Here is a 55,850-nt window from a genome sequence, read left to right on the forward strand (position 1 = left end):
CCACCACTGCCACCGTTTTACCCGCCGGAATAGTAAAACTCACCTTATTCAGAATAGGTCGGCGTGGGTCATAACCGAAACTCACAGAGTCGAAGCGCACTTCTCCTCTTGTCAGCTGCAAAGTTGGCGCATTAGGACGATCTGTAATTTCTTTTTTTACCATCAATAAATCGAGCATATTCTCCATATCAATCAGCGCCTGTCTGATCTCGGAGTAAATAAACCCAAAGAAGTTGAGTGGCTGATACAACTGAAGAAGATAAGCATTGACCAACACAAAGTCACCGATGGTCATACGACCTTGCGTAATACCTTGCGCCGCCATAGACATCATCACAACCAGCCCTACCGATATAATGGCTGTTTGCCCCAGACTTAATGCAGTAAAACTAAATTGATTTTTTATCGCTGCATATTCATACAGCTGTCTGGAGTGATTAAAACGTTCGGCCTCAAACTGTTCATTACCAAAATATTTTACAGTTTCATAATTTATCAGGCTGTCGATAGACTTGGTGTTGGCATCGGCATTAGCTTGATTCAGCTCGCGCCGAAAGCGAGTTCGCCAACTGACAGCCATCACGGTAAATAGGATGTAACAGGCAACGGTCGCCAAAATGGCGACAGCAAACCAGCCATCGAGCAGATGCCACATAATAAGAGAGACTAATGTTATCTCAAATAAAATGGGGAATATGGAGAACAAGATGCGCGAAAGTACCGTCGCAACCGCTTGTGTACCGCGCTCAATAGATAAAGATAACCCACCCGTTTGCCTGTCCAGATGAAAACGTAAGCTGAGATCATGTAATTGCTTAAATACCCGTAAACCAAGTAACCGCGTCGCATTCTGACTGACATGCACAAACATGACGTTACGCAACTCTTCAAATAGAGAAGCACTGATTCTCGCGACCCCATAAGCAATTATCAAGGTGATGGGAATAGCCATCATCTTGGCATTTTCACTGCTCAATGTGTCGATCATCGCCCTATATGCAAGAGGGACCAGAGTGGTGCTGACCTTCGAAACCACCATAAATATGACGGCAGCAATTAGGTAGTAACGCAGTTTAGGATTATTTTTAGGCCACAGGTAAGGCAGCAGGAATTTCAGTATACGGGAGCGATCCATATTTATTTATTTGTCATCTCAAGTGGGTAAGCAGTCATTATTTTTTATATTCTGCCACGTATCAGAGTCATGACCTAACAAACAAGTCAATATCAACAATCATTGAGCTAGCTCAGTTTGAGCCGCCATATACCGATGGATGCGATATGTTCGTTAATTAAATTGTGTTGCACAGTTAGTTTTCTTTCATTTTTTTTGACCAACATGAACAATTCTCTTCGATATCCAAATTATGTGATCGGAGTAACATTACTTCTATCGAAAGCAACCGGCTTTCACATCAATAAACACAAGAGAATTTATTATGAAAATGACTATCGCAGCTCTGACCTTAATTGCAGCAATTCTGGCTCCAACTGTTTCAATGGCAAATATTGGTGACCATGACAGCTATCAAGGCACCTACTCCATCAGCCAGGGCCAAAGCACTAATAACGCGGGCCAAACAGCGAAAAACTAAAAAACCAACAGCCCCACTTAATATTGAGTGGGGCTTTTAATTATCATCAATACTATTCATTATCACCAAAATCAGATACCCAATTCTTAAGTACTCGCTGTTTTATCTCCTCGGGATAGGCATAATCGAATGAGCTGATAGAACCGTGATTTTCAGGTAACAACGCATCAATCACTACGCGTTTTCCTTTACGGCTGTGGCGCTCGGCCTGCGAATAACAACTTAATAGTGGCAAAATTGCACTTTCATAGAAATAACGCCTTTTCTCAGGATGTACACGAGTCGATAATGCCCAAAGTAGCGAATGGGTATCTGTTGGATCTATATCGTCATCCAGCACCACGATTTTGGGTAATTTAATACTATTACGCGTCTGATGAATAATATCCCCAATTTTTTTAGTCAATTGTTCACTACTCAAGTCTGGATGGAGTTGGCGCCAATTGTGCTTAATAGATACGATCATTAAATGACAGGCAGAATATAGCGGCCCCCAAACAAAGGACACCGGCATATTCGCTTCCAACAACACATTCTGAATAGCTGCTGCATCGCCTATCCCCGAACATGTGTGATATTCATCAACCGGCTTACCCTCAGCAACCACAGGCCAAATGGGGTTGTCTTGCCAACTAATTGCTTCAATTGACAAGATCGGTTGTAGTGAGTTTTCATTTGGTGTGTATCCAGCAAATTCACCAAATGGCCCTTCTACACCTTCGCGAGTAATAGCAAAATAGCCTTCAATAACGACTTCGGAACTGGCTGGTACCCTCAAATGATGCGTCTCACATTTAACAACCTCGATTCCCTTACCATATAGCGCACCAATATAGTCGGCTTCGTTAACATCTCGGTCAAGCAGAGGCAACCCGGCAACATAGGGGACGATGGGTTCACATCCCTGAACCAACGCATAAGGCATCGGCTTACCTATTTTGACCCACTCCTCCCATATATCAGCAATATGCTGGCTAGGGAAAACCAATGCAATCATCTGTCGGTCATTATGATATTGCACACGTTGTATTGACCAGTTACACCATTTGCCGTCAGGTGATTCAACAATAAACACGCCCCAGGTATTAACATAACGGTTGCCGTCATATTGATGTACCTGCGGTATAGGAAAGCGAGCCAATGTTGCTTTCTCCCCATGAAGAATATTTTGCTTGCAGGCTGCTGAATTACGGTCTATTTCTTTCGGTAAATAAGGCTTTTTTTTCAAGCCATCGACCAGATACTGAACAATATCCTGCGCCGTTGCTGTTAAGGGTAATCCTAAAGACATCGCTACCCGGGAAAGTGGGTATTCAGCATTGGATGATAAGGCAGCCAGTCCGCCGACAATTGAACAACCAGGATAATCTTTTATATTGGTCATCAAAGGCACTGGGGCTTCAATTTCCGCACAGCGGCGAATAATTGCCGCAGCTTCTAAATAACTATCGACGGGACGGTTAATTACCCTCAAATCGCCCTGTTCTTGCAGCAAGCTTATTTGTTCGCGTACACTTTTTAAAAACATGATTGACTCCCACGTCAGAGATGAAGGTATTAATCCAAAATAATGTCCGGTAGTGGTAGTTCATTAGTGATAATTGCTTGTGACAGGCGAGCAATATCTTCATCTAAAGGGCGATCTTTATCGAGGAAGGGAGAGAACCGACGGACGGCGTGATAAAACGCCGCTACTTCAGGTGCAATAATCTGTAAATTATCTCTAAGCGCCAGCGCTTGAGCTGCGGTAATCAATGTCATTGAGACGACATCGCGTAGCTTTATTTCCATTTCAGCAACATCTTGTGCCGCATGCGTTCCCAAGCTAACAATATCTTGATTGTATTGCTCAGTTGGCATTGTATGTATTCCGGAAGGGGAACATTCTCGGCGGATAGCGGCAACCAAAGCAGTTTGTGAGAGCTGTATTCCTTTCATTCCCTGATATATCCCCGGTACCGGGCTAAGCGAATTAGCCAATCCATGGGAAAAACGCTCATCCATCATTAGGGCAACTATCGAATGCAGATGATTTGCGAGCAAGGCGATATCAAGCTTTAATGCATCCATTGTCCTTGCAATATAGTGGCCCATAAAATTACCACCATTTAAGACGTCACCTGTATTGGGATCGATTAAAGGATTATCATTGGCAGAATAAGCCTCACGTTCAATAATCGTTTTGGTGTAAGCCAATGACTCAGGAATAATTCCTAATATTTGTGGCACACAACGTATAGAATAAACTTCCTGAACCGTCGAATCTAATCTTGTTGCAGTGCCCTTATTAGAACAAAGATTAGGTTGTTGCTTTAATTTATGCAGCAGACTTTCCTGGCGAGTTCCTTTCAACAGTTTACGCAATGTCGCTGCAATGGCTTTTTGCCCAGGATGATTTTTTATTTCTTGAATACGGGGATCAAAATGTTCATCTGAGGCCTGTAAGGCTTCAATTGCCATAGTTATTCCAGCAATCCCAGCTTTAAGTGTTTGCTCCAACCTAACAACTGCAATAGCACTAATCCCGGTCATAATTCGAGTGCCATTGATTAATGCCAGCCCCTCTTTTGCTTGAAGGCTAATGGGATGTAATCCAGCTTTTTCGATAGCTTCTGCGGCTGTTAGTTCGCTATTGTCATACCAAACTCTTCCTTTTCCACACAGTGCCTTAGCAATATAGGTTAAAGGAATGAGATCACCACTCGCCCCGACCGAACCATAGCGGGGAACCAAAGGAATTATCCCTTTGTTAAGATGCTCTGCCAGCATTTCTACTGTTGCTGGACAAATTGAAGACCAACCACGGCATACCGCGATTAATACCAGAAATTGCGCCGCTCTTACCTGTTCAGGTGGAAGAGACGGGCCAGTGCCAGCAGAGAGGAATCGCAACAAGTTATTTTGATGTTCTGCAATGGTCTCCGCTGGGACAACCATATTCGCATTACCACCAAAACCGGTGTTTACCCCATAAATAATTTCATTTTTATCTAGTTTTTTTTCTAATAAACTGCGCCCATATTGAAGCCACTTTAATAGTTCTTTATCCAGAACAACCTCTTTTTTATTTACAGCAACATCATATATTTCATTGATAGAGACCGGCTTATCTTTTTTTATCCACACAACACTGACATCATTTAAAAATGACATATCATCCTCTGCTGATTTATAGAAATCACTTTTAATATAGATAAGGAGTAATAGATGTCAATAATTGCAATATTATTTATATTTAATTAAAACAAATATCCATTGGTTATTATTTAATAATAAATAGATTTCAATGGTTAGTTTATAATAAAAAACACATAGTAAAATGTAAGAAAAAAGGAATATTTACCAAGCATCTCCATGATATATCTATATTATTAATAACTTGAATATATATATCTTTTGTTTTTTATTTGTAAAATCATTATCCGATAAAAAGTCACCTGTAATATTTTATTGACAGCTGTACATTTCAGAACAACATGAAGCTGTAAAAAACAATATAAAACATAGTGTTGGATAATTATCATCCCATTTATGTGAATATTTAATACCTAACAGCGGCTTTCGAGCTGCATCATCTATATAAATTCAAAAGCCGCTGTTAACTGCATAATTACTCGTCGAAGTACCAATAACCCTGATTAATCAAATCCGTTAATTCAGCAACAAACGCTGGATTATGTAATGCCTCGCCCAGCTCCTTTTTACCAATCATCGTGTAACGGCACAGTGCGTCAGCGGCTTTAGGATCCACCGTTTCCAGTCGTTCACTGTTGATAAAGAAGCTGTTTCCGACTTGTAAAACCCGTAGCCCACTCAGGCGTGCCAAGACTTCACCATCCATCAGAGCATCGACAATCTCAGCTGGCTCGTAAGGTGGCTCCGCTGGAGCAATATCCAGTTCATGACGCGGTGTCGTGGCGAAGCGTCCAAACCATTGTTTAAAATCTTCCGGTTGATTAATCATATCGATCATCATCCCGCGCAAGCGGTCGAGTTCATAATCTTCAACCCGGCCCGGATGTTCCCGACAGGTTAAATCAGGATCACTGTAGTGCTCAGCGCCAAGATCATTTTCTAGCGCATAATCAGCAAAACTACTGATTAAATCCCTGCCATTTGGCCCGCGAAAGCCTACTGAGTAGTTGAATGCAGTTTCATGAGTAAACCCATCATGTGGGAAGCCAGGTGGGATATATAAAATATCGCCTGGAGCTAAATCTTCATCAATAATCGGTGTGAATGGCTCAACATGCAGCAGGGCTGGATGTGGGCAAAACTGTTTCAGTGGCAGTTTATCGCCCACGCGCCAACGGCGGCTACCCATACCCTGGATAATAAAGACATCGTACTGATCAATATGCGGGCCAACCCCACCGCCAGGAACAGAAAAAGAGATCATTAGATCGTCTAAGCGCCAGTCCGGTAATACGCGAAATGGACGAACTAACTCAGCAGATGGAGCATGCCAATGGTTAACCGCTTGGGCCAGTAGTGACCAGTTGGTTTCACCCAGATTATCAAAATGCTCAAATGGCCCGTTACTTGCCTGCCATTGGCCATTAACATGACTAACTAAACGGCTATCTACCTCAGCTTCCATTGCCAACCCAGCTAACTCATCTGGCGTAATAGGATCGACAAAGTTCGGGAAGGCATTTTTTAATACCACAGGTTGTTTTTGCCAATATTTTTCTAAGAATTCGGGCCAATTAAGATTGAGTTGATAAGTCATGCTTTCACACCAGTAAGAAGACAAACGGCGGTGATTATAATGTGGCTAACACCTGTCCTGCCTTGTCATTAGTCAATGACCTAGCTAGGTTAGGTAAAAAAATAGCGGGCAGAATAATTAATCAAAACACGGGGTTCATACCATAAATTTAATACTATTAAAAAATGCGACTGAACGTTATAAGGGAAGTTAAAGGTAATTTACTGATATGATTTTAAATATTATGAATAGTTCTCTCGGCATTGTTCGGAGGTATTTGTAGTTATATCGAAAATAGCTCACCGCCGCGACCCACTCAGATACAGGGATGATTTAAGGGTGATTGATGCTGGCGATGTACGATAAAAAAGGCCACCCTAAAGGTAGCCTTAGACGTGATGACTGAATTATTTAGCGAATTTCTCAGCTTCTTTTTGAGTCGTGATGAAGCTTTCGCCAAGGCCAATCGCAACCAAAATGCCTACGATATAACCTGCTAACTTACTGTTTAATATCTTCTTTAGCATGAAACCTCCAATTCAGAGGACTAATCATTCTATGCCCTTTGCATCACAACCAGAAGATCTAAGCAGTTATAACAACAAATTAATATTCAGGTTTGAAAGGAATACCCAGCGCCCAGCGTGAATTCCAGTGAGCTACATACTGTTGAACAACTTTGGGCATCCCGCGTATTACAATAACGTTTTCTGAATTCTCAGTTTCGGCCGAAGGTGCAAAGTTAAATGACCCCGTTTCCACCGTCTGCTTATCAACAATAATCGTTTTATCGTGCTGTATATGATAATGGCCATCAATACGTAGCTTTACACCATTATTAGCCACATACAACATAGCAGCTTTACTCGCTGTCACCTGGTTACGCCTCTTATCCACAACAACACGGACATCAACTCCCCGTTTGCAGGCAGAAACTAATGCTTTGGCAATATCAGGTGCCTGGAACGAATAGCCGATCATTTGGATAGATTTATGCGCGCTTCCAATAACTTTCAGAACTAATGCTCGAGCTGATCCTTCCGGTGAAAATCCAACTTGCACATCAGGTGCCGCAAATGAAAAAGCCGGTAGGCTAATAGTGACTACAAACATGATGTATTTGATGCAATTCATAATAGCAAATTGCCTATTTAAGTGGTTCGAATGGTTCTCGCTACAGTATTCTTGGAATCAATGTGTGTCCAGCATAGTGAAAGATGAGACTCAAGTTAAAACGTGAGTATTTATTTCACTCGCTTACCGGCGTTATTCACCACCTTCTCACTATCTTTCTTATTCAATTCAAAGTTTTTTAATTTCAGTAATATAAGTTACTGCAACTGCATCGGTAAAATGAGGCACATCTACAAACGCGTCTTTACCTATCCATGAATTTGCTGATGGTGATGCGGTACTGGCCGCCACGCTGGCGGGGTGTGGTCTATCTCAGTTACCGTTCTGGCTCGTCGGTAAAGACTTGCAAAGTGGGAGAGTTAAAGGAAGTTCTTGCCGGACATTCCGGTGGTGAAATGCCCATCAGTGCGTTATGACTGAAAAATCGTCAGTTACTGCCCAACATCCGTTATGTGGTGGATGAACTGGTCAGAGCGGCTGAAACGGGATTACTGGACTGATTTTATTGACTATCTATTTGTACTAAATGGTTCGGATAGTCTGTATAGCCATCGTAGAACGTAGCCATTTCAGACACCGTGAGTTGGGATGGCCCTTTTGTTACAGTGGCCAGCACGGTGATGGAGCTGACCACAAGAGCAACAAAAACGGGCGGTTAGATATTTTTATCAAAGAAATTATCTATCTTGCTCATTGCCTGATCGACATAACGAGGTACCCAGTAGGTTTCGATATGCGTCGCACCATCAATCAGGAACAACTCTTTATTCTGCGTACCTGTTGCTTTTTTGAACGCACTTTCGGTCATATAGCGCGAATCTGCTTTCGTACCCGCTATCATTAATAGCGGTTGATTGATGAGGTCCATGTTGCTTTGCGCATCAAAGCTCATCAAATCAAGCAAACTACTCAGGGTATAGCGGAAGGTTGAATTTGGGTGCGCGTGGGTTTTGCCGTAATACTCAAAGCCCTGGCGATAGAGATCAAATGGTAGTTTGGCAATTTGCTCATCGGTTAATTGAGCATCGCCGGTATAGGTAATTTCACCGGTGGCGACCTCTTTTGCACGCGCATCCGAGGCTTGCTTCAAGCGCTCCTGAATAGTGGAAAGTTGAGAATCCTGATACCCGTTGCGACGTACTAGTCCGGAGTCAAACATACTCAGTGTCGCCAGTGCTTTAAACCGTTTGTCGGTCTGGGCGGCTTTCAGTGAATACCCACCGCCGCCACAGATACCCAGTAGGCCAATGCGGGTGGTATCAACGCCTGGGTACTGGCTAATGTAGTCAGCCATGCCGTGAATATCTTCAATGCGATTAGCTGGTTTATCTACATTGCGCGGCATACCGCCACTGGCTCCCTGATAGGCAGCATCGGCGGTGATAGTGATGTACCCGTGTTCAGCCAAACGCTGAGCATACAATCCGGCAACCTGCTCTTTAACACCACCATTAGGATGGGCAACTACCACCGCAGGATATTTTTTTGCCGGATCATAGTTAGCGGGCGTGTAGACATTCGCAGCAATTTGAATGCCATGAAGATCATATTTCACCGGGTGAATATTAACCTTGCCCTTAACATTCTCGGTAATGGCACCGTCGTACACCAAAGTAAACGGATTCTGTTTGTAATCAGCGGCATGAACTGAAGTAATACCTGCCATTGCCGTAAGCAGCATTGCATTTAACAAGTTGAGTTTCATGGTCATCTCCCGAAATAAGTTATGGCCCAACGCATAGGGCACGTATCGTGGGTATTGCAGGTTTAGCTTAAAGAGACGGGACTGACAACATCATGACTGGCGAATGACAATTTTGTCAGTTAACCAGATGCGCGAAACTGACAGAAATGACAGGAAGTTGTCAGCAAGATGTTGGCATTAGTGGGTTAACATCAGCGTGGCCGCGTATAGCAGACAAGCAACAGAGGAGACGGTGGATGCGACTGTTATTAGTGGAAGATGAAGAAAAAACCTCGTCCTATTTAAGTCGAGCGTTAGGGGAATCGGGCTTTAGCGTGGATATATCTGCTGATGGCGCAGAGGGGCTGCATTATGCGCTGGAATATGATTACGATGCCATAATCCTTGATGTCATGTTACCCGGCATGGATGGCTATCGGGTGCTGGAGGGTATTCGCGCCAGTAAACAAACGCCGGTGTTGATGCTTTCAGCTCGAGGCTCGGTGGATGAGCGCGTCAAAGGGTTGCGTCTTGGTGCCGATGATTATCTGCCTAAACCTTTCTCACTCATTGAGTTAGTAGCCCGGATTCAAGCGCTAGTGCGTCGCCGGTCAACAGATGGCGCAGATATCACGCAAATACAGATTCATGACCTACATCTGGATCTGCTGGCTCGCCGTGTGTTTCGAGCTGGAACCCGCCAGGAACTGACCGCGAAAGAGTTTTCCTTGCTCAGTCTGTTGGCGCGTCATCAAGGGGAAATCCTGTCAAAAATGATGATCGCCGAGCAAGTCTGGGATATGAATTTCGACAGCGACGCCAACGTGGTTGAGGTTGCGATTAAACGTCTGCGCGCCAAGATTGATGCGCCATTTGAGGTCAAGTTACTGCATACCGTGCGCGGTATGGGCTATGTTCTTGAAGTCAGACCCGACACACTAAATTAAGTGAGGGAGAAACATATGTTCAGGCGTTCCATCTCCGTGCATATGGCGTTGATGTTTGCTTTATCCGCCTTACTGATTGTCTCGGCTATCGGTATTTTGCTGCGAAGTTCGCTACACGACTCATTGCAAAAGCAGATGCATAACGAGCTGCTTTTTCGCGAATCATTGATGAGCCCGTGGATCATTGCGCGTACCTCGGCGGAGGGCTGGTCAACACTGGCGAACAAATTCACCGTTTTGGCCAGTTCAGAGGGGGAACGGGTGCGCTATTGGATTGTCAGTGACAATCCCCGTTTTATCGTGGGAGGCCCGCCACCAGCTGGCGTTGACTGGTCATCGCTGCAAGAGGGATTTAACAAGATACCCGGCACGTCCGAGGGAGTTTGTTCGTTGTTTCTGCTGGTAAAAACCATTCCAGCCAATGGAGAAAGGCCGGCACTGCGCTATGTCGTGGCTATCGATTCCACACCTTACATGGGCACGCTCGATGCATTCACACGCACATTACTGATCATTACCGCGTTGGGTGTACTTATTGTTGCACTGCTAGGCTATGCCGTTTCCCGAATCGGTCTGCGCCCGGTAGGCGCACTTAGCCAGCAGGCACAACATCTGGCACCGGGAGATCACGGCCAACGACTGGATGCCAGCACATTACCACAAGAGCTTCAGCAGTTGGCGACATCATTTAATGGTGTGCTTGAGCGGCAGGAAATCGCCTGGCGGCAGCTTGAGAGCTTTAATGCCGATGTGGCCCATGAATTACGCACCCCCCTCACCAATCTGATAGGTCAAACACAACTGGGATTGTCACGTCGGCGTTCGCCGGAGGAACTTGAGGAGCTACTGGGTTCAAATCTGGAAGAACTGGAGCGGATGACGTCCATCGTTAACGATATGCTGTTCTTGTCACACGCTCACGCAGGTGATCATGCAGCCCAGTTAACACGCGTCTCACTGCGCGAAGAAACGCTTAAAACAGCGGAATATGTTGAACCCTCCTTCGCTGAGAAACAGCTTTCCCTGAAAGTCGAAGGTGACGTGATTGCCCACATTGACCGGCGTTTGTTTCACCGTTCGCTTGCCAACCTGCTGGAAAACAGCGCAAGGCATTCATCACCTGAAAGTACCATTACTGTGCAGTTAAGCAAAAATGGCAATCAGGCCAGTGTTGCAGTATCAAACCCAGGTGACCCTATTGCAGCGACACATTTACATCGCCTGTTCGAGCGATTTTATCGGGTAGATTCTTCACGAACCAAAAGTGACACTCACCACGGCCTGGGGTTGTCGATTGTACGCGCAGTCGCGATTATGCATCGCGGTGATGTGTTTGCCCGTAGCGAGAACGGTATCAATACTTTTGGGCTGACATTTGCACTATCTGCTGACGACGAACTATCTACCGACGGTGAGTCTTGCGCGGAACAAAGCCAGCTCTCGGCAAAAGAACCTGAAAATACATTTTCGGCGTCAACTGACAACAATGTCAGGCAACCGTCAGCCTGACGACATTTGACTCTGGTTAGAATCAAACCGACAAAGCATGAGCTTTTTTAACTAAAAGGACGCATTGCATGATCGGAAAAATCGGCTATCTCGGGCTATTAGTCCCGCTTATCACCTTCTCAACTATCACGTCGGCCCAAAGCAGCTCAGCACATATTGCTCCCGCCGGAAGCCAGAAAGCCATTTTTGGCGCAGAGGAAAACTTTACCGGCCGTGTACGTGTCGACCCCCTTTTTACTGCGGATAAAGACATGGCCATTTCCGCAGCTTACGTCACATTCGAACCAGGCGCCCGCTCTGCCTGGCACACCCACCCCGCCGGACAGCGGCTTATCGTCACTTCCGGCGTTGGCTTGACTCAGGCGGAAGGTCAGCCAGTGCAGATAATCCGACCAGGAGATGTGGTGTCGTGCCCCGCAGGGGTTAAACACTGGCATGGCGCAGCACCTGACAGCGCGATGACACATCTGGCAGTGACCGGGATCGTTGATGGAAAGAGTGTTAATTGGATGGAGAAAGTGACAGATGAACAATACCACGCAGATTAAAGTTCTCACCGCCGCGGCTTTACTGATTTTCAGCGTGAGTCTGACAGCACATGCCGTATCCGTAACAACAGGAGCATCAGAAATGAATCAGCAACAAACCATTTCCGACACGCTATCCGCGCGCCAGCAAGCTATACCTTTGATTGCGTCTTATATGGCCAGCAGCCAGATGGGAAAACTCAATGCGGCACTTAATCAGGGGCTGGATGCCGGGCTGACGGTGAATGAAGCCAAAGAGATCCTTGTTCAGCTTTATGCTTATACCGGTTTTCCTCGCAGCCTTAATGCATTGAATGAATTAATGAAGGTTGTTAATGAACGCAAGCAACGCGGCATTAACGATGCTCAAGGCAAAGAACCGGTTAGCCCGATTCCGGTCGGTGATGAACTCCGTCGTGTGGGGACGGCAAATCAGACCAAAATATCGGGCGCGCCGGTACAAGGCCCAGTTTTTGAATTTGCTCCAGTGATTAATCAATTCCTGCAAACACATTTATTTGGCGACATTTTTGCCCGTGACAATCTGGACTGGCAAAGCCGCGAGCTGGCGACGGTCGGGGCACTAGCCGCCACTCCGGGTGTGGAAGCACAATTGTTGTCACATACGCGAGCCAGTCTGCGTGTCGGGCTAACGGCAGAACAACTGCGCCAGCTTGCACAGATATTGCGTGAACAGGGTGAAGGCGATGCCGCAACCCGGGTTGAAAAGGCACTGCAACAAGCGTTGGCTACTGCAAAGTAAGCAATGACTTAATTGATGTGAGGCTGCTCGCGGCTAACTCATCAAGCTGAACAACTCAGATCATATTGAATCAAAACCGACATAGAGGAAGTCACCTTGAAGATGCTGTTAAAAACACTGGTGTTCTGCATGATGGCTGGAGGGCTGACAGCGCAATCTGTTGATGCAGAGCCTTTGGTTATTCAGGCACAAGGAAGCTTTTCTGCTGGCGGAGCAATAGCGACAGCTCCCGGAACATTTGATGCAAAAAAACCGTTGGATCCTGCTGGCCAAACTTATCACGGCGATCACGCTGCTGTTTTTTATCAAATCCCAGAGAACCCACATAAATATCCTTTAATCATGCTGCATGGCGCTGGGCAGTCTTCCCGCACCTGGGAAAGCACTCCAGATGGCCGCGAAGGGTTCCAGAATATATTCCTGCGTCGGGGGTTTTCGACCTATCTGGTTGATCAACCGCGTCGGGGTAATGCAGGACGCACGATGGTTGAAGGAACGGTCACGCCAAAACCGGATGAACAGATGTGGTTCAATCAGTTCCGTGTCGGTATTTGGCCGGACTATTTTAACGGCGTTCAGTTCTCTCACGATAAGCAGGCGCTGAATCAGTATTTCCGTCAGATGACGCCCAACACCGGGCCTTTTGATATCAACGTTATTGCCGATGCCATGTCAGCGGTGGTGGATAAAACCGGCCCGGCTATTTTATTCACCCATTCTCAAGGTGGTGGGCCGGGCTGGTACACCGCGATGAAAAACAACAAGGTGAAAGCCATCGTTGCCTTTGAACCGGGCAGTAGTTTTGTCTTCCCGGAGAATGAATTGCCAGCACCGATGCCAAGCGCGTTCGATACCCTGAAAGGCGAGCCGGTACCATTAGATCAATTTATGGCGCTCACCAAAATTCCTATTGTGATTTTTTATGGCGATAACATTCCAGATAAACCAACCGCTATGCCCGCACAGGACAGCTGGCGAGTACGTCTGGCAATGGCACGCGAATGGCGTGACGTGGTGAATAAACACGGTGGCGATGTCACGGTCATCCATTTGCCAGAGGTGGGTATTAAGGGCAACACCCACTTTCCTTTTTCTGATCTGAATAATGTCGAAATTGCCGATCAGGTCAGTCAGTTTCTGAAAGAAAAAGATTTACAGTAACGTCCAACAAAGCAGGATACATTGGCTAATTAATGAATCCTGCTCATTAAGCCTATCGAATGACGGCCTATAATCAGATGAAAAACTCTGCGGTATGCTTATCTCAAGCACAATACTCAAGGATAACGTCATGCAAACAGTAAAACTGAATAATGGGATTGATATGCCCCTGTTGGGCTTTGGGGTCTTCCAGATGACGGACGCAACAGAATGCGAGCGCGCCGTGGTCGATGCCATTGAGACAGGCTACCGCCTGATTGATACAGCGGCTTCCTACCAGAACGAAACGCAGGTAGGGAATGCAATTAGGCAAAGTGGCATCGCACGAGATGAACTGTTTATCACTACAAAATTGTGGTTGCAGGATGCGAACTATGAAGGGGCGAAAGCACAGTTTGAACGTTCACTGAATCGCCTGCAGCTGGATTATGTTGATTTGTACCTGATTCACCAGCCCTATGGCGACGTGCATGGCGCATGGCGTGCGATGGAAGAATTGCACCTGGCGGGTAAAATCCGTGCCATTGGCGTCAGCAACTTTCAACCAGATCGCCTGGCAGACCTCATGGCATTTAACAAGATAGTTCCAGCAGTAAACCAGATTGAAGTGAACCCATTCAATCAGCAACTGCATGCCGTGCCCTGGATGCAAAGCCGCGGTATTCAACCGGAAGCCTGGGCACCTTTTGCTGAAGGGAGAAACAGCCTGTTCCAACATCCGGTATTAACGGCAATCGGTGAAAAATACGGTAAAAGCGTGGGACAGGTTGTCTTGCGCTGGATCTTCCAGCGCGGCATTGTCTCGCTGGCAAAATCGGTGCGAAAAGAGCGAATGACCGAAAATATCAACGTACTGGACTTCGAGCTTAACCATGAGGAAATGCTACAGATCACTGCTCTGGATACGGCGACCAGCGCTTTCTTCTCTCACCGTGACCCTGCTATGGTGGAATGGCTAACCGGTCGTAAACTCGATGTCTGATACTGTTAGCCAGCTCGGTATAATGTCTTAAATCACAATCAGCGACGCCAGTAAGGTGTCGCTGATGTTTTATTCAGAATATGTAGGCAGCCGTTTTTTTTCACGCCATCCCATTCAACATCTTATTTATGAATAATCACTTCACAGCTTTTTAATTTCGGTGACATAAGTAACTGCCACTGCATCGACAAAATTAGGTACGTCGATAAATGCAGCTTTTCCTATCGGGGAATCAAACGCAGCTACGGCATCTTCAAGCGAGTCGAACCATAATTCTGAAAAACCATCAATGGGTGAGTCTGGATATACACGCCGGTCGATTGGATTCAGCACGTATGCACGAAGGCCGGGTAACTTAAGGGTGATAGCCGTGTGTATCTCCTTCCAGTGTTCGACAAAATCGTCAAAACTTTGATCTTTTTTCTTTGTCAGCAAACCTACGTGTTTAAAGCCTTTAACTTCGGTCATGGTTATCTCCAGTATCCAGAGTGAGCGTTGTCGCCCCAAAGCGAAACATTAATTCTGGTGCATACTATGATTGATTCCATTGAGGCGATAAATATGGTTTTGCTATCATCTTTATAGACATAAATTCTACAATCTGGTACCCCGAAGCTCGCTATCGTTATATCTTCTGATGATATCGGGCCAGCATTTCATTTCGATGAATACTTTCAACAACCTGAACAGACAAGTGGAAATATGAGAAAAACAGATCATCTCGGCGGGATTACTGCTTTTGTCACAACGGCTCAACACGGCAGTTTCACTGCGGCTGCGGAACGGCTCGGGCTAACAAAATCAGCGGTTGGAAAGAGTGTGAGTCGTCTGGAAGACCGACTGGGGCTGAAGCTTTTTCAACGGTCGACACGAAGACTGAGCCTCACGCCTGATGGTGAAAAGTTTCTTGCCAGTTGCCAGAGTGCAATAGATATTCTGGAACTTGCTGAAGCAGAATTGACCGCCCATATTACCCACCCCGCCGGGCGCTTACGGGTAGATTTACCGGCTGCATTTGGCAGACAGCGTATCTTGCCTATCCTGCTTGATATTACCCGCCAGTATCCCGAGTTAGCATTGACAGTGACATTCAGTGAGCGATTTGTTGATCCTATTGAAGAAGGTATTGATCTGGTTATACGTATCGGTGAACTGGCCGATAGCAGTGGTCTGGTTGCCCGCAGATTGACAACTCAAAAGCTGGTAATTTGCGCCTCACCGGATTACCTATTGCATAACGTAGAGCCCGTCCAACCAGAAGAGTTGAGCCAGCATAAGTGTGTGGTCGGTTTTCGACGCAACCAGCCGATATCCTGGTTACTAAAAGACAATACCGGACAAATCCACCGCTATACACCAACGCCAACACATGAATTTGCTGATGGTGATGCGATGCTGGCCGCCACGCTGGCGGGATGTGGCCTATGTCAGTTACCGCTCTGGCTAGTTGGTAAATACTTGCAAAGTGGGGGATTAAAAGAAGTTCTTATCGGGCATTCCGGTGGTGAAATGCCCATCAGCGCGTTATGGCCGAAAAATCGTCAGTTACTGCCCAAAATCCGTTATGTGGTGGATGAGTTGGTCACAGCCGCTGAAGCGGGATTACTCGACTGATTTTATTGATTATCCAATTGTGCTGAGTAGAACGGATAATCTGTATAACCAACTTCTGTGCCACCATAGAACGTAGCACGATCAGGTTCAGTTAGCGGCCAATCATTTTTCATTCTTTCCACCAAATCAGGATTGGAAATATAGGGCCGCCCGAAACCAATCAGATCAGCGCATCCATCCTGTAGGTACTTCTCTGCCAGCTGTTTATCAAACCCACCGGCAATAATCAAAATACCCTGATATACGGCTCTGAATTTTTGAATAAATCCATCAGGAATAGCTTGCTGACCCAGGGTTTGCTGATCACTGAGATGCACATACGCCAGAGAGCGAGTGTTTAGTTCATCAGCAAGTTGTAGCCATGTCTGCTCCTCACCTTCAAAAGCGTGCATATCGAAAAGACGACCGAAAGGAGCCAACCGGATGCCCGTTTTATCACTTCCGATCGCTTTTGATACAGCATCGGTCACTTCAAGAGTGAAGCGAATACGATTGCTATGGCTTTTACCACCATATTCATCATTGCGGGTATTCAGCCCACCATTAATAAACTGTTCCAACAGATAACCATTTGCAGCATGAATTTCGACGCCATCAAAACCCGCCTCGATCGCATTTTTTGCCGCTATAACATAATCATTGATAATGGCGTTGATACCATCAATCGTCAGAGCTTGTGGTGTTGAAACGGGTACCTGACCTGGGTTACCGTTTTGATCCAATGCGTAACACTGACTGTTCTCGGCTTTTACTGCGACGCTGCTGACTGGAGCAGCACCGTTATTTTGTAGACTGGTATGGGAAATGCGACCGACATGCCACAATTGCAGGAAGATTTTTCCGCCTTTTTCATGCACAGCCTGAGTCGTTAACGACCATCCCTTTACTTGCTCCTGACTGTAAATGCCAGGAGTAAAAAGGTAGCCCTGCCCCTGCACTGAAATTTGAGCGCCTTCAGTAACAATTAACCCGGCAGATGCCCGTTGTGCGTAATACTCTGCTGTCAACGCATCTGCAATATCACCTTTTCTGGCTCTTGAACGCGTCATAGGTGCCATAACGACGCGATTATTAAGAGTAATATTACCGACTTTAAGTGGTGTAAATAGCTTTTCCATTTTTACCTACCTGTATTCAGAAATTTTACCTATGTTCACTGTATGGGGTATCAATGTGAATAGCGTTTTGTTCCGAATACTTGTTCCATAAATTCTACAATACTTTTAGAGTGATAAAGTTAGGTAAATCAACGGATATAGCTAAAGCGAATAGTATGTAAAATGAGTTAGAGGCAATATTGGCGGTCTCTTATACCCCGAATCAAACGGTGATCAAACCATACATTAAACTGGCTATTACTTGTGAGTTTATCAAAATCAATACAGTCGCCATTAATAGTATTAACTTAAATAATGATTTCTCCGGTAACGGCTAATATCGGATTCCATTTGTGGTGCTAATTTTTTAGCCCCTCTTCTGAGGCACATTTATTTTCCTCGCTCAGTTTTCTATATACCCCCAATAATTACCTCAAATTATTTTGGGTCTCTCAGCGCAACTAAAAAACATACAAATCACCGGGCCCTATGCCATTTTCTCAGCCAGGCATCCGTTATCAGCACTTCAGGAGATAGGGGGGGAATATAGAAATGGTGCGTCGGCATGCCCACTTGCCGCCAAATCATTTAACTGAGCATGCACGTAAAATTGATGAGTAATGGGGGGTAATGTCACCAATCTGGCACTTTTAAAAAAGGTTGCTAATTAGGGGGTAAACAGATGGTAACTCATTGATTTTAATGGTCCCTACAGGAGCCAAATTAAACCATCAACACACTGTTAAATAAATATATTTACTAGGTTCAATTTTCAAGATACCCCCAATGATACCCCCAAATAATTTTCCTTCCCCAAGCCTATACAAATAAATTACCAAGAATAGTGAAAGACGGTATTTGCTATAAGAATAATTTCATATCATCGCACTTCACTTTGATGGTTGTTATTTAACCACCAATTTAACAGTTGATTATGGATTCATAATCGCAAATAAAATTTCTCTATATATAACCAGAAAGTGGTCGGTTCGGTAGGTTCAGTCGGTTCACGGACTTATTTATTTGATATATAAGATAAATTAATTTTAAATTGAACCGACCCACGGTAGGTTCATCTATCAAGGAAGTCGGTTCAGTATCCATCTTCATATGTAGAAATCGCTGGAGAGGATAAAAATATTATTATAAAACATAATGTTATCAACTTACTTTGTAAATTTCATGCTATGGCGCTAACTAAAGGTTTTCATTTCATAATAGGCTGGGCAATTAAGCGCATTGATGTAGGTACTAACTCATAGGATCAGTGTTGAATCGTCTGTATAGGTCAAAGCACTGATGAGCTGTTCTGAGCTGATACTTTTCAGTAACGGGAAATTTATCAGCTTAAAACCGTTACTGAAGTAGATATCACACGTCTTGTTCTCAGTATCGAGCACTATTTCTTTAAACGTTTTAAAAATAAACCGTCTGCATTTCTCCCGGTCCTCTTTTAAGGTTAAATCCAACGTTGTTACATCCTCACTAACGGCCAGCCTCTGCTTATTGTTAACTGCACGGATCATGGATTCATTACTTTTGAATTCTTTATGCAGTGCCTTTATCTTTTCAGCCAGAGCAGCCACTTCAGGTGCTATTTGTAATGCCTCAATCAGCCTATCAATACTTTTAAGAACCTCAATATTTCTGTCCTGGAGCGAACGGGTCGATTCTCTACTGGTTGAATTAGTTTGGAATTTGTCAGCATGGATAACAACTGTAGTTATCAGGTTTACATCTGCAATATCACGCCTAATAGATGGAGTATTACAGCGATGTAACCGGCGCATAGGGCATACGTAATATCCCATCCCTTTGCCATCTATAGAATTGAGAATGATACTGTGACCGCATGCTTTACACTTCATCACCGAACGGAAGAGATTAATTAGATAGGGATTATCAGTGTGCTTGTCTTTGCCAAAGGGTGGTTTTCTGAACTCTCTGACGGCGTAGAAAGTTTTATCGGAAATAACTCGGGGAAAATAGCCCGCTATTTCTTGTATTCCATTGGCTATCGTACGGTATGACGGGGCATTTATTCCAATAAGCGCTTTATTTACCAATAGTTTTTCAATTGTTGAAGGGTTCCAGACGCCAATTTCTCCTGTTAGAGTTATCACCTTTTTATCATTCAGGACTTTAACTATTCCATTGAGGGATTGCCCTTTTAATCGTAGCCGAAATATCTCTTTAATCGTCCTAGCATGTTCAGGTATCAGTTCGAAACTATCTCCGCTTTGGCTCACCTTCAACCAACGCGGGCAACTTCTGGTAATTATTTTGCCCGAGGCCTCTGCTTCTTCCCTTTTCTTCTTCCATGCAGACTTCATCCGACGTGATTTGATTTCACTTTCTTCATTAGCCCGCTGCGCAATTAGAATGGCTTTTATCAGTGAGTAAGGATCATCCAAAGAATCTTTAGTGTAATGAGTATGGTCGCTAAGCGTAACAACATCGATACCAGCCTTTAATATGCTTTTAAGTCGTTCCGTTGCTTCACCTATTTTTTCACGAGACAGTCGGTCTAGGCTTTCTACCAATAGAACCGTGCCATATTCAATATAACCGCCCTCTACAGCCACCATGAAATCTGAGAATGCCCCTCTAGTGGCATGTGTTCCATGGTAGGCACTGATCCCCAAATCTTTATACGTCAAGTCGTCCAACATGTAATCGGGGTTAGCATCAAGCCATTCCGTCACTAGCCTGTGCTGCCTTTTTAAAGAATCCCCGTACTGTTGAACAGACGAAGAGAACCGGAGGTATGCGATTGCTTTTTTCATAGATATAACCAACGTAATAATGAAGACAGATACTGGCATACCGAAATTTAGCAGAAAGTGAACCCTGTCAAATCTTCTTCATGACGAAAAATTCAGCATTATTGATTTAAAAATAAGGTGATGAAGAGATTTTGAAGGATACGTGGGAAAGTGCGGATGATTGGTTTCAGGCTTAATATCTCTAAAGGGGATGATCCACAACCGTTGGATCTCGTCCAGTTTTTGCGTAAAATCGAAAACCTAAAATGAGCGCCTCAGGAGAGGTCATGTCTAATTTTGCTATTGATAAATTGATGTATTTTAGTCATGTGTCCAAGGCGTTACGATTCATAGCGGATAAAAGCCCATTCTCCAAAAAAGATAGGAACCTCTTCCTTACGCATGAGGCATCACGACTTTTATCGGAAAACAATTTTATAGGGGCAGAACTACAGTACCAAGAGGCATTAAGAATTTATAAGTGGTCACTAGATCCTTACATTGGACTTTCTATTTGCCTGATTGCACGGGAAGATATAATTTCAGCAGAAAGAATTCTTAATCAAGGGTTAAAATATTGCGGCAGTCACGAAGCAATATTCAATCTAAAGACAAGATGCTTAATAAATTCAAGGAGTACCAATAAGGCCTTGAAGTCATGGTTGAGTTGGCGATCCATTCAAAATAAATCAAGTACACATGATTACTACTCCATGGCCGCAGAAATACTGGTCTCTTCATTGAAAATAATGGGGAATGAAAACACTAACCACTTAATTATTGAAGATCTAATATATCAAAGCGATACATCACTTACAGAAAGACATCATCCATCTTTATGCTATATTTTGTTTCATTATCATGAGCATGACAGAAAGCTATTCTCAACAATATTGATGGCAGTAAATGAGTACATTGATTTAAATGGCATTAACTATAATAAGGCAACACTTTGCACATATACATTAGTATTGTCATTCAATATGGTTAATGATGATGAACGCAGAAAAATACTTGAAGATAATTTGTTTCGATTCTCTGTTAGTTCGCATCTCCCATTCGTTCTTATGGGAACAGCTAATTGCAGCATATGGCATGACGCTTTGAAAGCTAATAAAAAAAGCATTCATATTGTTCAGGGTATTTTAAAAAATATCGAGTATCATAATTTCAACAATGAGGGAATATTTAATTTCATCCTCATATCTGATGTATGTAAGAGCATTACTAAATATCGTGTTTTATCGGAAATATATAACTCACAAATAACCATTGACGATAGTAAATATGGTGAAGCTTTATCTTTTATAAAGAACGGTATTTCTGGAACACCAGTTTCAATCAACGCAGAAAAAAAACGACTGCGAATTGCAGTGTGCGTTTCAGGACAAATGAGGGGCTGGAGAAGATCATTTAGCAGCTGGGACAAGATTGGTCTTAATAATCATGACGTGACCTATTTTGTGCATACGTGGAAAGCTGAGGGTGGTAGTTCGCCAGTACCCCCTAATAACACGAGGCATTTACCAACTAATTTGATAGGCGCATTCTCTGATGCATGGAACATCCTGGGAGAGGGGAAAATGAGACAACGTTATAAAAATTTCTTCTCGTTATGGGGTTCCTCTTCAGGAGAAATAAACGCAAGAGATATCGCTGATGTATACGCTAGTGCTGAATGTCATATTGATGACGACACATGTGAACCATTCAATACGATGAATAACCCGCAAAAAATGTATTACAAAATATACAAATGCAACGACATGGCAATGAAGAGTGAATCAGAGTTTGATCTTGTAGTTAGGATTCGACCTGATATAGAGTTTACACAGTCGATAAATATCGATTGGCTGGATATATATCATAAAGCATCCACACAACGCATTATCTATGCTGAAACCTCTAACTCAGATAGCCCAACATATATGTTTCCAAACATAGGTTATGCTATGTCTGATTATTTTGCTGTATCAACTCCATCTAATATGATTTCCTATTCTCAGGCCTACCCTATGGGGTTGGGTGACAAAATAAATGGGAATAATGTTCCTGATGTTTTCCCGTCTGGTTTTGAGGCGCACAGAAATGTCGCTTATTCAACACTATTCAACTCAGTAAGCATTGAAGGAATTAGCCTCCCTCATAGATTCATTCCTGCATTTTCACCCAGTGTTGACGCTATTTATAATGCATTAACTATGGATTGCATAAATAGAAATGATGAAATAGATAAGATGCTATTGCAAGCATTGCGTTAGAAAATGGAGGGGGCACCTCCATTCACACCGGAACTTACTCCCCCTTTCCTTGCCCCTTTTAAACCCTCTCAATATTCTGATAAGAAATATGAGAACTGCTTAAATGTAGCCGACAAGAAAAAATTAATGGGCTAGTTAACTACTTAGGGTCTGGCAATGAAACGCCAATGGATATCGGCATTGATTCGTAAAAAACTTTATATAATTGACTTGAAAAATCGACCTCAACAAGTATTTCATCCTCCTGAAGTCCATAATACATTATCGTGATTTCGCCATTTTTTCCAAGCTTCGCATAATATTTATCCATTAGAATTCATACCCCATAGCAGTGATTCCGTAGGCGGTATTAGCTCCCTGTATCCGCCAGTATATTTGACGTGAATTATCAACTACAGGCATCTCCATGTAACTTGTTGTGCTCAGTGTGCCGCCCGTTAACGATGCACCCAGAGATATTTGTTTGGCACCTACTAGAACTGCATTCGCGGAGATTTCAAGAATACCTGTGGTGTCTGGAGATACAATACCAACAGTTACTGCCATTCTGATTAAAGTTGTGTTCAAAGGAACGGCACTGACCGTGAGTGCAGCAAGAGATGATGGAGTACTGCTGCCGGATAGTATGCTAGCACCGATAATGGATACTTTGCGCCCCTGCTGAATCACTGGAGCAAGTTGGGATGCGCTGGTAGGTAAAACACTAACAAGCGCTGATGCCGTATAACCCGCTGGCATATTACTGCCGCCGTACACCTCCGGAGCAACAACTGATGAAGCATTCACAGCAAGCAATGCTGATATCTGCGTTGTCGGGTTATAAATTGCGTATAACGCAACAAAGCCGTTCGCTGGCACAGTACCCGTATCCATCCCGCCCGCACCAGTAGTGGCCAGGTTAATGGTTTTGCTGAAGTTCGATAGTTTGTACTGAAGCCCACCCAAAGCAGTTTGCACGATCAGTTCATCTGCAGTAAAAGTGGCCGTTGATGATGCAGCAGTGACACTCATTTTCGCATTACGCGAAGTGCCTATAACGCCAGTTAGTTGAGACAAGTGAGCAGCATCACTCAAACCTAAATTTGTCAGGGCCGCCGAGACAGCAGCTGCTCCAGCCGCTTTAATTTCAGCCAGATTACTCGCGACTTTAAGGTATTTGGTGTTCGTTTCACTACCAATAAGCAGCTTTATTGCGGCCAGCACCTGAGCACGATCTGTTTTCTTTAACGTAATGCCCGCCGCCTCAACAACTACCGCCAGTTCTTCCTGCACGGCATCAAAGTAATCATCATCCAAAGCCGTGGCCGGTACGCCAGTCTGTGGGTTACCACGGGTAAAGCCGTTCTTGCCCGCGCCAAATTTATCAACCTGGGCGGTTGGGGTATCAATACGATGCATAAAGGGTTACTCCGGGTATAAGAAAGTCACATAGGTATGCGAAGGACAAAGTTTGTTGATGACGCATTCGGCGGTGGTGTCGCCCCATGTTCTCAGGCTATCGGTGCAAACAGAGGCGCAGATCATGTCGGTTATCTGGGTGACATTTGGCATGTTGACCTGCCACCAGTAGCGCCACTCTTCTGCATAAAGCGAATCAATGCAGGTCGAGGTGCAGCGAAAAACATCATTTTCAAACTGGGTGATAGTGGCATCCGGATAGCCCAACGCCGCCAGTTGTGCCAGATAGAACGCCTTGTTAATCCCGCCAGTGACATTAATTTTTGCATCCAGCCGCTGTTGCCGCTGGGCCAATGTCTGCACCCCGGGCGGTGCGCATGAATCCGGCAGGCCGGTTAGCTGTTCATAGCGATCAATCAACTCGGTGGTGGTGCGCGGATCACCCTCCAGCATCAGACTATCGCCGCGCTGATGGGCGCGGGAGTAGGACGGTGCCAATCCCAGCAGTAGGGGAGCATCCCCCTCCCATGCCGGGCCGCGCGGCAGCAGGTTTGTTAATAACTGGCTATAGCTGTCGGTTAAGTCCACGTTAGCTCTCCCACAATCGGCAATTCTGTGGCAGCCAGCGGGATATCATCGGTCGGGCTGACCAGAACGTGCTTATATTCGCCAGTGGCAATACTTATCGCCTCGCTGATACGCGAGTGATCCAGTGTTCCACCTGGCACCCCATCACGCAGAAACATAGCGCGTAACTCAGCAATGACCGCATAGCGCACTTCGGGTGTGTCAGGGGTGAGGCGAATATGGAACGGCACCACTTTTGCTACTGGCGCAAGGATATAGAGGCTGGCCCCTGCCACCGGAGCCAGCGGCAGAATGTGATCACGCACCGCGCTGACCACCGCATTATCCGGAATAGGGTTTTCAAGATTGCTGTTGGCCACCATCACACCGACCGTACCAGTTCCCATCCAGTGGCGATAAGTCCAGGCACGCGTGACGCCGGACACCTCTTTAGCCCAGATAATGTAATCACCATCAGCGCCACCCTGTGGGGTGTAATACCAGCGTTCGATGATCCGCGCTCGCCACTCGTCCACTGGCTCCACATCGGTACCGCCTTCGATGCTGTCAGCGGCGGCAGATGATGGCAGGCCGTTAATCGGTTGGGTCAGCACCATACTGATACCATCGTCAGTATTGCCTGCAGTGCCAGCCACCGAGCAAATCACCGGTACCCGCAGAACTCCCGCAATAGAGGTCGCCGCCGCCGTGGTGGTGTACTCCTGCAAATCATCACGTTGAATCACTCTGCCGGCAGGCACTTCAATACTGTTGGTGACCCCCTCCCAGCGCACAAAACCGGTCGCCGTTGCGGGTTCCTTGCGGGGGCAGCGTTTCATATTGCCGTGACGCGCTAACCAATCCTCATCGCACTGATCCGGTAACAGGTTGCGGGCCAGATAATCGATATAGCCATAAACCGTATGTACTGCCGCCGCATGCACCCGGCTGTATACCTCGATGTCGGTACGGCGCAATACGGCATCAGTTTGGAAGCGAGAATTCAGGTCACTGCGGATTTGGGTAATCAGTTGGGGAAGTGTCGGGCGGTTAAATCCGCTGTCAGCCATTGAGGGCACTCCATAAATCATCAAAGGTGATTAGCTGAGAATTGCCATCGTTGCGATACAGTGTTATCTCGGCGGTCAGTATCTCGGTCCCGTGCCGCTGCACATTGATGGCTATTCGTGAAACTATGCCGTCGTCTTTTAGCCAGGCTAGCGCCTGTTCTAAGTAGCCTCTGGCCAGTTCGACGGTGTTTTTGGTCAGTGTGGTGCGCTGAAGCAAGTACAAGCGGGAACCAATACGGTCATTTTGTATGGTGGGATAGCTGTCCCCCCACCACCCCATCGGCTGTTCTGAATCATCATCCGGATCAGCACGGCGCCAGGTGAAAAGAGAAATAATCACTGCGCGAGTTAAGTTATCAGTGGGCGTGGAGGCCGATTGTTGTTGACCATTCACCATCAGGATCATGAGTTACTCCATCTTCTGGTTAGGCTTGTCAGTATTCGGTTCACCATGTGGGTGAGTATGCGAATTGAACTGGCCGCGCATCGCCGCCATAGTTCCGGTTTTATCTTTAACATCAGCCGCAAACTCGACATTGCCCTGAGCTTTGATCTGACCGCTGGCTTCAATTAGTGGCGTGTTGAATACTGCTTTTTCTTCAGCGTTAACAATAAACTGCTTAGTGTTCACCTCGATTTTGTTACCGCGCTTGAGGATAATGCTGTCCCCTTCGTCGCTGTAAATCGCCACCTCACCAGACTTAAGCCCCTTGATTCGATAGCGACGATCAGCCACCACTAACACCACCCCGTGCGAGCGGTCGCCATCGGGGAAAGCGGCGAACGCCTCCGCGCCTGTGTGGGCGGCGCTGGTAAAGCCATAAGGTTCCAGATGTTCGATGTTGTCTTTCAACTCATCCGCAATCATCTGAATTTGCAGCATCTGGTTTTTACTGCTGGAATCCAGGCGGCGAACCACCGCCCGAACCAGCATATTGGATAGCCCGCGCTGTATCCCATCCAACAATCGACTCATTAGAATTCGTCCTCTTCGGCTTTTTTGCGGCGCTGTTTGTTCGGATTGGGAGGCTTTGGTAGGTAGGCATCAGCGGGGCCGATCCGTAACTGGGTGATGGTTCCCTGCTCGTTTTTGCTGTAGGTCACCTCCGCGATTAGCATTTCGCGGTTGTTAAAGCCCAGCACCGGATCGAACACCGTGACCAGTTGATTGGGCGACCACAAATCGCCGTTCCCCTGCCGCCAGCCCTGTACCGTATAGGTCACTTCATCGGTACGCGCTGCCCGCCGTAGCATCTCAAACTGGCTGCGCTCAATCACCGATCCCCCCGTGGCATTGCCGCTCTGCTTAATCACCATAGGTCGATAACGGCTGACGCCGCCGTCAACGGTTTTAGCCCGGATGGCATTGGTGGTGGCTGCGCCAAAATCGTCGTCATTGCCCGACCGCTGGCCCGCTACCACGTATTCAGAAAAGCGGTCTTTGATGCTCTGTTCGGTGTCACAGGAAATGATATTTTCACCTAGCACCAGCGCGGTGACGGTGCGTGAGGCACCCACCGGGCCAATCACCAATGCGCCAGTTGGATTGTCATAGGCCAACACCTGCTGAATGCCCATCATCTTATCCAGCACATCGACCACCGTTTCGCCGTAATCCACTTGCAGCCCCTGCATCGGAGTGTTTTCTACTCCGGCATTGACCACCGAGACACCAAAGGGCGCGGCCAGCTGGGTCGCTATCTGGACAAAAGAGCGCCCGGTAAACTGAGTTATCAGGGCGGCACAGTCGATCAGGTCTTCGGTTTTGCTGCGACCGACAATGCCCACCGATACTGAGCGGGCGTCATAGCGTACCGGTGTGGCATCGATATAGCCGGTCACCACCAGGTCAGTGCCGATCAACACCGTAACCGCATCGCCCTTTTTCACTCTGGGCTGCAGGTGTCCGGCCTCTTCGCTGCCGGGCCATTGGCGGGTAATTTCCACATTAAAATCACGGGCCAGACGTTCGATACCGGCTGAGATCGAGACCGACGTCCAGCCGACCCACTCACGGCCATTGACCCGCAGCGTGACATCGTTATTCATCTGATTGGCACCTGTAACGTTTTCACCGGCACAAAGCCGGGATGAGTGATTTGGTTGCGACCGATAATGTCAGTTTCGCGTGCGGCGGAGTCATACCAATCAGCCGCCAGCACCAGCGCGGGCAGCACTTCATCAGGGGTGCGGAAGGTGGTTTTTTCTATCTGCTCGAGCCGCATGCTGATATCGCGATTGACATCAGCGCGCACGGTGTTGATCGCCAGAAACAGCGCATCATCGGTCATCCGTAGCAGTTCCTGATCAATGGCGGTATTGAGGGAGTCGCGGATCTCTGTCAATGCCTCGTAGGTTACCGGCGGTGACACGACCACGCTGTCGCTAAGCGACGTGACCGCCGGATGAGTGACCAGCGGCTGTTGCGCCTGCGGGGTCACCGTGGCAGTCAGTGGCGGGCGGGCCTGTGGTAAATCAGCCACGCTTTGTGCCGCCTCAGTCAGTGCGGTAGTACGGATGGCCTGAGCCACCACGTTGCGCTGGGTGGTCTGGGTCTGGATGGTTTTGCTGTCCGTTTTCCATACCCCGCGCGGAGCCAGATCACGACCCACAGTAAACCCGCTCAGCCCCTTAATCTTATTGATGATATCGCCACTGTTACCCAGCAGACTCTTGCCCGAACGCCACATACGTTGCAGCCGGTTAACGAAATTCATGCCAGAGCTGGGTGGCATTAGCAGTACCGACAAGTCGCCATCCAACAAGCGGCCCGCGTCAGCAATAGCCGAATTCACACCATCAAAGGCTTTAATGGCGGTGTTCATCATGGCGCTGGCATCACTGATCACGCCGTTCTGGATAAAGTCAGCCATCCCCTCCAGCCCGAAATCCTTACCGAATGCATCAGTGACACAGTCAGTCATGGCATCACAGGAGGAAACCAGCTTCTGACCAGTGGCAACACCAGAGGTGGGAAAAGAGAGTTCACCGGCTTCAACAAAGTTAAAGTTAATGGTACACATACGGCCATCTGAGGCTCTATGGCTAATGCTTACCTCACCATCGATACAGACATTTAGCTCGCCATATTGCGGGTGGATCAGTTTCCCCGGCCCCGCCTGGTTAATGGCGGTAATCAGTTGATCACGTTGTGCCTGGTAATCATCACCTATCAGATAGGCTGAAATAGTATCGCGCCGTGTCACCCGCCCCTGATCTTCGGAGTAAGGTTTATCGCGGTTGGGGTATTCATGGGTTTGCGTCCTGCGCCCGAAAGTGGCCTCATCCTCTTGCGTTTTAAATGGCACACCACGAAACGAGGCCGGTAATAGCTTATCTTTCCAGCTCATACATTCTCCGGGCGAAAAAAAACCCACCGAAGTGGGTTATAAATATTATATTTAAATTAATTAAATCTTTTTCACGTCAGTAAACTTAAATATAAATTCTGGTTCTTCAAGTCCACCACGTAAGCTCATGCTACTTTCTTTAATACAATTACCATCACCACGGAAGAATGAGCCAGAAAATTTAACCTGATCACCTTCTGATAATTGGGATGCTTTCTCAAACAATGAAGATCGTGGGTCAATTAAAGTATCATATGAGATATCTGATAATGCGTTATTCCATGTTTTTACGGAGACATTAGGTGCAAGCTCTATAGATAAAACACCTTTACCATCACTATTAGAATCGACTTTAGTTACCTTACCTTGCCATCCTTCAACTTTTCGAGATTTTAATTTCTTGCAAATACCATCATCTCTTTTCGTTTTTATTCCCCCTCTTTGCATGTCATTTTTGGCTCCATCAGAAGCCTCAATAGCTGAGGTGGTTAATTCTATAAAAGACTGTTGTTTTTCTGGTAGTGTATTTTTTTGATCTTCTGCAAATACTGATCCGCTTGCAAGTATCCCTACAGCTACAATTAAGACTAACCGACTTCTTATCATTCTCATTTTTCGAACCCCAGAGATTAGTGTAAAAAAATCCTACCACTTACACTGGAACTCTTCACTGGAATTTTGTTACTTGCCAGAAAAACGAGTATAACCAACATCATAGCCCACACCAAAACCAGACTGATTGGTTTTAGTACCGACAATTGCCATACCCGGAGGAGCATTATCAAACTTAACGGTAATTTCTCCATTGACGGCTTGAGGTCTGGCTGCAGCTAATGGCACCTTAGAGTTTTGACTGCCATCGAAATTTAAAATCTCTTTTAGCCGCGGTATAAAACCATGGTAACCCCGAGCTTCTTCATCCTTTTTCGCCTTATCAACGACATATTCACCAGGGTTCATCCCTGCGGCTTTGGCTTCTTCACCAATCTCATTTAGCTTATTAAATAAGCTAATCAGCACACCAATAGCGACAACCTGCCCACTAAATTTGAAGAGATTGGTTAGCGAACCAGACAGGGCTTTAACCGCAACATTACCTTTATTGATGCCACTAAGAAACGAGATTAAAAAGCCACCAGCAATATAAACAGCCAAGCCTTGCATTACCCCTTCTAACCCACCTACCATATCAACAATAGGCTTAATCTGGTTCCATATATCTTTAAAAACTGGGCCGACGGTATCCCAGTTAGCCACAATTAATCCACCGGCACCGATCAGCAAAGTGAGCAGTTTACCCAGCGGGGTCATTTTGGTGACGAAATTCATAATACCGATAGCTTTCGTTATTGCCGACACGCTAACGGCCACCCCCGCTAAATATAGACCTAACTTCAAGGTGGTTTTAATCAGTTCTGGATTGGCTTTAATCAGTTGCCGAATTTGCCCCAAAAATGGCCTTAACTCTTGCGCAGCTTCTACTATTGATGGCAAGAATAAATCACCAATAGAAATACTCGCTGCCGTTAGTTGATTCTTTAATAATTGAACTGCGTTAGCCGTTGTCGCCGCGCGCGACGCATATTCTTTTTGCATCGAACCACTATAAATTTGTGCATCAGTGACTTTATTAAAGTTCTTTTCCAGTAGATCCAGATTTGATAATAAGGGAGTTATCGCCCCTAGTGACTCTTTACCAAATAGCGATGTCATTACTGCAACTTGATCGGCTTTTGGTATTTTTGCTATCGACTTCAAGACTCTTAACATTGCCGCTTTAGAATCTTTCTGCATATCTGCGGCAAGCTGTTTTGGACTAATTCTTAATGACCGGAAAACCTTTTTCTGTGATGCAGTTGCGGCCTTGCCTGCTGTAAGCGACAACATAAAGTTTTTAATACCTGTTGACGCGATTTCAGACTCTACTCCCATCCCGGCAATAGTGGCCCCCATTGCAGCAATTTCGCCAGATGCCACACCAGCAACTCCACCGAGCGGGCCAATACGAGTGACAATCTCAGATATTTTTGCTGCATTGGCTGGGCCGGTGTTACCCAGATAGTTCACCTTGTCAGCGAGCGTAACCACTTCATTTTGCGTTAGCTTAAATGCGGTTCTCCACTGGGCCATCATCTGACCAGACTCTTCTGCTGTCTGGTCAAAAGCGATCCCCATTTTCACTGCATCTTCGGCAAAACGGGTCAATTCTTCGCGAGCAATACCTGCCTGCCCACCTGCAGCAACAATCTCACCAATCCCTATAGCGGCCATAGGTAAATTTGACGATAGCTCCAGCACATCATCAGCCATCTGTTTAAACTGCTGCGGGCTGTCAAAATCAACCACTTTACGAACATCGGCCATAGTCGATTCAAAATCCATCGCCTGGCTAATAGGAACAGCAAATGCGGCGGTAATAGCCGCACCTGCCACTGCTGCGCTGGAGATAATATCTTTAAATTCCCCCTTAAATTTGCGCAGATCCTTCTGCATGGTGGTTAAGGTTGGGGATAATTTATTAACGCCGGTGATAATCGCCTTTAATTGAAAACTATCAGACATTTTTTATCTCCAAAGCAATGCGATCGGCCTGCTTCTCCATTTCAATTATCTTGGAAAGTGGGCAGGCCATAATGGTTAAAGGGCTAACTCGCCAGAAATAAGCGATATTGTAAGCGCGGGTAGTGAGGTCTTTTACGCTGCTGAAGTCGTAAAAAAACCGAGTATCTTCATTGATACTGTCATTAGATCTTTAGGTGACATCTGCTTAGCTGAAGAGGGGGGGATATCAGCCATAATAGGCAAATATAGTAAGGTAGATTTTGAATCCATCTTGATTTCACCATCTTTAGTGATAGTGAAAGGCATGCCACAGCTGGATACTTCATCATAGGTCGGTTCACGAAGTTTCAGCTCTTTGACCTTTTCCCCACCCACGGTAATTTCTCTGCTTAATGTCATAATCATTGGTAAAAGCCCTCTTGTCCGTGGAATTCCATATCCACAGTACCTTCCTCGGCATTGTGGTTCGCTTCGCCATGTAGCCAGCCGCTGGAAAGTACATACACCATACCGTTTGCCAGCTCGCCAGTGATGGTCATTTCATCAGCTGAAGTGATCTTGCTGATGGGATAGCCTTTCGGAACCTTGAAAGTTCCTTTGATATAAGGAGCGCGGTGGGTTTCTTTGTAATCCACTGAGCCATCCAGCCCGATCACATCATCTTTCACCGCCGTGTTCATTGGCACCTCGATACCGCCAGTCAGAGATAATTGCTGACCATCAATTTTAAAAAAGCACGTACCGCCAATTCGGGACATTTAGGCCACCTCTTCGCTATATTGCAGACGGAACTGATTAAGCACTGCGAACACTCGCAGTTGGTTGACATAATCAGGTGGGAACAGCACATCGAGCCGGTTAGGGTTATCCGCGTTGCGCTCGACAATCAGGTATTGCTTGAACAACTCAAAGTTTTCAACAATGCCCGCACGTTCCAGTTGGCGGTAAATGGATAACATTTCTCCCTTAATAACATTCGGTGTGACAATCGCCTGACCTGCACCGAAACGGGTACCATCGTTCGCCAGCTTATGGCGTGGGTACTTACTGGTGATAACCGACTTCAACCGGCGCAACGCATAGGCGCTGGTATGCAATGTTTCACTATCAAGAAAACTGTTATCGGCATTGCCGTAGCTGTTTTTCTGATAGGTGGTGATATCACGCTGAATGCGCAGTACCCCGCCCTCGCTGTAGGCGGTGGCGATACCGTGGGTTAACAGGGATTGCAGCTCGGACAGAATGAAACGCGTACCCACCGGAGCCGGTAATGCGCCATTCAGCAAGCCGGTTTGCGTTGGTCGTGCCGGATCATTACGAATGAACACCGAATTACGCGCTGTTCGCGCCGCGACCAGTTCATCAGTTGCCATCTGTACGCCGGTTTCATACCCGGCAATAGTCAGATGTGGGTCGTTGAATGTGGCCCCAAAAGCCACCAGATCCGACAAATCACCCACTTTCGCGGTATACACATGGCCGTATAACTGCCGCGACCAGCTCCAGCGGCCGGTATCGTCGTTCATCTCTTTGCCGATGGTGGCCAGTGATGCTGAGTCATTGAACGGGAAAGCGATAAAATCAAACAATTCATCGCCTAAGGTGGCAATAGTCGCTGACAGGTCCGGAGCGCCAGCACCACCCGCCATTGGAACAATCGCAACATTCACGCCGGATGGATTCTGCTCACCGCCGACAGTACCGCGATAGTTCAGGCTGATAGGCAAACCGTTACCAGTAAGCCCGCTGTTTTTGGCTGTAAGAGTAACGACGCCCGCCGCCGCAACTGCGGTAACCGGCAAATCAAGCAGAGCATTAACCGCCGCAGCGATACTGGTACCGATAATTGCCGGAGTATCCAGCGCAGTAACCACGACTTGAACTCGGATAGAGCCGATATAAATCGACAATGTGCCGGAGGCTTGCGCGGTACCGGTGACAGTGAGTTTGCCGGTTGCTGGAGTGCTCGCTACTTCAGGAACAGCAACCACCCACAATTCACCAAAGGGATCGACAGCCCGATAAGCTGCCACCATGCGGGCTAACTGGCTACCTCGACCGGCTACCTGCCCCGCTCTGTCTGCCGACGGCATAATGACGAGCGTATTCTTCTCAATCGAACTGTCTTCCAGCGCGTGGGCGATAATCAGTGATGGCCCGCTGTCCTGTGCCGTATTCGCCGCGCTATTGTCCATTTCGGCAAAGAACAACGGCACCCGTAAATCATTAGGGATGTTGTTAAAGCTGATCATTGTTTTTTGGCCTTCTGCTCAGGTTGAACGAGGGGTGCCGGTGGTGCGGTTTCTTCAGGTTCTGTGGCCTTGACGGTCACTTCTCCTGACGCTAACCGGCGGTGCCAGTAAATATTTTCATCGACGTTTCGGCCCTCTGCGGGCAAAAAGTCACCTCTAACCGGGTCAGGGACTGACCGGCCATCTTTGGGGATCACATGCATAAGGGGTTACTCATCGTTAAGGGGAATGTTTAACTTGTGTTCAATGATGCCGTCAGGGGTCATAAAATCGACATCAACCATGATCCGCTCCAGCTCTGCAAGCTGCTGAAGGTCGTCCCATTGGTGGGTATCTTCGACTGTAATATCTCGTATTGCTGAGAAGTCATACTGGTAATAAAGATGGGCGCGGTTCATATCCAGCAGGTTGCCACCATCATACTGAATCGGGTCATAGCAAGATTCAGGCTCCCAGCCCAGCAGCGCTTTAAACAACTCAGCGCGGATATTATCGACGGCATCAAAGGCGGCTTTTTGCCCGCGCTGATCAGGCCTGTTATCCAGTACCACAATCACAGCAAAACCATCAGTAAGATCCTGCCAATAGTCGGTTTGTGACTTTTGCTCTCCCACATTGTCATCCAGCGGAATGACCCAGGCAGAGGGTAATTTCATGTTGGATGTTTCAAGGATGGGCTTATATTCGGCAGCACCAGACACCCGCTCTTCAAATGATGGGCAGCGCAGTCTCAGTGCAGCAATGACTAATGAGAGTTTCATTTTTTAACGGGCCTCAAAGAACTTTGTAAGGCGTCAAATAACACACGCTCAATCCACGCTCGACGATTTAACAAAGCCTGTTCCATAAAGTTTTTACGGGGTTTAAGTTTCCAACCATCACCACCCGAACCGCCGCGACGATGGTTTTTATTGCGCTTCGCTTTCCTCCGGACGCCGTAATAAAGAAAAGCAGGATAGAAATCACCCTCGAGGGGGCGAGAACCTTTACCGCCTTTCTGGTTTGGGGCGATCCGGACTAAAAAGCCTGGTCGATTGGCGGTCGCTGTTGGCACACGAAAACCAATAGATTTAGCTAACCGCCCAGTACGATAGCCCGGTGCATCTCCTGCTTTTGATATCGCTCGCCGCGCCACCAAACGGCGCGATTCCCGTAAAACACTTTGGCCGACGGTGACAAATGCCCGCCTAACTCGCGCTTTGTTAAAGGTTAATTCTGGCGTTTTATCAAAATCGACGTGCAGATATAGGCCGCTGGTAGAGTTCTCAATCGCCATTAATGCCCCTCCCCGATAGCTTCCACGCTACCCAACTCTTCAGCAGTAATGACCAGAAAGCGGCTGGCTTCATTCAGGTTCGTAGTTCCCTTGACTCGATAAACCATTTTATTGATAACCACCTCATCATCCGTGGTAACGCCAGTTCGGTAGCGGATAACAATGCGGTGAGTAATGGCAACATCAATCTGCACCGAACCGATACGGACAGAATCACCAATGGCTGACAGCTTTGCCCAGGTATCGAACTTATTGTGATAAACGGTATCAACACCCATATGACCGTTGCCGGGAACATCTTCGCGGGTGCGGAACTGGGCGCGCTTATTCAGTTCACCGGGAGCCGGTGGCCGATAAGTGGCGTTGATTTCAGTAAACCGGCGTTGAGTCATAGTGGAATAAACCTGTATGGGCCAACGAGGAAGTAGAAGCTCATCGGAACTTCTGACTGCTCAAAATCACTGACCGATGAGCGGTTTTCATACCAATGGCTGACAAGATGCAGCACAGCCAACTTGATATCATCCTCAAGAACTAGCCCGTCAGGGTCTGTTTCAGGTACCGCATCCGCATATAATTTACGGTTGGTGTAGCTGATGACCCGTTTTTCTGCTGCGCCGCCAATCAAGGTTAACAGGTCATTTTCATGGTCAAAATCAGCATCCAGACGACACTGAGCCTTAATTTCTGGCAGTGTTAACAGCATGAAAACCTCCATACCCGCAACCTGAACCCAGATTGCGGGTATAAAAAAACCGCAAAAGCGGCATGTTTTAAATCCAAGTGAAATTAACCACCCGCTGCAGGTTTACCCACCAGCGCTTTAATAGCGGCGGTATCTTCCAAAATGCAGTCGAAACGATGGAAAGCGAGGAAGCCGGTCTGGTCAAATTCGGCATAACGTTCTACCAGGCGTTTCAATGTCATGTAAGTGATACGACGAACAATGAAACGATCAAAGTCGCCACAGAACATAAATTTCTTACCAGCAGCAATGTTGTCGATTGCCTGATCAATCACGTAAGGCACCTGCAATACGGTTGCTGGCGCACCACCAATGATTTCAGGCAACCACAGTGGACGACCTTGCAGATCTTCCATTTCGGTGAGGGTTTTCAATGTTGAATCATTGAATGCCCAACGGAATTTCGGACCATTACGATACGCGGGATCGATGGAGTGCTTGAGAGCATTCATTTCTTTCCATGTAAATGTAGTGGCCGCTGCTGTTGGAGTGACGCCCGTGACAGAAGTCACCAAACCTTTGGGTTGCACTGGCGTACCCGCGCCGGTCCCCTGAACAAGGTATTTAGCCTCGCCGCGCCCAATGCGCTGAGCAATACGGCCAGCCAAAAATGCTTCAATATTGACGCCACTATCCTGAAGTAACTCATTAGAAATACGAATTATTTTAGACGACAGCTTTTTAGCACCGAGTGAGCCAGAACCGAACTCAACATCCTGTTCGCTGGTTTCGGTGTTTTCACCCAACAGCTCCCCTTCCTCTGTAGTGCCGTCAGAGGTGGCCCATTCAATATCCTGCCCATTATCGGTATTCATGATCTGAGCAACACTGGCAATGCCACCGTAGGCTTTCATGGCCTCGACAATGATTGCGCGGAATTGGGTTGGGACGGTGTAACCTCCTTTTTCATTAGGGGCAGTACCTTGCGCACGTAACTCGCGCAAAGCGCTGCGCTCTTCGGCACTCAGTTCACTTTGCCCATGACGCAAGAACTTGTTAAATGCTTTTTGGCGCTGTTCTTGTTGCTGGCCCTCTGGTGTGTCAGTCCGTTGCCGCTGTTCTTGCTCCTGCTCCTGAACAAACTGTTGATCTAGACTTCGCAACTCTTCTTCACGCGAGATTTGATCATCGAGCGCCTGAAGCTCGGTTTTTGCCTTGTTCCAATTGGTTCGCTGCTCATCAGTCCAGGCGTTATCACCAATACTGTCATGCAAAGCGCGCATATCCGTTGAAATGGTATTACGCTTTTGCTTAATATCGTGTAATTTCATAGACATACATTTATTTCCTTAGGCGTTAATCAAAGTCAGCAGGCGCTCACGCGCCATTTTGTGGTTAATGGCTTGTTGTAGCGCGCCGCTATCTCGCGCTTCCTGCCAGGCTTGCATAGAGCGGACACCTGAATCAGCATCCTGATAGGCTGCATAAGTGACGGGGCTAACGTCATACAGCCGAGAAAATTTAGAAATCTCACGAATAACAATCCCTTCTTCATCCTCGTACCAACGTTCTCCATCGCGAGCGACCGAGAAAGCAAATGAAGATTGGTTGATGTCACCACGCGACATTGGCGCAATAACCAGATCACGAATAGTTTGTGTGTCGGGTGCTAAAATGTTGTATTGCAGACCGCGTTCATCGACCGACACGGTGAGGGTGTTAGCACTGCTGCGGCCAAGAATAAAATTGGGATCATGGTTAAACAGGCCACGCACGTCATCCCCCAGCACATCATCAAATGCACCAGGCTTAATGATTTCGCGAAATCCCCACAGCGGTTCTGAGCGGGTATTGAACACCGAGCCGTAGCCAATAATTCGGGTTGGCTCATTCTCTCGCTGTTCTGCCCGTACCTCCCCGCTATAACAGCGTTTTTCTGTCTCACTCATTGCTCGATCCTTTATCGTTGGGGTCGATATCAGTATTTGAAGTGGTTAATTTGGCCGCATTTACGCTAACCAGCATTTCATCAAGACCGTCTACCGGGTTCATATCTTCAAAGGCGCGGGCCTCATTGCGCGACATCCAGCCATCAGTAATGGCGAAATGGTAGAAATTGGCGCGTTCCTGCGGAGTGCCGCGCAATAAACCAGCCAGATTAAAGCGGACGTAGTAGCCTGCTGCCCGTTCAGCTCGTGTAAATAACCGGCGGTTTAATTCCTGCTCCCAGTTCACAATCCACGGCATGACGGTATGGCGCACAAACTGGATCGACTGCTGGGTAATGTTGGAGAAGGTGGCCTTTTCCAAATCGTTGATCATATGGGCCGGTATGTTGAAAATCCCCGCTATCTGGGAGCGGTTCAGCTTCAGCATGTCAATGATCTGGGCATCAACTGGCGAAACCGTCAGCGCCTTATAATCCAGCTCTGCGGGCAGCAACATGGTCTTGTTTTCTTCATTACGAAGTGCTGCCGCGGCTTTTTGCCACATCTCTTTTAATCTTGCCCAAGAGTCTTTATTTAAATCTCCCTTAACTGACACAATCCCTGCCGGACGGGCATTACCGTTGAAAAAGTTGCTGGTATATTTCTGCCCGCTCATGCCCATACCGATAGTCTCAGCATGTTGCAGAATAGGGCTTAGCCCCATTTTCTGATTATTACCCAGCGCACGAATGTGGATCATGTCGTCAGGGCTGACAGCAAAGGTGCCTTGTTCGTTATAAACGCCGTAGGTGTAGCGACCGCCGGTATTTAACAGGGTGGTTTCCCACGGCATACAGGCTTCAAGGCTGATTATCTCGCCGCGCCGTGAGCGCACTACTTTTGTGAAACCATTCCCCCAACCAAGCACATGGCGTTCCTTTAGCTCCCGCCATTTGTAACTGGTTTGCCAGACGTTAGGCTCATCATGTACAAGATAAAAAACGGGGTGATCTCGCGCCACTTCAACCGTGTTTCCGGTTTTACGCATCACATGCAGCGGCATCTGCGCCAACGTGGAGGACAGAACATAAATACAGGCATAAACCGCACCCAGTTTCATGGCGGTTTCCGGGCTGACAAAAACGTCAGACTTGAAGAAACCGGCCTCTTCTGCTGACTCACCCGTTAACGGGTTAGCGGGGTTCTCCAACGGGTTACTGCGGAATAAGGCATCAAGTAGCACGGTATTTTCTCCTTGCGGCGAACAGTGCGAATATCAACATTCCACCACCCGCGCACTGTAATGCCGTCGCTGTGCCAAATTGCAGATAAAGCCCCGCCATGAGTAAACCGAAACCGGCTACCCCGATAATGTCGATAATCAGTGATTTCATAAGATAAGCAGTTCTTCGTCTGGATCGAGGTTGGAAAGGAAATCACCGGGCTTATTGAGCATGGCTCGACCGACCGCCATGATTAGCGCAACGGCACCGTCTATTTTGTTCTCGGAAGCCTCTTTAATCGGCCTGACCACATCATCATTACCGGGCAGATACTTGCCCACTACGTTGCTGATACACCATGTCATTATGGGGTTGCCATCATGGTGAAAGCGCCCAGACTCAACCGCGGCTTCCAATTCCTTCATGGCGTCGCTCATGTTGGTATAGTTCTGAACGATGGTGATAGGGCTTAACCCCTCTTCAGCCAGATGGTGAGAAAGGTTGGTTGCACCGTGTGGGTCAATAGGCGATTCCTCAACCGGATTTAGACGGTTTACCTCTTTGGCAGCCTCAAGAATTTCCCGATAGTCTATTTCAGCACCGGGAGTCGCCACCAAATGCCCAGTAATTACCCACTTCTGGAATCGTTCAGCAGTGCGCCGATCCTCTATATCAGCACTGAATACCGTGTCATACGGCACCCAGAACTTAGGGGCGATACAGTAATAATGCTGTTTTCCGTCAATAGTCCGGGTAAACAGGCGCGGCATGGAGTTCATATCCAGTTTGCGGGCCAGGTCAAAAGAAAGATAACAGGATTGACCTTCAAACTGCTCCAGTGTCAGGGTGTTATCTTCACAGGCCCGCCAACTCACCATATTGAAGAATGCGGATCGGGCAGATACCCAGATATTCAAATGTTTAGTTTTAAAGATGTTGGCTTGACGGGCATTATTCATTGCCCTTTGTTGCTGGCTCAGTAAGAAATCACTGTAAACAGATACCCCCATATTGGGGTTAGCTTTCTTCAGTGATGCAGGTAATGTCCAGTCGTCCCCCTCATCAACGGTATAAATGATCCCGAACAGTTCATCGTTTGGGACAGTACCGTTAAGCATTTCAATAACTTCTCGGCGCTTGTCGTAGCACGGCCCTTCAATGTTGTAGCCCGCAGTGGTAATCGCCCACATGATAGGCTGTCTGCGTGATCCCATCCCCGTTAACATGGTGGTGTAGAGTGAGTCTGTTTCGTGTTCGTGGTATTCGTCCACGATGGCGCAGCTGGGTGACGAACCATCACCGGGGTTACCGATAACCGGCTCAAACCGCGCACCATCTTCTGGCCGGTTCATGTTGGAAGCATTCACCTCAATACCAAAGGCTTCACAGAGCAACGGTGTACGCTTGCACATCAAGCGCGCAGGCCGGAATACTTCCCATGCTTGTTTCTCGGTTGTGGCACCGGAGTAAACCTCAGCGCCGAACTCGTCATCACATGAAAAGCAAAATAGCGCCACCCCAGCGGAAATAGCTGATTTGCCATTTTTGCGGGGGATCTCGGTATAGACCTCGCGAAAGCGGCGTAACTTGCTGCCTTTATGCAGCCAGCCGAACGCGCAGCAGACGATAAAAAGTTGCCACGGTTCTAAGGTGATGGGCATTCGTTTAAAGGCCCACTCCCCCTTGGTATGGGGAAGCAGTTGAATAAACTTTGCGGCTTTCTCTGCGCGGTCTTTATCGAATCTGTATTTAAATTTACGGCCTTTTTCTGCCGCCAGATCATCGATGTGACGCTGACAGGCATCAATAACAAAACGACAAGCAACAATCCGCCCCTGCACCACATGACGGGCGTATTGATTCGCCGCATTAACATTCGGATAGGCTTTTCTAGTCATAGGTTTGTGAACGGATTCTTTGAGGTTTTCTTGCCTGCGCCAACTAAACGGGCGCGACTGCTGGGATCTAAGCCCAACATACCGCCGAAAGAAGCCAGCTGTTTCATAGCTTCATTCAATGCCGTTAGAGCTGGGTTCTTTACTGGTCCGCCGGTTGCACCAACCATCACAACGCCATGTATGGCCACATGCGCCTGAGACTTTCGGGCCGTGGAGTAGGCCACGCAGAACATTTCAAGGTTATGCAGATCAGTGGCACAAAGCACTTGTTGAGCGCAAAGCTCTTTTGCTGCCATGACCCACATCGTTGAGGCGTATTCATCAAACCATTCTGGCGGCGATGCTCCCTTGATTGGTGTGAATGCGGGTTCGTCTTTATTTAGAGCACGTTTACCCGGATTGCCCGCCAATTCCTTCCGGGCGGTTGGCTTGGCCCGGCGTCCGGATCGGCCCGGCGCTCCAGCCATAATCCCTCCAGTTTTAATTTCATTTTACGCGGGTAAAAAAATTCAATGAGGCTGGCGGTACGGTAGGACAAGGGCTGTAGAGATTTTACCCGCCCCTCCCCTTCGTGCTATTTATCGCTATCTGATCCGCTCAACTGCTGTCTTCTTGCGATGGTGTGGCCAGCAAAGTAGTTCAAGGTTGGATGGTTCATCAGTGCCGCCGTGAGCCTTGGGTATGATGTGGTCAACCGTGGTACCCGACACCACCAGACCTTCCCGCAGACACTGTTGGCACAGCCCTTTGTCTCTGGCCTTTATCAGTGGTTTCAACTTATCCCAATTGGCACCATAGCCACGTTCATGCCTGGTCTTACCCTGTTGGTGGTTCTCCCATCCGGTATTCTGATGCTCAGTACAATAACCAGAACTGTGGATCGTAGTATTGCGGCACCCATGCTTACGGCAGGCGCGCGGTATTCTGGGTGGCATGGGGTTACTCCAAAAGAAAAACCACCGGCTTATAAGGCCAGTGGCTTAGATATAAATAACCGCCCGGAGGCAGCTTTTGATGGTTACCTGACGCAGTATCTAATGCTGTACAACACACTTGGTCCGAAGCTCACTATCAGTGATGCGAGAATCCCGCAGATACTGGAAATGCGAACACCAGAAGCCGTTAAATAGTCAAACAAAGGAGTCCCGAAAATAACGGCGTACTGTAGAGCGGTGAAAGCAAGAATAAGTACCAAAAAAAGCAGCGCACTTTTCAGCGTGAAGAATATCCATTCTCTTATCCCGAGTCCGATATACCCATTGCGCCTAAACGCCCCTTTGTAGTCCCTTATGAACTTTGCCATGCCTTGCAACCTTGAGCTTAAATCGTTCCTTATCATTGCATAGATTGTCTGTTATTGGGTATCTACTGAGAGCCGTTGTGAAAGTGGTTCTCAATCTGCAATTACGCTTTCCCTTCCATGATTGCCACCATGTCAGGATCAATGCTTTCTACGAGGCCTTCTCTTGCGGTAAGCAATAACCGCTTACGTCCACCTACCCCCCATCCATTCATTTTTCTGGCACAGGAACTAATCTCTTTAACTTCAGAGTTGATGATCAGATCAAGGCGATTAAGTCGGTTCATCGCACCAAGGCCATTAATCACTGCGTCGCGGAAGGTGTTATAGACGCGAATTTCAAACTCAGGTTTTAGCCAAGCAGCATATCGAATCACTACTAACTCAAGCGCCCATGTACCCTGTTTCAGCCCGCCCTTTATAACTTTGACCGATGCACTTTTTGTTGCATCGCTTAATGTGTGAACAAATCGCTTCACCTGTTTGCTCTTGAGAAATACCCCTGGACGCTGTGATTCCGTTGCATCTCCATTTGCTACAGCGGCAGCATGTAGATCATTTAAGTTATATCGGCCGTATTCATCAACGCGGACGGATACCCCATTTACTACGACGGTTGGATAAGTCATATCGGTAGTTACCTTATAGAAACGAGCCTCGTTGCCCAGAAACGCCAGCGCACAGAGACGGCTACCGGCCTAAACCAGCATTTCTCCGAGGCTTGTTTCTGTAAGACTCTATGCTTTGAAATGTGCCGGGCATGGCACGAGATATTGCAGGTATAAAAAAGGCCCAGTCGTTAAACTGAGCCTTCATGTTCTTTGTTCGCGGCTTCGCCACTAATAAAAACGCCACCGGCTTATAGGCCAGTGGCGCAGGAATCTATATATCTTAAGGTGTTAAATACTGTTCACAGGGCTAAAATCGCCTCAATTTCTACATTTAGATCGGTTGAAAATAGTTGTGTAACCTGAACTAAAGAGCTTGCCGGAAGATGCTCCCCAAAATTACGAAATAACACTATGCGCAACTGTTCTAAATCTTCCAGTGAAGTCACAAAAACTGTCACTTTAATTAATGAACTAAGCGAAGTTTTCTCTGCCAAGGCTATACGATGAAGCTGAGTAAAGATTTCCTCCGCTTGATCTGCAATACACTTCCCTTGAGATACGGTTCCAAAAGCAGTCAGACCAGAAATATAAAGAGTTTCGTTATGTTTTACTGCATGAACGTATGGCCCTTTCACTTGACCAAGTTCTGAATAATTCTTCCTGATTAGCCCATTCATTCTCATATCCTTTTTTTGCTTATTGGGCATTAATCAGACCACACATTTCAACTTAGACCAATAATCATTAATTTTTCCTCCCCGCGTTCTGCCGCCAGCCAATAACCTCATCCAACCGCCCCTTGCAGATCCGCAGCTCACGTTTCAGCGCCAATGCATACAGCCCACTATCACCCCAAGTGGTACCGACAAACTCCGGCACCTCGCATTCAGTTAATGCTGATTCTGGCGGTAGCAATACGGGACAATTAGCTGGTGGACGTGAATCTACCTTATTCGCGCAGGATGTTAATGCTAGTGTCAGGCATGCGCTGAATAGCACACTTATCATCTGACGCCGCCGCCAGAAACCGCCTGAGTCGCTCGTCACTTTCATTGCGTAGTTTCCTTTCGCTCTCTAGCTGGCGAGTTGTGGCTGCACGATTGGCGGCTTCATTCACCTGGTATGCATCGATGATGTTACCCAGTGCCGTGTTTGTGGCTTGCTCGGCCACCAGCTCCGCTTCCGTTTTTTCGACCTGATTTGAGAGACGGTAACTGTTAAAGAACAGAGCCGACACAATAACCACCAGCACAGCAATGACTAATCCAATGGCCTTATTCATCCAGCCCCCAACAGGTCAGTTCGCTTTCTTGCGCGCGGCGTTCTATCTGGCCGTAGCAATTATTAGAGCGAATATGGCAATCCTTGCCACCGTCATATACCCAGCGTTTGATTTCAGCGCATGCGCCTTTGCGGTCAGCAGCATTGAGTTTTCGGTAAAAGGTGGAGGTAAAACATTTACTCGGGCCGATGTTATAGGGGCAAAACGAAGCAATACCGGCAATCTGTGGTTCAGTCAGCGGTACCCGGACATTTTTCTTCACCCAGCTTATGGCCTTGTCAGCCTCCAACTGATTCACCGCAGCACACTTATCAGCTGACAGCTTCATCCCTTTCACTACCGGTTTACCATCAACTTGAGTCGCACCACGGCAAATAGTCCAAATCCCCTTTCCATCGGGATAAGCTACCAGCCGGTTACCCTCTTTCTCATCCAATAGCTGATCAAGAATTATGGTGGCCGGTGCTGCAACCATAATCAGAGCCAGGACAGCCGCGCTTAATTTTCTTTTTGTCGAGGCCATCACTCACCATCCGGTTTATAGCCGTGGCGACGATCCCAAATCTTGATGCCAGCATTAAGCATGAATGTCAGGGCCATAAAGAATAACGAACCAAGCACACCAATCACCGTCCACTCATCAGGGGTGAAGCCAGCAATCAGCTCTTTAGCCCAAAAAATAAAACTACCACCCGACGCCAGGTAGGAAGCATTAGAAGCGATATTGCTCATTTTCATGATCTCCCCCTCCCGGTCAGCGGGTTGGGCGCGTAGTTAAGGAATTTAGCCCACCAGTGCAGCCACTCATCTGTTAATAGTGAGTGTGGAGTTGATTGGGTGACAGGGGGCTAAAACGAAAAAGGCCCACCGAAGTGAGCCTAAATTATGCTGTGGTGGCGGGGAATTCGCCGACATCGTTTCACTGGTGTTCCACTTGTATCCCCGCACATCGATCGGTACCCGTTTTCACCACTTTCTTCTGAACGCCAAAACTTTACTAATGAATTTCAAGAGCGGCAGAGCCTAGACAAAAGATTTCATTTGTGGATTTGGGTCTGCAGCAAAAATAACAAACCCGATAATTAGGGCGTTAATGCATAGAATAAATAAAAAAACTTAAAGAAACCTTCAGTATGGCCGTTTAAACATTAGGACGGTCAGAAAATAAGGATTAGAAATGAAGCTTTATCACGGAACATCACATTCAGCATCTTTACTCATAGAGTCAAGCGGATATATTGCGTGCAACATAGCAAGAACTTATGGATATAACAGCACTCTTCCAACTACGGATGGATTTGTATATCTAACTAACCACCCTGGTTATGCGGCCTACATGGCAAACAAAGTTGCCTACGAGAAAAATGACGATTTTTTCGTAGTGTATGAAATTAATATCGAAAAAGAACATCTTGTTGCTGATGTAGATGAGTTAATTTACGTTTGTGGACTCTCAGAGGAAAAAGCTATGAGTTTAAGCCTGCAAGAGTCTCTTGAATTATCAGGATGTTGCAGGACGCCTAACAATCTTCATGTAGGTAAATCTGTATCAAAACAAGTTACCCTACCATGTACGAGAAATCGTAATCACCCTGATTTAAGTAAATCACGCGAAGTGATCATCCTACGCAGAGAAGGTCAGTCTTCTGGTGCATTAAAAATCCTTGATTCACAAGAATGGAGTTCATTCTGACTCAAGTAAGAAAACCCTGATAATGAATACTCAATTGTCGGGGCTTGTCCTTTTTGAAGCCGGTTACGGTTCCGGCGTCAACACCTACCAATGTGCTGACCGCACACCTTTAAAATGCAAAAGGCCCAACAGAGTGAGCCTTGGACTTGATTACAGAATTATTTAGCGAACTTATCCGCTTCTTCGCGAGTAGTGATGGAGCTTTCACCAAGGCCAATCGCAATTAAAACTCCCACGATGTAGCCTGCTAGCCTACTATTTAAAATTTTCTTGAGCATGAAAACTCCAACTATAAAGTTTCTTGGAGTGGTTATCTTTTACTTAACATTACCGCCAATACATTGGTATTGCTTAGTTATGCTGCCGTTCATTAACTGACCATACATATTACGCATCCCTTCCATGCGGGCATGAGGTGTTAGGACCTCTGAATGATCATAACCCCATTTGCGGCAAACGTTCGAGGCGATTTCAACAGCATCTTCCCAACGTGCTTTGCTACCATCATCGGTCAGCGGTAGATTTTCATTATGAACAAAACCGACGGTAACAATCCCGCCAGCACGGTCAGCAGTAACAACCTCTACTGGTTTTCCTACAGAGCTGGCGCACCCAGAGAGAGATATTGCTGAGAGTAATATCAATATTTTTCTTTTCATTATTATTCCTGTTTAGCATCCCACCCAACCCCAGTCGGGTTGAAAATTAATGCTACAACATTCAATTCTTATAGTTTAGTGAAAAATATGACTTAACTCGGTCAGCCCTTCGGTATTAGGATCAACATTGAGGTTGCTCATTATTCAGCAAGCCAATGAAACGATAAAAACCCGCCGAAGTAAGGTTTATTTGATTGGATAAGCACTACTGAACAACCAACTCTTATCACAATAGTGGGTAAAATTCGTAACGAATAGCTTTTTATATGTTTTTTGTATTATTCCATACTTATTCTGGTACCCATTGTACTCTGGGCTTAGTCAGCACGGTGCCAGGAACTGGTATTCTGAATTAACCTTTCCCCTGCTTCCAACCAGGGCGAGGTCAGCGCTGTTTTTGCAATGATGATGTTTACCCACTAAGGAAAAAGCATGTTTATCCCAGTCTATATGTTATGGATTATTGGCTTACTTGCCGCCTTCGCTGTTTATATGGTGTACATGAACGCTGTTTTTGCAAAAGCTAAGGCGTCGGGTGATGTTCGACGCGCAACTGAGCCGCTTATGGTTGAAAATTACCGTTTGCGGGTCTTGTTGGGTCTTCAAAACAGCCGAGCACGCCATCTGGCCCGCCAGTATCAGAAAGGCGATGATCTGAGTCTGGTAATCGAACTGCTAAACTCTGAAACTGAGCCGTTTTATCGAGACTGGGAAATTGACGCTAACGTCCACGCTGCAAGCAATCCCTTCGTGAAGGGAGTATGAACATGAGCTACGAATCGGATTGGTTGACTAATATAAGCACGAACGCAGTATTATAACTTCCAGAGAAAAATATAAACTAAGTAATGATGCGAGAAAAATCATGAAAAGAGAGGAATTATTCAGCTACGCACGGGAGCATTTTAAATCTGAGCCCGAATATCTCTGGAGCAAGCTGCCGAGCTATGCAGTACTTCGGCATCACGATGGAAATAAATGGTTCGGTATCGTGATGAATGTCCCTGGCACTAAGCTGGGTCTGAAGACGGATGATGAGTTAGATATACTCGAAGTGAAAGTCAGGCCGGAATACATCGGCTCATTGCGTAAAAAAGATGGCATCTTACCCGCTTATCACATGAACAAAGAGCACTGGGTCAGCGTACTTCTTTCCAGTTCGCTATCTCCCAACGAAATACACGAGCTGCTCGCAGATAGCCATGAGCTAACCTCTTGTAAAGATATATCAAGACGGCGTTAATGAAAGAGATGGGCCCATACTCAAAGCAATACACTTTAAATAATATTTATTATTTTGTGACCACTATGGATGCAAAAGTGCTTATGTCTTCAGCAAGCACTTATCTTTCGCTCTTAGCCGACGCCCATACTTATCCACTAGTTGCTACAGAACATTGTCAGAACAAGTCTGATACAGTTTTTGTACTATCAGCCTTATGAGTCCACTCATCCATTTCTAATCTGGCACCTGCCATAATCAGGCAAGCATCAACAAAGGTTTCGGCCATCATGAGTTTGAGTCTAATTTTTCCCTCCGAGCACTTCTGTTTCCTGGCTATTGCTGATTTTGATATCCCTTTCTTATAGTGCTGCTCTATCAGGTTATAATCTTCATCTCGCCCAGCTTTCTTCAGTCGGCCTACTGCCGCATCCACCAGCAGACCATCATTATCACAGCACGATAACCGCGACTTTGTAGTGCTAGGTAACAGACCTTTAAATCCTGCTGCAATGGGGGAGTAACCTACGCCACTATCTTCATTAGCAGCCCAGCCGCCCCAGCGTTCTAATACCAATTGAATATCACGCATATTATGGATACCCCTCTGAATCTCTGAACGTTACCCAATAAAAAAGCGAGCCGTATTTAATATACGACTCACTATTTATATTGATTAGCTATGTAGATATATTACCATAACTCGTAACGACAAATAAGATAATAACGTCAATATCAACCCAAATAGCAGCACGTTAGACGATTTTAATGTCATCATTTAATTATCTATCACGCATCCCCTATATGCACCCCTATCAAATTTAGATATACCGCATCATTATCTGAGCCTGAAAAACTCTGGTGTCGCTCACTTTGCAAATACCATTTCAATACATCCAGTGCCTCTCGTTGATGGCGAGGGCGGATGATTTCAAGCTTCTTATCAAGATAGGTTTCACGGTCTGATATCGGGCCTTCACAGTCATAACCATATCCACCAGGGTCCATTTCTTTGCAAGCAGCATTACGCACCGTATATAACCATTGCCAATACTGAAACTCCCTGACGACATCAGAGAGAGTATGGGGTTCTGGTAAAACTCCGGCGAAACCCTTTGACGCTTGAGCGCGCATGTCCCATATATCAGTAACTCGCTTACCCTCAACACATCCCTTCTTTTTTTCCTCAGGTGTCCAGCCAAAACAATCATCATAGATATCGCCACAGACCATCTCCATGAGTTGTTCAGCTTTGGTAGGTTCCAATGCAGCTTCATAGCTGCCAAATGTCCCCCTGACCTCTGCTGCACGAGTAAATTGGGTTCTGGCCCTGTCTATATAATGCTGCGGGTCGCCCATCATCATTGTGGAAAAGCTGGCAGTCCATCCCGCACCATTCGCTTCCAGATAGCGAGTGTAATTATCGCGAGCATCTTTGGGGGATACAGTCAGTTTGTGCAAGGCTTCCTCAGCCGCCGCAATATGTCCCGGTTCGCCGGTATTGATAACCTCCAACACCCACAAATAGGCATCGGTCTGCCTGTCTCCCGTAATACGCCGCTGCACGGGTAACGGCTTTGGCACTATAAGTGCAGTGCTGTATTGCTTCTCTGGTATCTCAAACATCGCGACATGCTCGGGATTATCAGCAAATAACCCAGACCGCTTACAGGCACTTTTGACCGTGCTCAAATTCAAATTAGTCATATCGGCTATCCGTTTATAACCGATGCCTGATTGTTTAAGCCGAAATACCTCAGCACGTAATTCTTTTGTCATTCTCATGATATGCATACCCTGTATTCTTTTACTCTCTGTCAGGGCATTGGTGTAATTCCCCGCCAGAGAGAATGATTTATCCGATTCAGGTCAGTTCAAATGGAGGCGATCCGCTTATTCCTCCAAATCATCAGGCATCATGAGCACCACAAAACGGGGTTGCTTACCGTCAATTCTGAGCGTTTTCTTGGTGATCCCTTTGCTCGGTTTATCCAACATACCGGCATCTGCCAGAACCTGAGCAAAAGCCACTGCATTAGCACCTACGGCTATCTCGTCGCGAAACACAGACGGGAAGGTATGGAATACCAATGTGTCGAGTCCCTGCTTTTTCTCCCGATATCCCGCCAAATCCTTGATTGGTAAATCTCGAGAGTCTGTTTCAGGATGGGGTAAATAACGGCTGTAACCGAAACGCTGTAAGAAAGATTCAGCCTGTTCCGCCCATGCTTTTGATTCACGGTTACCCATACCAAAATCATTAACCCATGCATTAAAGCCATGTTGTAAAGCGTCACGGCACTCTTGCTCTCTCCAGCTGGTAAGGTGTTTGGAAAGGAGCAAAGCGGCTTCCAATATGGCGAAACGCGACGCCACACGGCGCACCTGCTCACTGGCTTCATCGGGTAATAATGCTGTCCACCGACGTTCCGCATCCCTGACAGCTTGCGCCGCTGACTCTTTCTGGCTGGCTAGACACTTTATCCATGCTCGCCCTACCGCACCGAAGTGGTCTTTACAGGCATCCCGCATAGCATCTGCATGGGCTTTACCGTCTTTATAGCCGTGGTATTCAGTGGCCTTGGAAATCGGTACATTTAATAGCCGCACCAGTTGACCCGCGTTTACTTTGCCTCCATCAGCTCGGATATAACTCTCAAGGTCGATTTCACCTGTACTGAATGCCATTGCCCGCCAGCGTTTCACATCCCGGTTACCGCCCTCCTTGGCCCCCTGAATTTTGCCGACGCCGTTAAACAAAGCATAAGCAGCATCAGCAACAGCCTTCTTATTGCTGCCTTGCCCTATTTCATCCAGTGGCATAAATCCATCGTTGTGCGCCGCAGCTTCATTTACCAACCCTAATGCTGTTGAGTACCACGTAAGCTTCAGTGCTTCGGGTTCACCATAAACCGTCGTAGCCGCATTACCCGTCGTGGTTTTGCCAGCAGAGGAGCCACCGAATAAATGGACGCCAAACCCATCAGCCCCAGCTATGCCAATCAGCGGAGCAGCAAAGGCACAGGCAATACCCAACATCATGGAGGGGTTGCCTCGAGCGAGTTTTGCCACGTTACTGCGCCAGCTCTCTGGCGTACCTTTAGTGGTGTAGCCTTTTGCCGCCGATGAACGGCCATTAAAGAGTACAGGGGTTGCAGGCGACCCAATCACCGAACCATCGGGCATAATGTATGCACCACATTGCCAGCCAGTAGCATTGGCAACCGTCCAAAGCTGCCGCTCTCCACTACGTTGCAGATGATCAGCCAGTATTGCCCGTAACCCACTTTTAGCTGTGATAGACAAACCACCAGCTCGCAGCCGCGACCAACCTTCCCGTTCGCCAATATCACGCATGGGTAAAGCTTCTGAACGTTCGGTATTGCTACCCTCCGGCGTCCAACAGAAGATCAGGTACCGTTCGTTATCATCTTCACCTATCCCCACAACGGATATCGGGTCACTCAGCCAGCTTTCTCTTTCCGTAATATTGCCGTTACTTTTATCCAGTTTGGGTTCAACCCAATACATGCCACCTTTACGCTCATCGACATATGGACGTCTGACATCCTGATGCTCTGCAACCGGAGGCTCCTCTTCTGCCAAAATATGTGGTTGATATAGAGAATCAGCAAACGCGGTAATACTCGCATCCAGTCCATACTGCTGACGATAATCATCCCAGTCGGCTTTATGGTCTGTCGGTGGTAAGGCAACCCAGCCATTCACCGCAATAGCCGCTTTCTCAGCAGATTCTTTCCCGATATTCTTTTCACCGGGTTTAAGGTCGTTATCAGCAGCAATGATAATTTTTGCATCAGGCCAACGTTCCCGGCAGGCTTTCGCTATATGGATCAGGTTCCCTTCATCAATAGCGGCCAGCACAACCCCATCACTCAGTAACGAAACTGTAACGCCGGTTGCGTTACCCTCAGCAATTAACACCGTTACAACCAGCTCATCATTCAGTGCAGTTGGAAGTCTCACTGGAATGAATGAACCTTTCTTGATGGTGCCGGATATCAGTCGTTTGGTACCATCAGGCTTAATCACTTGCGCACCCGTTACTACACCCTCCATTGTTTGCAGTACCAGCAGCAAAGAACCGTCACTCAATAGGGCTTGGGAGGGGCTTGGAAGTCCCTTATTAAGTAGGTAGTGAGATTCGCCTGATACCGTTTTCGCCACCAGCTCCGCAACCTTATTCGCTATTGGTATGCCTGACTGTGCGGGTTGTTTTACAGGCTTAGTGGATACCGGCATGGGTGAATTCAGAGCCATTCCCAGCGCATCAGCGACCATAATCGCCGCCTCAGTGGAGGTACATTGCTTAACTTTTTGTACCAGCTCGAGCCCATCACCGGCACCACACTGATTGCAAAAATGTGTCCCACGTCCATCCTGATCGTCAAATCGGAATCTGTCTTTGCCGCCACATGCCGGACAAGCAGAATGGTCACGAGGCCGTTCCGGTACATCAATACCGAGATAACCAAGAATATCGCGCCAACGGTTGGTAGCCTGAGCCGTAACTTCACGGATCATGTCGATGGATGGTTTCATGCTGCACCGTCCTGACTGAATACCAGCCCATGCCGGTTATCGTGAGGATTAGCCAAAGTCTCTACGACTGTAGCCTTCATGACTTCCGTCATTGTCTCGACGCCGTGCGGTGTCAATTTACTGTTATCTTTACTCAGCATCTGAGTGTAGGTTTCCACAAGAATTCGTGAGCCGTCATTACGCCCGAATTCCTGAAAACAAAGCACTTCCAGAGAATGTATTAGGCAATTACAAACTGCGGCCTCGGTTAAATTCTCAAGAACAACAATCTTTCTAGAATTAATAATGACATTGGCAATAGATTCGCCTCTATTTCGTTTCTGACAATAAGCGATAAATGCCACTGCAATATGTTTACGATTTAATTCGATTGAATGATTCAGGTTCGTCATAAATATATCCTTTCCTTTCATCAGGCCGAGCGAGTCCCCAGCCTGATGGCTGTTATTTTTTAGATGTTGGAATGCTAACTAATTAAATACAGGGCATTTAGCTACTGGCTATATCAAGGCGCTCCATTTTGTCCGGCCTCCCGTTCAAGCAAATGAACCGCAACTGGTCCAGCGAGATCCAATGCAAGGCTTAATAATTCCTTTTCGTCAGTAGTATCTAATTCAATATTAGATTCAAACATCAACAGCAAGAGAGCATTTAATTGACCAGCCTTATGCGTAGCAATATCCAGAGGTACTGATTCATTGGCTTTCATGGTTATGCTCTCCCGATAAAGTTAAATTCAGCGACGAACCGTGCCAGCGGCATAATGCAGGGCGATGAATATCCATCACGGCTAAAGGTAACGCGATTAAAGGCAACGGAATCGACAGTGACCAATGAGCCATGACTGTCTTTGTAACGATCATTTGGCAGCGGTTCGCGCATAATTCACCCCCTCGATATTTTTCGCCGCTTTTTCAGCACGTTCCTGAGCAATCCAAAGAAGTTCGTAACCCGCGTCGTTACCGTCCTCACTACCAATCATCATTGAACTGACTTTTAAAATCGAAGCGATTTCATTAAGAAGGTCAGATACTTCACAGGGAGCTAATTTAGCCATGAGTCACCCCCATAACATCGGACAGATTGATGCTATGTACTGCCAGCCATGCTTCGCGGGGCCATGATTTTACAGAGCCATACTGTGGGTCAGGCACAATCTCTGGTTTAAAGCCATTCTCAAGACACCATTTCCGCAACGGATACCACGCAAACTTCTGATGAGTCACATTTTCTACAGCTTTCACCGTGGCATGCTTTGTACTTTCCCCCAGCCGTTCTTCCAGTACACGACATTTGCGAGTGGCTGCACTTAGTTTGCCGAGGGCGCTGGCTTCACGTTTACGGCTAATCTGGCCTTTGGTACGAATAGCTTTGTCGGCGCGTTGCTTTTCAGCTAAGCGGCCTTGCTCGGAGTCGATAGCCAGTTGAAGGATTTCCAGACGACTGAGGCCGGGAATGGTTGCAGGTGCTGGCAATGCATCACGTCGAGAAAAATAAAACTCGGTGAGGTCATTGAAGTAGTCCCACGCCTGATCCGTTTCTAACATCTTCGCGTGATTGGCAGCACCGCGCTCAGTCCAGAGCATAAGTGAGCGAGTTTTTGGTGAGATTTGCAGTTCGCTTAAAACTAGTCGCAAATTGTTGAGTTCAGTACCAACCACTTTGAAGAAATGCTTACCCTCAACAAAACGGGATTTATTTTCATGGTGGTTTTGCTGAATACGAATCACCGTTGTGCCATACCCAGCCGCAAGCTGCTCGGTGGTTGCCACACGCTGACCGCGATACTCAATAACCTGCAAATTTTTGGCCGCTACCAGAGCCAACTCAGTTTTTTTAGACATTGCACACCCCCTGCTCATTTTTCGCGTCATGCTCTTCAAACCGTACGATGTTATCTACCGCCTCAGCCCACCAATACACCTGCAATCGTTGCTGCTCGTTCTCAATCAGAGGAATAACAACCGTCAACAAATGAAGCAGACCTTCTTTAACGCGAAGTAACCGAGTGCGGGATACATTCTCGCTGGTATCAGGGATTGGCTTACCACGGCTGCCCATCAGTTCAGTAATCAGGGCCTGAGTCTCTTTGTATGAAGGTGGGTAGATATCATCCTCATCAAGGAGCTGCATGATGCTGGTGATCTGAACGTTGCTTAACCGGCGCTCTATAGCCCCCAAGAGAACAGTCGCAGATGCTTTATCAAGGCTTTCAGCTTCACCACACCATGACAGCTTGAGAGCACCACCAGCAGCGTCTAATGCGCTAAATTCAACACGGTATTTTTTAAGCATTGCATACCCCCTGTGCAGGAATACGGCCGGCAAAGGAAAGTACGAACTGACCAGCCAGAGTGCGGCGGGCATCTTGTTCAGAATGGGCAGTGACAGATTCACGGTGCGGAGTTGCGTTCAGGTCAGAACGGCACACGGCGAGAAAGAGATACTGAAATTTAGGGCGAGTTTGGGTACTATGTTGTAATGCCATAGTGTAAGCCTCATTTACATTGTGGTTAGAAGCCCAGAGTGGACTGCCATCCTTCTGGGCTTCGCTATTTTCATACCTTAACACAGTCAAGGTGGAGTCCACTTTAGAGCTAAGGTGGAGGCACATCAAGAGTTTTACTGAATTGTTTTTTGTGTATACTGTCCTCCACCAATAAAGGGAGATTTCAGCTGTGGCAACGAAAGCGATTAACGCAAAATCACAAAAGGTGCAGGCACGTGCTCCACATGAAGTGGTTGAAGCAATGGAGTTAGTGAAAGAAGATGGTGAGACTACAGGACAGTTTATTGTCACTGCCATGCAAAGTGAGATCAAACGCCGCCAGCGCAAAAAGGCCAAGGCCGAACCATCTGAGTAACCCAGAAGGGTAGCATTCACAGTGCTACCCTTTTCTTTGCCTGAACCCGAATACTGTTCGTGTTTGGTTACCCGACTTACGCCAATGGCGCTCTTCGAAAGAATCAATGAGTTGAGTGATGTTTGTAAGTAACCGAAAGTCTCCTGCAAAGCTTTTTGCAACTGACCCGAAATTACGGGGTTAGTATGCGACTCGCTCAAAGATAGTCGGTTCAGGGTGGCTGCTTGAGTTATGGGCATCATGCCACCACCTCCACACGCAGACCTTTAGCTGTGTAGCCCTGAACCTGTTTACCATTCACACGAACCCGCTTTTTAGTCAGTAAGCGGATGTGGTCACCGTACACATGAAGTAATTTCCCATCTAAAGCGACCTCGTTATAACCATATCGAGGCCTGTGTGACACCTGCACAAATGGGCTGCAAGCCTTGCTACTAGAGGGAACTGCTGGACATACCCCCTTATCATTGCCAGTTACACGATACAGCCAGAAACTCTCCTTCTTCCCTGTCAGCTTTCGCGTACGAACCGGCACATAACCAGCTTTGTGCATGGCTACACTGAACGCTGAATCATCAGGGTAATACTGGCGACGAATAATAGCAGGTACTGAAATAGCGAAACTTTGCTTAGTCCAATACTCTGTCCACTGGCTAACAAACTCGATAGGCAAGCCATTAACATTAATACCGCTGAG

The 55,850-nt window shown here is 46.8% G+C and carries 63 protein-coding genes and 4 pseudogenes (2 of these 67 cut by a window edge); 16 read left to right on the forward strand and 51 right to left on the reverse strand.

Annotated elements, in window-relative coordinates:
- Positions 1-1,135: the 5' portion of an ABC transporter ATP-binding protein/permease gene (locus QSV56_RS02830; RefSeq protein ID WP_301210615.1), read on the reverse strand. Its footprint begins 638 nt before the window's first position; the window shows 1,135 of its 1,773 coding nt (coding positions 1-1,135); its start codon is at positions 1,133-1,135; its stop codon lies beyond the left edge, outside the window.
- Between the two features lie 304 nt (positions 1,136-1,439).
- Here QSV56_RS02830 and QSV56_RS02835 point away from each other — a divergent pair, with 304 nt between their 5' ends.
- A complete protein-coding gene (locus QSV56_RS02835; protein WP_005167863.1) occupies positions 1,440-1,595 on the forward strand; it encodes a hypothetical protein in 156 nt (51 codons plus the stop codon).
- A 52-nt stretch (positions 1,596-1,647) separates the two neighbouring features.
- On the opposite strand, the gene QSV56_RS02840 is transcribed toward QSV56_RS02835, so the two are convergent.
- From QSV56_RS02840 to QSV56_RS02855, 4 genes are all read right to left on the reverse strand, one after another.
- Positions 1,648-3,123, reverse strand: a complete 1,476-nt coding sequence (locus QSV56_RS02840) for a UbiD family decarboxylase (protein WP_050158680.1) — start codon at positions 3,121-3,123, stop codon at positions 1,648-1,650.
- A gap of 29 nt (positions 3,124-3,152) precedes the next feature.
- Positions 3,153-4,748: a histidine ammonia-lyase gene (gene hutH, locus QSV56_RS02845; protein ID WP_019081208.1), complete on the reverse strand. Its 1,596-nt coding sequence runs from the start codon at positions 4,746-4,748 to the stop codon at positions 3,153-3,155.
- Positions 4,749-5,205: 457 nt separating this feature from the next.
- Positions 5,206-6,327, reverse strand: coding sequence for a cupin domain-containing protein (locus QSV56_RS02850; RefSeq protein ID WP_019082643.1), 1,122 nt, complete (start codon positions 6,325-6,327; stop codon positions 5,206-5,208).
- A 585-nt stretch (positions 6,328-6,912) separates the two neighbouring features.
- Positions 6,913-7,440 (reverse strand): phospholipase D family protein, encoded by a 528-nt coding sequence (locus QSV56_RS02855; RefSeq protein WP_019081211.1) that lies wholly within the window; start codon positions 7,438-7,440, stop codon positions 6,913-6,915.
- A gap of 247 nt (positions 7,441-7,687) precedes the next feature.
- On the opposite strand from QSV56_RS02855, the pseudogene QSV56_RS21920 reads away from it, so the two are divergent.
- Positions 7,688-7,940: pseudogene (locus tag QSV56_RS21920) on the forward strand (LysR substrate-binding domain-containing protein); the annotation flags it as partial.
- A 155-nt stretch (positions 7,941-8,095) separates the two neighbouring features.
- Here the strand turns inward: QSV56_RS21920 and QSV56_RS02860 are convergent.
- On the reverse strand, positions 8,096-9,145 hold the full coding sequence (locus QSV56_RS02860; protein WP_050917571.1) for an alpha/beta hydrolase: 1,050 nt from the start codon (positions 9,143-9,145) through the stop codon (positions 8,096-8,098).
- A 236-nt stretch (positions 9,146-9,381) separates the two neighbouring features.
- Between QSV56_RS02860 and QSV56_RS02865 the strand changes: the two genes are divergently transcribed.
- The 6 genes from QSV56_RS02865 to QSV56_RS02890 all read left to right on the forward strand — a co-directional run bounded on the left by QSV56_RS02865 (position 9,382) and on the right by QSV56_RS02890 (position 15,013).
- Complete coding sequence (locus QSV56_RS02865; RefSeq protein WP_301210616.1) at positions 9,382-10,071, forward strand: heavy metal response regulator transcription factor; 690 nt, start codon at positions 9,382-9,384, stop codon at positions 10,069-10,071.
- Between the two features lie 15 nt (positions 10,072-10,086).
- On the forward strand, positions 10,087-11,580 hold the full coding sequence (locus QSV56_RS02870) for a heavy metal sensor histidine kinase (RefSeq protein WP_301210617.1): 1,494 nt from the start codon (positions 10,087-10,089) through the stop codon (positions 11,578-11,580).
- Between the two features lie 68 nt (positions 11,581-11,648).
- Entirely contained in the window at positions 11,649-12,128 is a 480-nt protein-coding gene (locus QSV56_RS02875; protein WP_046051369.1) for a cupin domain-containing protein, read from the forward strand.
- Positions 12,106-12,870 (forward strand): carboxymuconolactone decarboxylase family protein, encoded by a 765-nt coding sequence (locus QSV56_RS02880; RefSeq protein WP_301210618.1) that lies wholly within the window; start codon positions 12,106-12,108, stop codon positions 12,868-12,870. Before QSV56_RS02875 ends, QSV56_RS02880 begins: the two co-directional genes overlap by 23 nt.
- Before the next feature lie 96 nt (positions 12,871-12,966).
- Positions 12,967-14,031 (forward strand): alpha/beta fold hydrolase, encoded by a 1,065-nt coding sequence (locus QSV56_RS02885; protein WP_301210619.1) that lies wholly within the window; start codon positions 12,967-12,969, stop codon positions 14,029-14,031.
- Positions 14,032-14,161: 130 nt separating this feature from the next.
- Entirely contained in the window at positions 14,162-15,013 is an 852-nt protein-coding gene (locus QSV56_RS02890; RefSeq protein ID WP_046695331.1) for an aldo/keto reductase, read from the forward strand.
- Positions 15,014-15,154: 141 nt separating this feature from the next.
- Here the strand turns inward: QSV56_RS02890 and QSV56_RS02895 are convergent, their stop codons facing one another.
- Entirely contained in the window at positions 15,155-15,481 is a 327-nt protein-coding gene (locus QSV56_RS02895; RefSeq protein WP_019081218.1) for an EthD family reductase, read from the reverse strand.
- A 234-nt stretch (positions 15,482-15,715) separates the two neighbouring features.
- On the opposite strand from QSV56_RS02895, the gene QSV56_RS02900 reads away from it, so the two are divergent.
- Positions 15,716-16,627, forward strand: coding sequence for a LysR substrate-binding domain-containing protein (locus QSV56_RS02900; RefSeq protein ID WP_219642886.1), 912 nt, complete (start codon positions 15,716-15,718; stop codon positions 16,625-16,627).
- Between the two features lie 2 nt (positions 16,628-16,629).
- Here the strand turns inward: QSV56_RS02900 and QSV56_RS02905 are convergent, their stop codons facing one another.
- Entirely contained in the window at positions 16,630-17,745 is a 1,116-nt protein-coding gene (locus tag QSV56_RS02905) for an alkene reductase (protein ID WP_019081219.1), read from the reverse strand.
- Between the two features lie 134 nt (positions 17,746-17,879).
- Between QSV56_RS02905 and QSV56_RS02910 the strand changes: the two are divergent.
- Both QSV56_RS02910 and QSV56_RS02915 read left to right on the forward strand, forming a co-directional pair.
- Positions 17,880-18,059: pseudogene (locus QSV56_RS02910) on the forward strand (autotransporter outer membrane beta-barrel domain-containing protein); the annotation flags it as partial.
- A gap of 177 nt (positions 18,060-18,236) precedes the next feature.
- Positions 18,237-18,395, forward strand: a pseudogene (locus tag QSV56_RS02915) (integrase); the annotation flags it as partial.
- 585 nt (positions 18,396-18,980) lie between these two features.
- Here the strand turns inward: QSV56_RS02915 and QSV56_RS02920 are convergent.
- Positions 18,981-20,510, reverse strand: coding sequence for a recombinase family protein (locus QSV56_RS02920; protein WP_239873809.1), 1,530 nt, complete (start codon positions 20,508-20,510; stop codon positions 18,981-18,983).
- Between the two features lie 266 nt (positions 20,511-20,776).
- On the opposite strand from QSV56_RS02920, the gene QSV56_RS02925 reads away from it, so the two are divergent.
- On the forward strand, positions 20,777-22,750 hold the full coding sequence (locus QSV56_RS02925; RefSeq protein ID WP_061111516.1) for a tetratricopeptide repeat protein: 1,974 nt from the start codon (positions 20,777-20,779) through the stop codon (positions 22,748-22,750).
- Between the two features lie 1,059 nt (positions 22,751-23,809).
- On the opposite strand, the pseudogene QSV56_RS02930 reads toward QSV56_RS02925, so the two are convergent.
- The 30 genes and pseudogenes from QSV56_RS02930 to QSV56_RS03075 form a co-directional block, all read right to left on the reverse strand.
- A pseudogene (locus QSV56_RS02930) lies at positions 23,810-24,148 on the reverse strand (hypothetical protein); the annotation flags it as partial.
- Positions 24,149-24,154: 6 nt separating this feature from the next.
- The gene (locus QSV56_RS02935; protein ID WP_050164131.1) at positions 24,155-24,736 is read right to left on the reverse strand and encodes a YmfQ family protein; all 582 of its coding nucleotides are present in this window, start codon (positions 24,734-24,736) and stop codon (positions 24,155-24,157) included.
- A complete protein-coding gene (locus QSV56_RS02940; RefSeq protein ID WP_050164134.1) occupies positions 24,727-25,785 on the reverse strand; it encodes a baseplate J/gp47 family protein in 1,059 nt (352 codons plus the stop codon). Before QSV56_RS02940 ends, QSV56_RS02935 begins: the two co-directional genes overlap by 10 nt.
- Positions 25,778-26,191 carry a phage GP46 family protein gene (locus QSV56_RS02945; RefSeq protein ID WP_050164136.1) on the reverse strand — a complete coding sequence of 138 codons (414 nt, stop codon included), beginning with the start codon at positions 26,189-26,191 and terminating at the stop codon, positions 25,778-25,780. Before QSV56_RS02945 ends, QSV56_RS02940 begins: the two co-directional genes overlap by 8 nt.
- Positions 26,192-26,194: 3 nt before the next feature.
- Positions 26,195-26,761, reverse strand: a complete 567-nt coding sequence (locus QSV56_RS02950) for a phage baseplate assembly protein V (RefSeq protein WP_050164138.1) — start codon at positions 26,759-26,761, stop codon at positions 26,195-26,197.
- Positions 26,761-27,834 carry a phage baseplate assembly protein gene (locus QSV56_RS02955; RefSeq protein ID WP_050164139.1) on the reverse strand — a complete coding sequence of 358 codons (1,074 nt, stop codon included), beginning with the start codon at positions 27,832-27,834 and terminating at the stop codon, positions 26,761-26,763. The genes QSV56_RS02950 and QSV56_RS02955 overlap by 1 nt, the downstream gene beginning before the upstream one ends.
- Entirely contained in the window at positions 27,831-29,135 is a 1,305-nt protein-coding gene (locus QSV56_RS02960) for a DNA circularization protein (protein WP_301210633.1), read from the reverse strand. The genes QSV56_RS02955 and QSV56_RS02960 overlap by 4 nt, the downstream gene beginning before the upstream one ends.
- Before the next feature lie 60 nt (positions 29,136-29,195).
- Positions 29,196-29,747 (reverse strand): hypothetical protein, encoded by a 552-nt coding sequence (locus QSV56_RS02965; RefSeq protein ID WP_050328979.1) that lies wholly within the window; start codon positions 29,745-29,747, stop codon positions 29,196-29,198.
- Positions 29,748-29,816: 69 nt separating this feature from the next.
- Positions 29,817-31,697 carry a phage tail tape measure protein gene (locus QSV56_RS02970; protein WP_239873807.1) on the reverse strand — a complete coding sequence of 627 codons (1,881 nt, stop codon included), beginning with the start codon at positions 31,695-31,697 and terminating at the stop codon, positions 29,817-29,819.
- A 132-nt stretch (positions 31,698-31,829) separates the two neighbouring features.
- Positions 31,830-32,102 carry a phage tail assembly protein gene (locus QSV56_RS02975; protein ID WP_239873806.1) on the reverse strand — a complete coding sequence of 91 codons (273 nt, stop codon included), beginning with the start codon at positions 32,100-32,102 and terminating at the stop codon, positions 31,830-31,832.
- A complete protein-coding gene (locus tag QSV56_RS02980) occupies positions 32,099-32,455 on the reverse strand; it encodes a phage tail tube protein (RefSeq protein ID WP_239873805.1) in 357 nt (118 codons plus the stop codon). Before QSV56_RS02980 ends, QSV56_RS02975 begins: the two co-directional genes overlap by 4 nt.
- Positions 32,456-33,949: a phage tail sheath subtilisin-like domain-containing protein gene (locus tag QSV56_RS02985; RefSeq protein WP_301210639.1), complete on the reverse strand. Its 1,494-nt coding sequence runs from the start codon at positions 33,947-33,949 to the stop codon at positions 32,456-32,458. It lies immediately after the preceding gene.
- Positions 33,946-34,152, reverse strand: a complete 207-nt coding sequence (locus QSV56_RS02990) for a DUF2635 domain-containing protein (RefSeq protein ID WP_050878327.1) — start codon at positions 34,150-34,152, stop codon at positions 33,946-33,948. The genes QSV56_RS02985 and QSV56_RS02990 overlap by 4 nt, the downstream gene beginning before the upstream one ends.
- Before the next feature lie 6 nt (positions 34,153-34,158).
- Positions 34,159-34,710: a hypothetical protein gene (locus QSV56_RS02995; protein WP_050878325.1), complete on the reverse strand. Its 552-nt coding sequence runs from the start codon at positions 34,708-34,710 to the stop codon at positions 34,159-34,161.
- Entirely contained in the window at positions 34,707-35,225 is a 519-nt protein-coding gene (locus QSV56_RS03000) for a hypothetical protein (RefSeq protein WP_050878323.1), read from the reverse strand. Before QSV56_RS03000 ends, QSV56_RS02995 begins: the two co-directional genes overlap by 4 nt.
- The gene (locus tag QSV56_RS03005; RefSeq protein WP_050335831.1) at positions 35,225-35,617 is read right to left on the reverse strand and encodes a phage head closure protein; all 393 of its coding nucleotides are present in this window, start codon (positions 35,615-35,617) and stop codon (positions 35,225-35,227) included. Before QSV56_RS03005 ends, QSV56_RS03000 begins: the two co-directional genes overlap by 1 nt.
- Complete coding sequence (locus tag QSV56_RS03010; RefSeq protein WP_050335830.1) at positions 35,614-35,931, reverse strand: head-tail connector protein; 318 nt, start codon at positions 35,929-35,931, stop codon at positions 35,614-35,616. Before QSV56_RS03010 ends, QSV56_RS03005 begins: the two co-directional genes overlap by 4 nt.
- Positions 35,932-36,014: 83 nt before the next feature.
- Positions 36,015-37,241, reverse strand: coding sequence for a phage major capsid protein (locus QSV56_RS03015; RefSeq protein ID WP_050871014.1), 1,227 nt, complete (start codon positions 37,239-37,241; stop codon positions 36,015-36,017).
- A gap of 18 nt (positions 37,242-37,259) precedes the next feature.
- Positions 37,260-37,859, reverse strand: coding sequence for an HK97 family phage prohead protease (locus tag QSV56_RS03020; protein WP_019081895.1), 600 nt, complete (start codon positions 37,857-37,859; stop codon positions 37,260-37,262).
- Positions 37,852-39,081: a phage portal protein gene (locus tag QSV56_RS03025; protein ID WP_050335828.1), complete on the reverse strand. Its 1,230-nt coding sequence runs from the start codon at positions 39,079-39,081 to the stop codon at positions 37,852-37,854. The genes QSV56_RS03020 and QSV56_RS03025 overlap by 8 nt, the downstream gene beginning before the upstream one ends.
- Positions 39,071-39,232: a hypothetical protein gene (locus tag QSV56_RS03030; protein ID WP_019081897.1), complete on the reverse strand. Its 162-nt coding sequence runs from the start codon at positions 39,230-39,232 to the stop codon at positions 39,071-39,073. Before QSV56_RS03030 ends, QSV56_RS03025 begins: the two co-directional genes overlap by 11 nt.
- Entirely contained in the window at positions 39,229-40,959 is a 1,731-nt protein-coding gene (locus QSV56_RS03035; RefSeq protein WP_301210652.1) for a terminase large subunit, read from the reverse strand. Before QSV56_RS03035 ends, QSV56_RS03030 begins: the two co-directional genes overlap by 4 nt.
- A complete protein-coding gene (locus QSV56_RS03040) occupies positions 40,956-41,426 on the reverse strand; it encodes a phage terminase small subunit P27 family (protein ID WP_050335824.1) in 471 nt (156 codons plus the stop codon). Before QSV56_RS03040 ends, QSV56_RS03035 begins: the two co-directional genes overlap by 4 nt.
- Positions 41,427-41,543: 117 nt before the next feature.
- Positions 41,544-41,894, reverse strand: a complete 351-nt coding sequence (locus QSV56_RS03045) for an HNH endonuclease (protein ID WP_072091618.1) — start codon at positions 41,892-41,894, stop codon at positions 41,544-41,546.
- 469 nt (positions 41,895-42,363) lie between these two features.
- Positions 42,364-42,888, reverse strand: a complete 525-nt coding sequence (locus QSV56_RS03050; RefSeq protein ID WP_301210654.1) for a KilA-N domain-containing protein — start codon at positions 42,886-42,888, stop codon at positions 42,364-42,366.
- A 281-nt stretch (positions 42,889-43,169) separates the two neighbouring features.
- The gene (locus QSV56_RS03055; protein ID WP_050335655.1) at positions 43,170-43,547 is read right to left on the reverse strand and encodes a RidA family protein; all 378 of its coding nucleotides are present in this window, start codon (positions 43,545-43,547) and stop codon (positions 43,170-43,172) included.
- Positions 43,548-43,614: 67 nt separating this feature from the next.
- Positions 43,615-43,923, reverse strand: a complete 309-nt coding sequence (locus QSV56_RS03060; protein WP_242365467.1) for a hypothetical protein — start codon at positions 43,921-43,923, stop codon at positions 43,615-43,617.
- Positions 43,820-44,152 carry a DUF2570 domain-containing protein gene (locus QSV56_RS03065; RefSeq protein WP_242365450.1) on the reverse strand — a complete coding sequence of 111 codons (333 nt, stop codon included), beginning with the start codon at positions 44,150-44,152 and terminating at the stop codon, positions 43,820-43,822. The genes QSV56_RS03060 and QSV56_RS03065 overlap by 104 nt, the downstream gene beginning before the upstream one ends.
- Entirely contained in the window at positions 44,145-44,675 is a 531-nt protein-coding gene (locus QSV56_RS03070; RefSeq protein ID WP_301210658.1) for a lysozyme, read from the reverse strand. Before QSV56_RS03070 ends, QSV56_RS03065 begins: the two co-directional genes overlap by 8 nt.
- Positions 44,675-44,890, reverse strand: coding sequence for a phage holin (locus QSV56_RS03075; protein ID WP_046050627.1), 216 nt, complete (start codon positions 44,888-44,890; stop codon positions 44,675-44,677). Before QSV56_RS03075 ends, QSV56_RS03070 begins: the two co-directional genes overlap by 1 nt.
- A gap of 439 nt (positions 44,891-45,329) precedes the next feature.
- On the opposite strand from QSV56_RS03075, the gene QSV56_RS03080 reads away from it, so the two are divergent.
- Complete coding sequence (locus tag QSV56_RS03080) at positions 45,330-45,845, forward strand: hypothetical protein (RefSeq protein WP_019081904.1); 516 nt, start codon at positions 45,330-45,332, stop codon at positions 45,843-45,845.
- 317 nt (positions 45,846-46,162) lie between these two features.
- Here the strand turns inward: QSV56_RS03080 and QSV56_RS03085 are convergent, their stop codons facing one another.
- Positions 46,163-46,504, reverse strand: a complete 342-nt coding sequence (locus QSV56_RS03085) for a hypothetical protein (RefSeq protein WP_301210662.1) — start codon at positions 46,502-46,504, stop codon at positions 46,163-46,165.
- Between the two features lie 432 nt (positions 46,505-46,936).
- Here QSV56_RS03085 and QSV56_RS03090 point away from each other — a divergent pair, with 432 nt between their 5' ends.
- Both QSV56_RS03090 and QSV56_RS03095 read left to right on the forward strand, forming a co-directional pair.
- On the forward strand, positions 46,937-47,269 hold the full coding sequence (locus QSV56_RS03090; protein ID WP_301210664.1) for a hypothetical protein: 333 nt from the start codon (positions 46,937-46,939) through the stop codon (positions 47,267-47,269).
- Between the two features lie 100 nt (positions 47,270-47,369).
- Positions 47,370-47,747 carry an MmcQ/YjbR family DNA-binding protein gene (locus QSV56_RS03095; protein ID WP_301210666.1) on the forward strand — a complete coding sequence of 126 codons (378 nt, stop codon included), beginning with the start codon at positions 47,370-47,372 and terminating at the stop codon, positions 47,745-47,747.
- Between the two features lie 157 nt (positions 47,748-47,904).
- Here the strand turns inward: QSV56_RS03095 and QSV56_RS03100 are convergent, their stop codons facing one another.
- From QSV56_RS03100 to QSV56_RS03145, 10 genes are all read right to left on the reverse strand, one after another.
- Positions 47,905-48,318 (reverse strand): antiterminator Q family protein, encoded by a 414-nt coding sequence (locus QSV56_RS03100; RefSeq protein ID WP_301210668.1) that lies wholly within the window; start codon positions 48,316-48,318, stop codon positions 47,905-47,907.
- A 197-nt stretch (positions 48,319-48,515) separates the two neighbouring features.
- The gene (locus QSV56_RS03105) at positions 48,516-49,511 is read right to left on the reverse strand and encodes a hypothetical protein (protein ID WP_367317234.1); all 996 of its coding nucleotides are present in this window, start codon (positions 49,509-49,511) and stop codon (positions 48,516-48,518) included.
- A 108-nt stretch (positions 49,512-49,619) separates the two neighbouring features.
- Positions 49,620-52,289: a TOPRIM and DUF927 domain-containing protein gene (locus QSV56_RS03110; RefSeq protein WP_301210673.1), complete on the reverse strand. Its 2,670-nt coding sequence runs from the start codon at positions 52,287-52,289 to the stop codon at positions 49,620-49,622.
- Positions 52,286-52,681 carry a hypothetical protein gene (locus tag QSV56_RS03115; RefSeq protein WP_301210675.1) on the reverse strand — a complete coding sequence of 132 codons (396 nt, stop codon included), beginning with the start codon at positions 52,679-52,681 and terminating at the stop codon, positions 52,286-52,288. Before QSV56_RS03115 ends, QSV56_RS03110 begins: the two co-directional genes overlap by 4 nt.
- A 113-nt stretch (positions 52,682-52,794) precedes the next feature.
- On the reverse strand, positions 52,795-52,998 hold the full coding sequence (locus QSV56_RS03120) for a hypothetical protein (protein ID WP_138775428.1): 204 nt from the start codon (positions 52,996-52,998) through the stop codon (positions 52,795-52,797).
- A 2-nt stretch (positions 52,999-53,000) separates the two neighbouring features.
- Entirely contained in the window at positions 53,001-53,171 is a 171-nt protein-coding gene (locus tag QSV56_RS03125) for a DUF4222 domain-containing protein (protein ID WP_301210679.1), read from the reverse strand.
- Positions 53,149-53,346, reverse strand: coding sequence for a hypothetical protein (locus QSV56_RS03130; RefSeq protein WP_301210681.1), 198 nt, complete (start codon positions 53,344-53,346; stop codon positions 53,149-53,151). Before QSV56_RS03130 ends, QSV56_RS03125 begins: the two co-directional genes overlap by 23 nt.
- Entirely contained in the window at positions 53,339-54,133 is a 795-nt protein-coding gene (locus QSV56_RS03135; RefSeq protein ID WP_301210683.1) for an ORF6N domain-containing protein, read from the reverse strand. The genes QSV56_RS03130 and QSV56_RS03135 overlap by 8 nt, the downstream gene beginning before the upstream one ends.
- Positions 54,126-54,584: a hypothetical protein gene (locus tag QSV56_RS03140; RefSeq protein WP_301210685.1), complete on the reverse strand. Its 459-nt coding sequence runs from the start codon at positions 54,582-54,584 to the stop codon at positions 54,126-54,128. The genes QSV56_RS03135 and QSV56_RS03140 overlap by 8 nt, the downstream gene beginning before the upstream one ends.
- A complete protein-coding gene (locus QSV56_RS03145; protein ID WP_172986829.1) occupies positions 54,577-54,777 on the reverse strand; it encodes a host cell division inhibitor Icd-like protein in 201 nt (66 codons plus the stop codon). Before QSV56_RS03145 ends, QSV56_RS03140 begins: the two co-directional genes overlap by 8 nt.
- A 190-nt stretch (positions 54,778-54,967) precedes the next feature.
- Here QSV56_RS03145 and QSV56_RS03150 point away from each other — a divergent pair, with 190 nt between their 5' ends.
- Positions 54,968-55,153 (forward strand): YlcI/YnfO family protein, encoded by a 186-nt coding sequence (locus QSV56_RS03150; protein ID WP_050327259.1) that lies wholly within the window; start codon positions 54,968-54,970, stop codon positions 55,151-55,153.
- Positions 55,154-55,391: 238 nt separating this feature from the next.
- Here QSV56_RS03150 and QSV56_RS03155 read toward each other — a convergent pair whose 3' ends face one another.
- A protein-coding gene (locus QSV56_RS03155; protein ID WP_050914898.1) for a hypothetical protein crosses the window boundary here: on the reverse strand, positions 55,392-55,850 show its 3' portion. It continues 54 nt past the right edge of the window; the window shows 459 of its 513 coding nt (coding positions 55-513); the start codon falls outside the window, past its right edge; its stop codon occupies positions 55,392-55,394.

Source organism: Yersinia sp. 22-579 (assembly GCF_030433455.1).
In the GTDB taxonomy this organism is placed as follows: domain Bacteria; phylum Pseudomonadota; class Gammaproteobacteria; order Enterobacterales; family Enterobacteriaceae; genus Yersinia; species Yersinia enterocolitica.

Bases quoted from the DNA above. Each gene is read 5' to 3' on its own strand.
- QSV56_RS02835 (WP_005167863.1), top strand. From the start codon at position 1,440: ATGAAAATGACTATCGCAGCTCTGACCTTAATTGCAGCAATTCTGGCT.
- QSV56_RS02840 (WP_050158680.1), bottom strand. From the start codon at position 3,123: ATGTTTTTAAAAAGTGTACGCGAACAAATAAGCTTGCTGCAAGAACAG.
- hutH (WP_019081208.1), bottom strand. From the start codon at position 4,748: ATGTCATTTTTAAATGATGTCAGTGTTGTGTGGATAAAAAAAGATAAG.
- QSV56_RS02850 (WP_019082643.1), bottom strand. From the start codon at position 6,327: ATGACTTATCAACTCAATCTTAATTGGCCCGAATTCTTAGAAAAATAT.
- QSV56_RS02855 (WP_019081211.1), bottom strand. From the start codon at position 7,440: ATGAATTGCATCAAATACATCATGTTTGTAGTCACTATTAGCCTACCG.
- QSV56_RS02860 (WP_050917571.1), bottom strand. From the start codon at position 9,145: ATGAAACTCAACTTGTTAAATGCAATGCTGCTTACGGCAATGGCAGGT.
- QSV56_RS02865 (WP_301210616.1), top strand. From the start codon at position 9,382: ATGCGACTGTTATTAGTGGAAGATGAAGAAAAAACCTCGTCCTATTTA.
- QSV56_RS02870 (WP_301210617.1), top strand. From the start codon at position 10,087: ATGTTCAGGCGTTCCATCTCCGTGCATATGGCGTTGATGTTTGCTTTA.
- QSV56_RS02875 (WP_046051369.1), top strand. From the start codon at position 11,649: ATGATCGGAAAAATCGGCTATCTCGGGCTATTAGTCCCGCTTATCACC.
- QSV56_RS02880 (WP_301210618.1), top strand. From the start codon at position 12,106: ATGAACAATACCACGCAGATTAAAGTTCTCACCGCCGCGGCTTTACTG.
- QSV56_RS02890 (WP_046695331.1), top strand. From the start codon at position 14,162: ATGCAAACAGTAAAACTGAATAATGGGATTGATATGCCCCTGTTGGGC.
- QSV56_RS02895 (WP_019081218.1), bottom strand. From the start codon at position 15,481: ATGACCGAAGTTAAAGGCTTTAAACACGTAGGTTTGCTGACAAAGAAA.
- QSV56_RS02900 (WP_219642886.1), top strand. From the start codon at position 15,716: ATGAGAAAAACAGATCATCTCGGCGGGATTACTGCTTTTGTCACAACG.
- QSV56_RS02905 (WP_019081219.1), bottom strand. From the start codon at position 17,745: ATGGAAAAGCTATTTACACCACTTAAAGTCGGTAATATTACTCTTAAT.
- QSV56_RS02920 (WP_239873809.1), bottom strand. From the start codon at position 20,510: ATGAAAAAAGCAATCGCATACCTCCGGTTCTCTTCGTCTGTTCAACAG.
- QSV56_RS02925 (WP_061111516.1), top strand. From the start codon at position 20,777: ATGTCTAATTTTGCTATTGATAAATTGATGTATTTTAGTCATGTGTCC.
- QSV56_RS02940 (WP_050164134.1), bottom strand. From the start codon at position 25,785: ATGGCTGACAGCGGATTTAACCGCCCGACACTTCCCCAACTGATTACC.
- QSV56_RS02945 (WP_050164136.1), bottom strand. From the start codon at position 26,191: ATGATCCTGATGGTGAATGGTCAACAACAATCGGCCTCCACGCCCACT.
- QSV56_RS02950 (WP_050164138.1), bottom strand. From the start codon at position 26,761: ATGAGTCGATTGTTGGATGGGATACAGCGCGGGCTATCCAATATGCTG.
- QSV56_RS02955 (WP_050164139.1), bottom strand. From the start codon at position 27,834: ATGAATAACGATGTCACGCTGCGGGTCAATGGCCGTGAGTGGGTCGGC.
- QSV56_RS02960 (WP_301210633.1), bottom strand. From the start codon at position 29,135: ATGAGCTGGAAAGATAAGCTATTACCGGCCTCGTTTCGTGGTGTGCCA.
- QSV56_RS02965 (WP_050328979.1), bottom strand. From the start codon at position 29,747: ATGAGAATGATAAGAAGTCGGTTAGTCTTAATTGTAGCTGTAGGGATA.
- QSV56_RS02970 (WP_239873807.1), bottom strand. From the start codon at position 31,697: ATGTCTGATAGTTTTCAATTAAAGGCGATTATCACCGGCGTTAATAAA.
- QSV56_RS02975 (WP_239873806.1), bottom strand. From the start codon at position 32,102: ATGATTATGACATTAAGCAGAGAAATTACCGTGGGTGGGGAAAAGGTC.
- QSV56_RS02980 (WP_239873805.1), bottom strand. From the start codon at position 32,455: ATGTCCCGAATTGGCGGTACGTGCTTTTTTAAAATTGATGGTCAGCAA.
- QSV56_RS02985 (WP_301210639.1), bottom strand. From the start codon at position 33,949: ATGATCAGCTTTAACAACATCCCTAATGATTTACGGGTGCCGTTGTTC.
- QSV56_RS02990 (WP_050878327.1), bottom strand. From the start codon at position 34,152: ATGCATGTGATCCCCAAAGATGGCCGGTCAGTCCCTGACCCGGTTAGA.
- QSV56_RS02995 (WP_050878325.1), bottom strand. From the start codon at position 34,710: ATGAAACTCTCATTAGTCATTGCTGCACTGAGACTGCGCTGCCCATCA.
- QSV56_RS03000 (WP_050878323.1), bottom strand. From the start codon at position 35,225: ATGGCGATTGAGAACTCTACCAGCGGCCTATATCTGCACGTCGATTTT.
- QSV56_RS03005 (WP_050335831.1), bottom strand. From the start codon at position 35,617: ATGACTCAACGCCGGTTTACTGAAATCAACGCCACTTATCGGCCACCG.
- QSV56_RS03010 (WP_050335830.1), bottom strand. From the start codon at position 35,931: ATGCTGTTAACACTGCCAGAAATTAAGGCTCAGTGTCGTCTGGATGCT.
- QSV56_RS03015 (WP_050871014.1), bottom strand. From the start codon at position 37,241: ATGAAATTACACGATATTAAGCAAAAGCGTAATACCATTTCAACGGAT.
- QSV56_RS03020 (WP_019081895.1), bottom strand. From the start codon at position 37,859: ATGAGTGAGACAGAAAAACGCTGTTATAGCGGGGAGGTACGGGCAGAA.
- QSV56_RS03030 (WP_019081897.1), bottom strand. From the start codon at position 39,232: ATGAAATCACTGATTATCGACATTATCGGGGTAGCCGGTTTCGGTTTA.
- QSV56_RS03035 (WP_301210652.1), bottom strand. From the start codon at position 40,959: ATGACTAGAAAAGCCTATCCGAATGTTAATGCGGCGAATCAATACGCC.
- QSV56_RS03040 (WP_050335824.1), bottom strand. From the start codon at position 41,426: ATGGCTGGAGCGCCGGGCCGATCCGGACGCCGGGCCAAGCCAACCGCC.
- QSV56_RS03045 (WP_072091618.1), bottom strand. From the start codon at position 41,894: ATGCCACCCAGAATACCGCGCGCCTGCCGTAAGCATGGGTGCCGCAAT.
- QSV56_RS03050 (WP_301210654.1), bottom strand. From the start codon at position 42,888: ATGACTTATCCAACCGTCGTAGTAAATGGGGTATCCGTCCGCGTTGAT.
- QSV56_RS03055 (WP_050335655.1), bottom strand. From the start codon at position 43,547: ATGAATGGGCTAATCAGGAAGAATTATTCAGAACTTGGTCAAGTGAAA.
- QSV56_RS03060 (WP_242365467.1), bottom strand. From the start codon at position 43,923: ATGAAAGTGACGAGCGACTCAGGCGGTTTCTGGCGGCGGCGTCAGATG.
- QSV56_RS03065 (WP_242365450.1), bottom strand. From the start codon at position 44,152: ATGAATAAGGCCATTGGATTAGTCATTGCTGTGCTGGTGGTTATTGTG.
- QSV56_RS03070 (WP_301210658.1), bottom strand. From the start codon at position 44,675: ATGGCCTCGACAAAAAGAAAATTAAGCGCGGCTGTCCTGGCTCTGATT.
- QSV56_RS03075 (WP_046050627.1), bottom strand. From the start codon at position 44,890: ATGAAAATGAGCAATATCGCTTCTAATGCTTCCTACCTGGCGTCGGGT.
- QSV56_RS03080 (WP_019081904.1), top strand. From the start codon at position 45,330: ATGAAGCTTTATCACGGAACATCACATTCAGCATCTTTACTCATAGAG.
- QSV56_RS03085 (WP_301210662.1), bottom strand. From the start codon at position 46,504: ATGAAAAGAAAAATATTGATATTACTCTCAGCAATATCTCTCTCTGGG.
- QSV56_RS03090 (WP_301210664.1), top strand. From the start codon at position 46,937: ATGTTTATCCCAGTCTATATGTTATGGATTATTGGCTTACTTGCCGCC.
- QSV56_RS03095 (WP_301210666.1), top strand. From the start codon at position 47,370: ATGAAAAGAGAGGAATTATTCAGCTACGCACGGGAGCATTTTAAATCT.
- QSV56_RS03100 (WP_301210668.1), bottom strand. From the start codon at position 48,318: ATGCGTGATATTCAATTGGTATTAGAACGCTGGGGCGGCTGGGCTGCT.
- QSV56_RS03105 (WP_367317234.1), bottom strand. From the start codon at position 49,511: ATGAGAATGACAAAAGAATTACGTGCTGAGGTATTTCGGCTTAAACAA.
- QSV56_RS03110 (WP_301210673.1), bottom strand. From the start codon at position 52,289: ATGAAACCATCCATCGACATGATCCGTGAAGTTACGGCTCAGGCTACC.
- QSV56_RS03115 (WP_301210675.1), bottom strand. From the start codon at position 52,681: ATGACGAACCTGAATCATTCAATCGAATTAAATCGTAAACATATTGCA.
- QSV56_RS03120 (WP_138775428.1), bottom strand. From the start codon at position 52,998: ATGAAAGCCAATGAATCAGTACCTCTGGATATTGCTACGCATAAGGCT.
- QSV56_RS03125 (WP_301210679.1), bottom strand. From the start codon at position 53,171: ATGCGCGAACCGCTGCCAAATGATCGTTACAAAGACAGTCATGGCTCA.
- QSV56_RS03130 (WP_301210681.1), bottom strand. From the start codon at position 53,346: ATGGCTAAATTAGCTCCCTGTGAAGTATCTGACCTTCTTAATGAAATC.
- QSV56_RS03135 (WP_301210683.1), bottom strand. From the start codon at position 54,133: ATGTCTAAAAAAACTGAGTTGGCTCTGGTAGCGGCCAAAAATTTGCAG.
- QSV56_RS03140 (WP_301210685.1), bottom strand. From the start codon at position 54,584: ATGCTTAAAAAATACCGTGTTGAATTTAGCGCATTAGACGCTGCTGGT.
- QSV56_RS03145 (WP_172986829.1), bottom strand. From the start codon at position 54,777: ATGGCATTACAACATAGTACCCAAACTCGCCCTAAATTTCAGTATCTC.